Source organism: Paraburkholderia sp. D1E (assembly GCF_052682275.1).
On record NZ_JBQYMB010000001.1, the window covers coordinates 1 to 57,671 of the forward strand.

Annotated in this window: 54 protein-coding genes (1 of these 54 running past the window's edge); 23 read left to right on the forward strand and 31 right to left on the reverse strand. The window is 59.5% G+C overall.

Annotated features, from left to right (window positions below):
* Positions 1-580 precede the first annotated feature (580 nt).
* The gene (locus ACUN0E_RS00005) at positions 581-1,174 is read right to left on the reverse strand and encodes a TetR/AcrR family transcriptional regulator (RefSeq protein WP_445565162.1); all 594 of its coding nucleotides are present in this window, start codon (positions 1,172-1,174) and stop codon (positions 581-583) included.
* A gap of 156 nt (positions 1,175-1,330) precedes the next feature.
* Between ACUN0E_RS00005 and ACUN0E_RS00010 the strand changes: the two genes are divergently transcribed.
* From ACUN0E_RS00010 to ACUN0E_RS00020, 3 genes are all read left to right on the forward strand, one after another.
* Positions 1,331-2,083: an SDR family NAD(P)-dependent oxidoreductase gene (locus ACUN0E_RS00010; protein ID WP_445565163.1), complete on the forward strand. Its 753-nt coding sequence runs from the start codon at positions 1,331-1,333 to the stop codon at positions 2,081-2,083.
* A 196-nt stretch (positions 2,084-2,279) separates the two neighbouring features.
* On the forward strand, positions 2,280-2,693 hold the full coding sequence (locus ACUN0E_RS00015; RefSeq protein WP_083086792.1) for a nuclear transport factor 2 family protein: 414 nt from the start codon (positions 2,280-2,282) through the stop codon (positions 2,691-2,693).
* A gap of 107 nt (positions 2,694-2,800) precedes the next feature.
* Complete coding sequence (locus ACUN0E_RS00020) at positions 2,801-3,433, forward strand: class I SAM-dependent methyltransferase (RefSeq protein WP_445565164.1); 633 nt, start codon at positions 2,801-2,803, stop codon at positions 3,431-3,433.
* A gap of 124 nt (positions 3,434-3,557) precedes the next feature.
* Here ACUN0E_RS00020 and ACUN0E_RS00025 read toward each other — a convergent pair whose 3' ends face one another.
* Positions 3,558-4,475 carry a LysR family transcriptional regulator gene (locus tag ACUN0E_RS00025; protein ID WP_445565165.1) on the reverse strand — a complete coding sequence of 306 codons (918 nt, stop codon included), beginning with the start codon at positions 4,473-4,475 and terminating at the stop codon, positions 3,558-3,560.
* Positions 4,476-4,602: 127 nt separating this feature from the next.
* Here ACUN0E_RS00025 and ACUN0E_RS00030 point away from each other — a divergent pair, with 127 nt between their 5' ends.
* From ACUN0E_RS00030 to ACUN0E_RS00040, 3 genes are read left to right on the forward strand one after another with little or no spacing between them, the layout of a single operon-like run.
* Positions 4,603-5,217, forward strand: a complete 615-nt coding sequence (locus ACUN0E_RS00030; RefSeq protein ID WP_445565166.1) for an FMN-dependent NADH-azoreductase — start codon at positions 4,603-4,605, stop codon at positions 5,215-5,217.
* A gap of 16 nt (positions 5,218-5,233) precedes the next feature.
* Positions 5,234-5,866, forward strand: coding sequence for an NADPH-dependent F420 reductase (locus ACUN0E_RS00035; protein ID WP_445565167.1), 633 nt, complete (start codon positions 5,234-5,236; stop codon positions 5,864-5,866).
* 59 nt (positions 5,867-5,925) lie between these two features.
* Complete coding sequence (locus tag ACUN0E_RS00040) at positions 5,926-6,774, forward strand: pirin family protein (protein ID WP_445565168.1); 849 nt, start codon at positions 5,926-5,928, stop codon at positions 6,772-6,774.
* Positions 6,775-7,715: 941 nt separating this feature from the next.
* On the opposite strand, the gene ACUN0E_RS00045 is transcribed toward ACUN0E_RS00040, so the two are convergent.
* On the reverse strand, positions 7,716-8,750 hold the full coding sequence (locus tag ACUN0E_RS00045) for a helix-turn-helix domain-containing protein (RefSeq protein WP_445565169.1): 1,035 nt from the start codon (positions 8,748-8,750) through the stop codon (positions 7,716-7,718).
* Between the two features lie 142 nt (positions 8,751-8,892).
* On the opposite strand from ACUN0E_RS00045, the gene ACUN0E_RS00050 reads away from it, so the two are divergent.
* The 4 genes from ACUN0E_RS00050 to ACUN0E_RS00065 all read left to right on the forward strand — a co-directional run bounded on the left by ACUN0E_RS00050 (position 8,893) and on the right by ACUN0E_RS00065 (position 12,177).
* Positions 8,893-9,939: a GlxA family transcriptional regulator gene (locus tag ACUN0E_RS00050; RefSeq protein WP_445565170.1), complete on the forward strand. Its 1,047-nt coding sequence runs from the start codon at positions 8,893-8,895 to the stop codon at positions 9,937-9,939.
* Between the two features lie 470 nt (positions 9,940-10,409).
* Positions 10,410-10,760, forward strand: a complete 351-nt coding sequence (locus tag ACUN0E_RS00055; RefSeq protein ID WP_408242413.1) for a hypothetical protein — start codon at positions 10,410-10,412, stop codon at positions 10,758-10,760.
* A 309-nt stretch (positions 10,761-11,069) separates the two neighbouring features.
* Positions 11,070-11,312 (forward strand): hypothetical protein, encoded by a 243-nt coding sequence (locus tag ACUN0E_RS00060; RefSeq protein ID WP_445565171.1) that lies wholly within the window; start codon positions 11,070-11,072, stop codon positions 11,310-11,312.
* Complete coding sequence (locus ACUN0E_RS00065) at positions 11,242-12,177, forward strand: IS5 family transposase (protein ID WP_445565172.1); 936 nt, start codon at positions 11,242-11,244, stop codon at positions 12,175-12,177. The genes ACUN0E_RS00060 and ACUN0E_RS00065 overlap by 71 nt, the downstream gene beginning before the upstream one ends.
* Before the next feature lie 333 nt (positions 12,178-12,510).
* On the opposite strand, the gene ACUN0E_RS00070 is transcribed toward ACUN0E_RS00065, so the two are convergent.
* The 6 genes from ACUN0E_RS00070 to ACUN0E_RS00095 form a co-directional block, all read right to left on the reverse strand.
* On the reverse strand, positions 12,511-13,101 hold the full coding sequence (locus ACUN0E_RS00070) for a RidA family protein (protein ID WP_445565173.1): 591 nt from the start codon (positions 13,099-13,101) through the stop codon (positions 12,511-12,513).
* Positions 13,040-13,774: a DUF3726 domain-containing protein gene (locus ACUN0E_RS00075; protein WP_445570337.1), complete on the reverse strand. Its 735-nt coding sequence runs from the start codon at positions 13,772-13,774 to the stop codon at positions 13,040-13,042. The genes ACUN0E_RS00070 and ACUN0E_RS00075 overlap by 62 nt, the downstream gene beginning before the upstream one ends.
* Positions 13,775-13,781: 7 nt before the next feature.
* The gene (locus tag ACUN0E_RS00080) at positions 13,782-15,554 is read right to left on the reverse strand and encodes a hypothetical protein (protein ID WP_445565174.1); all 1,773 of its coding nucleotides are present in this window, start codon (positions 15,552-15,554) and stop codon (positions 13,782-13,784) included.
* Positions 15,551-17,107, reverse strand: coding sequence for a BCCT family transporter (locus ACUN0E_RS00085; RefSeq protein WP_445565175.1), 1,557 nt, complete (start codon positions 17,105-17,107; stop codon positions 15,551-15,553). Before ACUN0E_RS00085 ends, ACUN0E_RS00080 begins: the two co-directional genes overlap by 4 nt.
* 92 nt (positions 17,108-17,199) lie before the next feature.
* Positions 17,200-18,246, reverse strand: a complete 1,047-nt coding sequence (locus ACUN0E_RS00090; RefSeq protein WP_445565176.1) for a dipeptidase — start codon at positions 18,244-18,246, stop codon at positions 17,200-17,202.
* 17 nt (positions 18,247-18,263) lie between these two features.
* Positions 18,264-19,709, reverse strand: coding sequence for an aldehyde dehydrogenase family protein (locus ACUN0E_RS00095; RefSeq protein ID WP_445565177.1), 1,446 nt, complete (start codon positions 19,707-19,709; stop codon positions 18,264-18,266).
* A gap of 100 nt (positions 19,710-19,809) precedes the next feature.
* On the opposite strand from ACUN0E_RS00095, the gene ACUN0E_RS00100 reads away from it, so the two are divergent.
* The 7 genes from ACUN0E_RS00100 (at position 19,810) to ACUN0E_RS00130 (ending at position 29,709) form a co-directional block, all read left to right on the forward strand.
* Positions 19,810-20,730 carry a LysR family transcriptional regulator gene (locus ACUN0E_RS00100; RefSeq protein WP_445565178.1) on the forward strand — a complete coding sequence of 307 codons (921 nt, stop codon included), beginning with the start codon at positions 19,810-19,812 and terminating at the stop codon, positions 20,728-20,730.
* 731 nt (positions 20,731-21,461) lie between these two features.
* Entirely contained in the window at positions 21,462-22,667 is a 1,206-nt protein-coding gene (locus ACUN0E_RS00105) for a porin (RefSeq protein ID WP_445565179.1), read from the forward strand.
* Between the two features lie 87 nt (positions 22,668-22,754).
* Positions 22,755-24,203: a M20 family metallopeptidase gene (locus ACUN0E_RS00110; RefSeq protein WP_445565180.1), complete on the forward strand. Its 1,449-nt coding sequence runs from the start codon at positions 22,755-22,757 to the stop codon at positions 24,201-24,203.
* 140 nt (positions 24,204-24,343) lie between these two features.
* Positions 24,344-25,285 (forward strand): LysR family transcriptional regulator, encoded by a 942-nt coding sequence (locus ACUN0E_RS00115; protein WP_445565181.1) that lies wholly within the window; start codon positions 24,344-24,346, stop codon positions 25,283-25,285.
* Between the two features lie 107 nt (positions 25,286-25,392).
* On the forward strand, positions 25,393-26,700 hold the full coding sequence (locus tag ACUN0E_RS00120; RefSeq protein WP_445565182.1) for an MFS transporter: 1,308 nt from the start codon (positions 25,393-25,395) through the stop codon (positions 26,698-26,700).
* Positions 26,701-26,736: 36 nt separating this feature from the next.
* Entirely contained in the window at positions 26,737-28,119 is a 1,383-nt protein-coding gene (locus tag ACUN0E_RS00125) for an L-serine ammonia-lyase (protein ID WP_445565183.1), read from the forward strand.
* Positions 28,120-28,278: 159 nt separating this feature from the next.
* A complete protein-coding gene (locus ACUN0E_RS00130) occupies positions 28,279-29,709 on the forward strand; it encodes an IS1182 family transposase (RefSeq protein WP_445565184.1) in 1,431 nt (476 codons plus the stop codon).
* A gap of 270 nt (positions 29,710-29,979) precedes the next feature.
* On the opposite strand, the gene ACUN0E_RS00135 is transcribed toward ACUN0E_RS00130, so the two are convergent.
* From ACUN0E_RS00135 to ACUN0E_RS00145, 3 genes are all read right to left on the reverse strand, one after another.
* The gene (locus ACUN0E_RS00135; protein WP_445565185.1) at positions 29,980-31,029 is read right to left on the reverse strand and encodes a winged helix-turn-helix domain-containing protein; all 1,050 of its coding nucleotides are present in this window, start codon (positions 31,027-31,029) and stop codon (positions 29,980-29,982) included.
* 449 nt (positions 31,030-31,478) lie between these two features.
* Positions 31,479-32,738 (reverse strand): hypothetical protein, encoded by a 1,260-nt coding sequence (locus tag ACUN0E_RS00140; RefSeq protein ID WP_445565186.1) that lies wholly within the window; start codon positions 32,736-32,738, stop codon positions 31,479-31,481.
* Positions 32,739-33,357: 619 nt separating this feature from the next.
* On the reverse strand, positions 33,358-34,863 hold the full coding sequence (locus ACUN0E_RS00145; protein WP_445565187.1) for a 2Fe-2S iron-sulfur cluster-binding protein: 1,506 nt from the start codon (positions 34,861-34,863) through the stop codon (positions 33,358-33,360).
* Between the two features lie 302 nt (positions 34,864-35,165).
* On the opposite strand from ACUN0E_RS00145, the gene ACUN0E_RS00150 reads away from it, so the two are divergent.
* On the forward strand, positions 35,166-35,951 hold the full coding sequence (locus ACUN0E_RS00150) for a GntR family transcriptional regulator (RefSeq protein WP_445565188.1): 786 nt from the start codon (positions 35,166-35,168) through the stop codon (positions 35,949-35,951).
* A 203-nt stretch (positions 35,952-36,154) separates the two neighbouring features.
* Here the strand turns inward: ACUN0E_RS00150 and ACUN0E_RS00155 are convergent, their stop codons facing one another.
* Positions 36,155-36,607 carry a Rid family hydrolase gene (locus ACUN0E_RS00155; RefSeq protein ID WP_445565189.1) on the reverse strand — a complete coding sequence of 151 codons (453 nt, stop codon included), beginning with the start codon at positions 36,605-36,607 and terminating at the stop codon, positions 36,155-36,157.
* 234 nt (positions 36,608-36,841) lie between these two features.
* Here ACUN0E_RS00155 and ACUN0E_RS00160 point away from each other — a divergent pair, with 234 nt between their 5' ends.
* Together ACUN0E_RS00160 and ACUN0E_RS00165 are read left to right on the forward strand one after the other, a co-directional pair.
* Positions 36,842-37,741: a LysR substrate-binding domain-containing protein gene (locus ACUN0E_RS00160; RefSeq protein WP_445565190.1), complete on the forward strand. Its 900-nt coding sequence runs from the start codon at positions 36,842-36,844 to the stop codon at positions 37,739-37,741.
* Between the two features lie 402 nt (positions 37,742-38,143).
* Positions 38,144-38,314, forward strand: a complete 171-nt coding sequence (locus ACUN0E_RS00165) for a hypothetical protein (protein ID WP_445565191.1) — start codon at positions 38,144-38,146, stop codon at positions 38,312-38,314.
* A gap of 109 nt (positions 38,315-38,423) precedes the next feature.
* On the opposite strand, the gene tnpC is transcribed toward ACUN0E_RS00165, so the two are convergent.
* Both tnpC and tnpB (ACUN0E_RS00175) read right to left on the reverse strand, forming a co-directional pair.
* Entirely contained in the window at positions 38,424-39,974 is a 1,551-nt protein-coding gene (gene tnpC, locus ACUN0E_RS00170; protein WP_445565192.1) for an IS66 family transposase, read from the reverse strand.
* A gap of 30 nt (positions 39,975-40,004) precedes the next feature.
* A complete protein-coding gene (gene tnpB, locus ACUN0E_RS00175; protein WP_445570338.1) occupies positions 40,005-40,169 on the reverse strand; it encodes an IS66 family insertion sequence element accessory protein TnpB in 165 nt (54 codons plus the stop codon).
* A 32-nt stretch (positions 40,170-40,201) separates the two neighbouring features.
* Here tnpB (ACUN0E_RS00175) and ACUN0E_RS00180 point away from each other — a divergent pair, with 32 nt between their 5' ends.
* The 3 genes from ACUN0E_RS00180 (at position 40,202) to ACUN0E_RS00190 (ending at position 43,523) form a co-directional block, all read left to right on the forward strand.
* A complete protein-coding gene (locus ACUN0E_RS00180; protein WP_445570339.1) occupies positions 40,202-40,465 on the forward strand; it encodes a DUF5372 family protein in 264 nt (87 codons plus the stop codon).
* Between the two features lie 183 nt (positions 40,466-40,648).
* Complete coding sequence (locus tag ACUN0E_RS00185; RefSeq protein ID WP_445565193.1) at positions 40,649-41,116, forward strand: helix-turn-helix domain-containing protein; 468 nt, start codon at positions 40,649-40,651, stop codon at positions 41,114-41,116.
* Positions 41,117-41,402: 286 nt separating this feature from the next.
* On the forward strand, positions 41,403-43,523 hold the full coding sequence (locus tag ACUN0E_RS00190; protein ID WP_445565194.1) for a recombinase family protein: 2,121 nt from the start codon (positions 41,403-41,405) through the stop codon (positions 43,521-43,523).
* Here the strand turns inward: ACUN0E_RS00190 and tnpB (ACUN0E_RS00195) are convergent.
* From tnpB (ACUN0E_RS00195) to ACUN0E_RS00270, 16 genes are all read right to left on the reverse strand, one after another.
* The gene (gene tnpB, locus ACUN0E_RS00195; RefSeq protein ID WP_445565195.1) at positions 43,485-43,739 is read right to left on the reverse strand and encodes an IS66 family insertion sequence element accessory protein TnpB; all 255 of its coding nucleotides are present in this window, start codon (positions 43,737-43,739) and stop codon (positions 43,485-43,487) included. The two genes, ACUN0E_RS00190 and tnpB (ACUN0E_RS00195), sit on opposite strands and share 39 nt — an antisense overlap.
* Entirely contained in the window at positions 43,736-44,170 is a 435-nt protein-coding gene (gene tnpA / locus ACUN0E_RS00200) for an IS66-like element accessory protein TnpA (RefSeq protein ID WP_445565196.1), read from the reverse strand. The genes tnpB (ACUN0E_RS00195) and tnpA overlap by 4 nt, the downstream gene beginning before the upstream one ends.
* Positions 44,171-44,304: 134 nt before the next feature.
* Positions 44,305-45,177, reverse strand: a complete 873-nt coding sequence (locus ACUN0E_RS00205) for a DMT family transporter (RefSeq protein ID WP_408214455.1) — start codon at positions 45,175-45,177, stop codon at positions 44,305-44,307.
* Positions 45,178-45,371: 194 nt separating this feature from the next.
* Positions 45,372-46,811, reverse strand: coding sequence for a DNA-3-methyladenine glycosylase 2 family protein (locus tag ACUN0E_RS00210; protein WP_408214458.1), 1,440 nt, complete (start codon positions 46,809-46,811; stop codon positions 45,372-45,374).
* A 199-nt stretch (positions 46,812-47,010) separates the two neighbouring features.
* Complete coding sequence (locus tag ACUN0E_RS00215; protein ID WP_408510761.1) at positions 47,011-47,544, reverse strand: hypothetical protein; 534 nt, start codon at positions 47,542-47,544, stop codon at positions 47,011-47,013.
* Positions 47,545-48,045: 501 nt separating this feature from the next.
* Positions 48,046-48,651 carry a DUF4400 domain-containing protein gene (locus ACUN0E_RS00220; RefSeq protein WP_408231997.1) on the reverse strand — a complete coding sequence of 202 codons (606 nt, stop codon included), beginning with the start codon at positions 48,649-48,651 and terminating at the stop codon, positions 48,046-48,048.
* Entirely contained in the window at positions 48,641-48,904 is a 264-nt protein-coding gene (locus tag ACUN0E_RS00225) for a hypothetical protein (protein WP_408231994.1), read from the reverse strand. Before ACUN0E_RS00225 ends, ACUN0E_RS00220 begins: the two co-directional genes overlap by 11 nt.
* Positions 48,861-49,379, reverse strand: coding sequence for a hypothetical protein (locus ACUN0E_RS00230; protein ID WP_408231991.1), 519 nt, complete (start codon positions 49,377-49,379; stop codon positions 48,861-48,863). The genes ACUN0E_RS00225 and ACUN0E_RS00230 overlap by 44 nt, the downstream gene beginning before the upstream one ends.
* Positions 49,380-49,389: 10 nt before the next feature.
* A complete protein-coding gene (gene traD / locus ACUN0E_RS00235) occupies positions 49,390-51,255 on the reverse strand; it encodes a conjugative transfer system coupling protein TraD (protein ID WP_445565197.1) in 1,866 nt (621 codons plus the stop codon).
* Complete coding sequence (locus tag ACUN0E_RS00240; RefSeq protein ID WP_445565198.1) at positions 51,252-52,661, reverse strand: TraI domain-containing protein; 1,410 nt, start codon at positions 52,659-52,661, stop codon at positions 51,252-51,254. The genes traD and ACUN0E_RS00240 overlap by 4 nt, the downstream gene beginning before the upstream one ends.
* Entirely contained in the window at positions 52,658-53,722 is a 1,065-nt protein-coding gene (locus ACUN0E_RS00245) for a type IV secretion system protein (RefSeq protein ID WP_408485368.1), read from the reverse strand. Before ACUN0E_RS00245 ends, ACUN0E_RS00240 begins: the two co-directional genes overlap by 4 nt.
* Positions 53,723-53,733: 11 nt before the next feature.
* Positions 53,734-54,474 carry a DUF4141 domain-containing protein gene (locus tag ACUN0E_RS00250; RefSeq protein ID WP_408510439.1) on the reverse strand — a complete coding sequence of 247 codons (741 nt, stop codon included), beginning with the start codon at positions 54,472-54,474 and terminating at the stop codon, positions 53,734-53,736.
* Between the two features lie 12 nt (positions 54,475-54,486).
* Positions 54,487-54,759 carry a hypothetical protein gene (locus ACUN0E_RS00255; RefSeq protein ID WP_445565199.1) on the reverse strand — a complete coding sequence of 91 codons (273 nt, stop codon included), beginning with the start codon at positions 54,757-54,759 and terminating at the stop codon, positions 54,487-54,489.
* 14 nt (positions 54,760-54,773) lie between these two features.
* The gene (locus ACUN0E_RS00260; RefSeq protein WP_445565200.1) at positions 54,774-57,236 is read right to left on the reverse strand and encodes a VirB4 family type IV secretion system protein; all 2,463 of its coding nucleotides are present in this window, start codon (positions 57,234-57,236) and stop codon (positions 54,774-54,776) included.
* Entirely contained in the window at positions 57,230-57,493 is a 264-nt protein-coding gene (locus ACUN0E_RS00265) for a conjugal transfer protein (protein WP_408485410.1), read from the reverse strand. Before ACUN0E_RS00265 ends, ACUN0E_RS00260 begins: the two co-directional genes overlap by 7 nt.
* 40 nt (positions 57,494-57,533) lie before the next feature.
* Positions 57,534-57,671, reverse strand: partial view of a TrbC/VirB2 family protein gene (locus ACUN0E_RS00270; protein WP_408485360.1) — the final stretch only. The gene runs 243 nt beyond the window's last position; the window shows 138 of its 381 coding nt (coding positions 244-381); the start codon falls outside the window, past its right edge; the stop codon is at positions 57,534-57,536.

Here is a 57,671-nt window from a genome sequence, read left to right on the forward strand (position 1 = left end):
TGGCCGCGTGCTGCCCGATGCGGTCGGCATACTTCGACCGCAATATTCCTCGACCACCGGCGGGGGCCGTGCGTCGAAGGCCGCATCTTAAGAGCAAAGTGACGACTTTATTTCGCGTCTAGCAAACCCATGCTGAGTATTGCTCGCCACGCTATAGGGGCGATCCGTAGTGCCGAGTTGGCGACCTTATAGGCGCAACGTTGACATCTTTAATGTGTTCTACGACGGTCAGGGAAGTTTCGTCGGCTGAAATCGCTGCTTCTCGCGTGTGGATCGAGAACTGGAAGCGGATGCTCCCGTGCCTCGTCGCCACGCGTGCCCTCGTACCCCAAACGCTCACTAGCGCGATTGAGCGATACACGGCAGTTCGAGCTGCTGACCTGGCATCAACTCTTGGCAAGCTTGCCGCGACCGATGCCGAGCTGCGGGAGACCCACGTCGACGATCATGTTCTCGCCGTGGTCCGCTATGAACTTCCGACGAATAGGCTCTGGCACGCGGCAATAGCTGGAGTCAACTGATCTTCAAGGACTTGGTCAAGTTCGACTGACCCCCAGCAATCCTTCCAGGCCGATCCGACTCAGCGCATGGCCTTTTTGACATCTTTCTTTTTGACGTCGTTGCCGGGCCGGTTTGTCAGGATGGCGCTCGTAATAAGGTGAACAAGATGATCTGCCCGTGGCGCGAATGAGGGCAGATCAACAAGCCAGCCGAGCGCTGCCATCAGGCCGAACATGTCGTCCCCATTCATATCGGCACGTGCTGTCCCCGTGGCTTGGGCACGCAGCAACAGCCGTGCGCTCGCTGAGTGCACGGCTGCGCATGAAGCGTAAAGCGCGGAGTCCGGGTTGGTATGAGCTGCCGCCATCAGGGCGACAACGCCCCTATAGCTTTGGGCAAATGCGATCCATTCGCGAAACCAGGACACGAGCGCTTCGTCAGGTGAGTCCGACGTTTCGAGTTCGCCTGCCTTCCGCGTCAGTTCGTCCAGATTCGTACACAACAACGCGTCGAACAAGGCTTCTCGCGTCGGGAAATGACGCAGCAGTGTCGCCAACCCGACGCCAGCCCGGCGGGCGATATCTCGCATCGACGCGTCGACACCGTGCTCGGCGACAACGTCGTGCGCGACTGCAAGTAGATGGCTGTAATTTTTTTGGGCGTCGGCTCGCATGGGGTCCCTTGACAAACGGATCGCTGATCCGTATATTTGGATCACTGATCCGGATGTCACGAATCAGGATCTGGATCGGTGGTCCAAATGATACAGCGCCTTTGTACCCATGGGAACAGCGGCGCTGCTGACACCTCAAACGAAAGGCGAAAGATCATGAAGAAATTGGAAGGCAAGGTTGCAGTCGTCACGGGCGGAAGCAGCGGGATTGGCTTGGCCACAGCCAGGCGCTTCGTGGAAGAAGGTGCGCACGTCGTGATCACCGGGCGGCGAGAGAAAGAGCTGCAGGAGGCCGCCGCCACCATCGAGAGAAACGTTACGACGGTCGTGGGCGACGTGTCGAGCCTGGAAGATCTGGACCGGCTGTATGCCGTGGTGAAAGAGAAGCATGGTCACATTGACGTTCTCTTCGCGAACGCGGGCGCAGGGACAATCGCGCCGCTCGCGGTAGCTACCGAGGGCCATTTCGACCAGACCTTCGACGTGAACGTGAAGGGAATGTTCTTTACGGTGCAGAAGGCCCTTCCCCTCTTCAGAGACGGCGGTTCGATCATCCTGAACTCTTCGGTCTCAAACGTGCTCGGGCTTCCGGGATTTACTGCTTACGCCGCGAGTAAGGCGGCTGTACGCAACTTCGCGCGCGGCTGGACTATGGAATTGAAAGACCGCAAGATCCGCGTGAATGCCATGAGTCCCGGAGCGATCGACACCCCGGCCTTGGCGACGACGACAGGCCTTACCGCTGAACAGGCCGAGCAGGCAGTCGCACAGTTCACCGCGCAGATCCCGATGGGCCGCAGAGGCATGCCCGAGGAAATCGCGGCGGCAGTCACGTTCCTCGCTTCCGATGAAAGTTCCTACATCACGGGTGTGGATCTCGCCGTTGATGGAGGCATGGCGCAGGTCTGACCCCGGCGCGCTCCCGTGGCTGGCCCACAAGCCGCGCCAGTCGTGGGACCACGTTTCTGCAATATCGGCCGGGCGCTTGTTGAGGCGTTTGATCGACGTGACCGACGACAGGCCGATAGGGGCGACGGATATTGACGGCGAGCCTGATTGAGACACTTCGCGCGCGACCCGATCCGAGAGAAATGGAGAAAATCCGATGAGTACCGATAAGAACGTCCAGACCGTGAAGGACTTCTTCGCCGCGATCGGCCGCGGCGACAGAAAGGGTCTGCTGGCGCTGGCCGCCGAAGACATCGAGTGGATCATTCCGGGCGAGGACTGGCCATTGGCCGGAACGCGCCGCGGACACGCGGGGCTGGCGGATTTGCTTGAGACCGCATCCAAGTCGATAGAAACGTCCACGGAACCCCGGGAGTTCATCGCGCAAGGAGACAGGGTCGTGGTCGTCGGCTTCGCCAGGGGGACGATCAAAGCCACGAACAAGACGTTCGAGGACAACTGGATCTTCGCCATCACGGTCCGTGACGGCAAACTGACGAGCATCCGGGAGTACATCGACACGCAAGCACTGGCGCGGGCCTCGCAGACGGACACGTCCGGGCCGGCGTAGCGCTGGCCATCTGCGGCCATCGGGTCGGGATAGACGGTGGATCAGCCGTGGATCGTCCCCTCGCATGCCGCGCGCTCGTCGAATACCCAACCGTAAAGGAAATCTCTATGTACGACCAACCCAAGCTATCCGAGTTGATCCGGTTTGCACGAGTCTGTGCGGACTCCACCGTCATCGACGTTTACCCAGGCGACGGCGACTGGACCCGTCTCTTCTCCGACATCGTGGGACCCAAAGGACGGGTCTACAGCTTCGTACCGGCCGAAGTCGCCCACTTCAAGAACGATCCGGTCGGCCGCATGCGAACGCTTGCAACGGAGCCGGGCCGAGAGAACGTGGAAGCCGTCTCGGCGGATTTCATCGCGATGCCGAAGGTCACGCAACCAGCGGATGTCCTCTGGCTGCATCTGTTCTATCACGATCTCCACACACCGCTGATGCAGGCCAGGGGCGCGACGGCGGCCCACTTCAATCGAGTGGTCTACGAGCAGCTCAAGCCCGGCGGGTACTACGTCATCGTGGACCACGCCGCCGCCGTCGGGCAGGGCACGAGCGACGCCCAGTCGCTGCATCGGATCGAGCCTGAGTCCGTTCGCGAGGAGGTGGAGGCCGCCGGCTTCGTACTGGACGCGGAAAGCACCATGCTCGCGAATAAGGACGATCCGCATTCGATCAAGGTGTTCGATCCTGCGATCAAGGGCGAGACCGATCGCTTCGCCTATCGGTTCGTGAAGCCCTGACAGATCCCGGCACCAACTTCATGTCGACCTCCCCAATGGGTGCAAACTTGGGCGCTGACCTATGGCGCTGAACTGGAACGCGCTCAAGCCGAATTTGGCCGCGCACGGGACTGAATGTCCGATCTCAAGGATATTGCGAAGAGTCTGACATCGCCCGATCCGCCAGAAGCTGTACGGCACGCTCTTCAAACGGAGAAAGCTCGCTGCCGCGCATGCGCGAGAGGACAAACACAAGAGGGCGGAGGTGCCATGCTCGGCGACGAAGCTCGACCAAACTACCAACAGCCAGGTCTTCAGCGACCAAGTTCGCAGGCATGTGGCCCCAGCTGAGCCCCGAAATCAGAAGGTCACGTTTCGCGCCGAGGTCGTTGACGAGCCACTGGCGCTCTCCTGCTACGCCCATCTGGATCTTCTCTGCACCCGGCTGGTTGTCTGTCACCACCAACTGCACATGCTGACCAAATTGTTCGAGGGAGATTGGCCGCTCGATATTCGCTAACGGATGGGTCGGCGCACACACGGTGACCATCTCTACTTCGCAAAGCCAGTGCCTTTCGATCGCACCTTTCTTGATCTCGGGCACGTCTGAAACGGTGACCGCTAGCGAGCAGCTGCCTGCCAGTACCAGCGCCTCACCACCCTGCATGGTGGTCATGCGCAGGCTAATGGCGGCCGTTGGCGATTCGCGTTCGAGCGCACGCAGGCAGTCGATCAGGCGCCCCCTTGGGAAATACGTATCGACGGCGATTGAGAGGCTCGGCACGCCTTCCGCCGACATCGACTTCGCCCGGTTCTTCATCTCTTCCATACGTGCAATCACGGCTTGCGCGTCAGGAAGAAGGCCCCGTCCTGCAGCGGTGAGCTCGGCCTTCCGGGCATCTCGCTGAAAGAGTTCCAGGCCTAGCGCGGTTTCCAAGGCGGAGATCGCGTGGCTAACGGCGGATTGGGCTCGCCGAAGCCGGCGGGCCGCGCCCGTGAAGCTCATCTCCTCACACACCGCGACGAAGGTGTGAAGTTGGTTGATTGAGACGGTGTCGAGCACGTCATCTACTCCTTAGATGGATAGAAGCGATATTTTGTCAGTTTTCAAGATGATTCACTTTCCCTATCTTGCATATCACGCAAGCCCACTTGGGCAACGCTTCAAAGCTGATAGGAAACAGATCGAAATGCCGACACTTCTCGCGATACAGGTAAGCCCTCGCCACGAATACTCGACCTCCCGCAAGCTCTCGGCGGTGTTCGTCGAGAAATGGCTGGCCGCACACCCCGGCGGCAAAGCCATTGAACGCGATCTGATGAAGACCAATCTGCCGTTTGTCGATCTGCCATGGATTGGCGGCGCGTTTATGCCCCCGGAGCAACATTCGCCGGAGAGCGCTGCCGCCATCAAGATTTCCAACGATTTGGTCGCCGAGTTGCAGGCAGCTGATCGCATCATCATCGCCACACCGATGTACAACTTCACCATCCCGGCGGTGCTGAAGGCCTACATCGACCATATCGTCCGGGTCGGCGTCACGGTTGTCGACAATGTCGGGCAGCTAACCGGCAAGAAGGCCACCGTCATTCTTGCGAGCGGGGGTGATTTCAGTCCTGGCTCTCCGATCGAAGGCTACGATCACGCCAGCAGCTACCTCCGTCAGGTGCTGGGGTTCATCGGAATTACAGATCTGGACATCGTACTCGCCGGATCGGCGCGCGCTGGAATGTCAGGCGAGACGGCGGTGGAGGCGTTCGGCGAAGTGATTGCATCGGCCGCGGCTGCTCGAGTCGTCGGTTGATCTCGGAGAAACGGTCATGAAAGTTGGGTTTATCGGCGCCGGTCGCATGGCTACGACCATGGGTCGTCATTTTCTCGGTGCGGGCCATGAGGTCGTCCTGTCCAGTTCGCGGGGGCCGGAGGCGTTAGCGGGGCTCGTCGCCGATCTGGGTCCGGCCGCCAGCGCAGGATCCAGGCAGGACGCTGCGGAATGCGATGTGGTGATCCTCGCCACGAATTGGGCGGATGCGCCGGAGGCGCTCAAGGGTATCGACTGGAGCGGCCGCATCTTCGTCGACGGGACGAACGCCCACATGGGCGAGGAACCGGACATCAGCGCTGTCGGCGTAGCGAGATCGGTTGCCGCGCTGGAGGGCCGCACGTCGAGCGAGACAGTCGCCGCAATGGCGCCCGGGGCCAGGCTGGTGAAGTCGATCAGCAATATGCCGATGGCCTGGATACAGGATTTCTCGCCACAGAAGCCGAAGACCGTACTGTTCGTGTCGGGCGACGATCGCGATGCCAAGGCGCTCGTGGTCGAACTTATTAATTCGACGGGCCTGGTCGCGCTCGACCTCGGTTCTCTCGCGGACGGCGGTGCGATGCAACAGCTCGGCGGCCCTCTTTCGGCTGTGGAATTGCACTTCGTCCGCCGGATCGTCCGCGAATAAGACCTGAGCTGCGGGCATCGTGCGCCTGCCGATCGGTCGCCGTCTTTGAGGGATACAGGATGAGCACTCCCAAACCGACGTTCGTTCGAGAAGTAGCCCGCATCGACAACCCCGAGTTCGTGCCCGGGCAAGCTGCCGGACACAGCGCTCGGCGTTTGATCGACGCACCGGACGCCGCGTTCGCGGATCCTTTCGTTCTGATGGCCGAGGATTGGACGTCCCAAGGGGCGTTCGCTTCTCACCCGCATCGCGGGATCGAGACGGTCACATACGTCATCGAGGGGTCGATCGAGCACCGCGACAACGCCGGATACGAAGGGGTGATCCGTGCCGGCGGTGTCCAATGGATGACCGCAGGCCGAGGCATTCAGCATGAGGAAAACCCTCCGGCCGGCACAAGAGCCCATACCCTGCAGCTCTGGGTGAACTTGCCTGCCGCGGAGAAGATGGCTGTTCCACGGTATCAGGATCTGGTGGCTTCCGTCCTGCCAGTCTGGAGTGAGGACGGCGTTGAAGTCAGGATCTTTTCCGGCGCCTACGCCGATAGGGTCTCGACCACGCTCAACCACCATCCTGTAACGATGCTCGAGGTGCAGGTCGAAAACGGTGGCGCGTTTCGGCACTCGTTTCCAGCGACCGACAATGCCTTTGTCTACGTCCTCGAAGGTGCGGTCGAGATCGGGCCCGCCGACGACCTTTTGGAGGCCAGCCAGCTTGGCTGGTTGACGCGATCGAAGGAGCCGGGATCGTCGGAACTTACCATAACGGCGCGTGGCAATGCCGGCCGCTTTCTTCTTTTCGCCGCCCAGCCTCTGCGTGAGCCGATCGCGTTTGGAGGTCCCTTTGTTATGAACACGCAGGCGGAAATCCAGCAAGCGTTCGCTGACTTTCGAGCCGGCCGATTCTGAACCAGGGCAAGAGGGACTGTTCAAAAGTCGACGCAGTCACTACGGGTCCGGGTTCAGGAAACCTTGATTGACTTCCTCTTGCGTGACGCAATTGCCCTCGGGCTGCTTCTCAATCGAGTCGCCCTAAAACTTGCAGCGCGTTGGCCGCGGCACCACAGCGGTGACGGTGACGCCAGTACCCGCGATACGCTGCAAGCGGCCGTCCTTAGGCTGATATCGCGACGACCACGACTGGCGTTCGAATGTCAGCAGCCAACCAAGAAAACGACGTTTAAGCGTCCGACTCAAAGACTTGACCAACGGCCGCAATTGGCCGCGTGCTGCCCGATGCGGTCGGCATACGTCGGCCGCAATATTCCTTGGCCACCGTCGGCGGGCGTGCGTCGAAGGCCTCATATCAAGAGCGAAGTGACGACTTTATTTCGCCTCCGGCAAACCCATACTGAGTATGGCTCACCACGCTATCGGGGCGCACGAAGTCCCGAGTTGACGACTTTATAGTCGCAACGTTGACATCTTTAATGTGTTCTACGGCAGCCGCGCACAGCGCGACATAAAGCGACTGGAACTCAAGACAGAGCGCGATAAGACCCGCGACCTTCGCCAGGAGACCGCGAGCCTCCGCTCCGATGTGAGTCGACTCGCGTCGATCAATGAGGTTTTGCTGGCTGAGAACGCCGTGCTGCGAGCTAGGTTAGGCGACCCTCAGGTGGTGCCGATACATGAACAAAGCTGAAGGGTTCAGCATTTTCCGATTGATGTCGGACGTTCTCTGCCGCGTTGCAAAAGATGGGCACGCTAAGCTGGATCGTTCGGCAGGCACATTTCGACCCATTCCGGACGCTGCACCAGGTGCCATTTCAAGGGCAGATTTCAAGGTGCAGCGGTCACTCATGCATTTCGTTGGCCAATATGTGATCGGCAGGCGCAACCTTTGGCGATCAGCCAGGCGCGGACTTCGCCCTGCCCGACCTGCCGAGTGTCGTGGAGGGAAGTTCGCCAAATTGGCACAAGTAATCTTGCGCGAATCTGGCAAAATGAAAGAATCCCCAGTGCATAGCGATGGCCGTCACCGTGGCGTTTGTACCGCGCGCCGCTTTCAGGGCGCGCCGCGCGCAATTGAGCCGGCGCATCCTCAAGTAGGCAAGCGGCGCGACACCATGAATCTGCAAGAAGGAGCGCTGAAGCGAGGCACGGCTGACTCCCAGCCCCTGACACAAAGTCATTACCGTCAACGGCTCGTCGGGGCTGCTTTCAAGCAATGCTTGCGCGGCTTGGGTGATTCGATACGCACTACCCGACGGCATCTGAGAGGACCTTGCGGTCGAGTTGGAAAGGATGCGGAGCGTTCGCTCTACCACGACCTTTTCCAGGTATTCGTGATTCAATGCCTCAAGCTGGCTTGAATCAGGCGAATGTCGAAGCGACATCAAGGTCTCGAGCATGTCGTTCAGATCACTGGAATCAATGCTATCGAACATCAGCGCTTGGCCCCCGTCTCCCGCCAAGTCGTAACCCAAGGTGTCTGCTGCTTGTAAAAAGCGATCCTGGAGGATCCGAAAATAGGCTATCTCGCTTGGCGGCAAAAGCACTTCGTACTCGTTGTTCGCCGGTAGGTAGGCGACAGTCCCTTGCGAAATCGCATCGAGGTCGCAGCGTGCCTGACCTGAGACCGAACGGACGAAGCACACCGAGCAATAATCGGGCGGGAAATGTAGCCGCTTCAGCACGGTGCGATTCTGTCGTTCAGCCGCCACGAGTGTGTCTTGAAAACCCAGTTGCTGAAACCGGCCGGCAAACGCGCCTCCATCAACCTGGTCGTACTCGGTTGGCATCCATCGACGCTGAACGCCTGCGGCGTCCTCTACATCGGTCGTCGCAAGGTCCAGCCATGAGAACCCGCCTTCGATATCCGCCGCGTGCTCGTCCGACGCGCCTTGGGCAGCCACATTCACTGATCGGTCTGGCAGATCCATGCGTAAATTTCCATGCGTGACTAATTTCGGATAGCCGAGGGGCAAACAATCAAGTAATTTTCTCTTGCGTCACGAATTATAAGAAAAAGACAAAGTATTCAAAAGGAGCATCACAGGCTCAAAAAAGTCCGAGGAAAAACAATTGGAGCTGGTACCTTCTCTGCCGCGCTGGTCGCGGCATTCTTTCGTGGCGACGCAAACGAGCGAGATGACTCGTGTCGACATCGCGTTGTTCAATAGCTTTACGCTGCCAAAGATTGCAGCGCTTATCGAGATCTTCCGGAAGGCAAACGCGCTCATCGTATCGCAACGATCGGGTCGCGCACACTATGACGTTTCGCTGCTTTCGGCTGGGGGTGGCCGCATCGCAAGCTCGTCGTCGGTGTTTGTCTGGACGGAGAGCGTCGAGTCGCACCGAGGTACGAATGACAGGCACCTGCTGTTCATTGCAGGTGGCGCGGGCGTGCAGCAGGCGTGCCCCGACGAACGCCTTGGCAATTGGCTGCGCCGTAGGCATCCCTTCAGCGAGATTGTTCATCCCATCGCAGAAGGACGACTGCTTCTGGATGCGGCGAGGCTTCCCAGCCGCTATTACGCGCATCTATATGGCAGCAACGAAGCGCACGACCTTTATCCGGCAACGCCGCTTGGCGAAGCGCCTACTGCCGTATGCACGGCACTACGCATCGTCGAAGAGGATATTGGGCCCGAGCTGGCGCGGCAAGTCGCAGAAACGATTGCGCCGCAACGCGAGACGACCTTCAACTCATCCATGACGCGCGGCGTGGCGCCTCGCGTGAGCGAGAAGATTATGGCGTCGGCGCGCTGGCTGGAGGCAAACGTCGATCGTCCCATCTCTATCGACGACGCCGCGCAGGTCGCAGCGATGAGCGAGCGCAACTTCCTGCGGCGCTTCAAGAGCGAAATCGGCATGACACCCTCCAACTATCTGCTTCGCGCGCGCCTGAACATAAGCTGTCGGATGCTCGTCGAATCACGTTTGCCGGTCGACAAAATCGCCCGCCGCTGCGGGATCGGCAGCGGCGGTCAGTTGTCCAGGCTGTTCAGAAAATATCTGGCGACGACACCCACCGACTACCGGATGCGCGAGGAGGCGCCTCCGAGCAGCATCCTGATGCGTGCGCAGCGCGGCTCGACAAAGAAGTCTGAGACGGAAGCCGAGCGGTAGTCACCGCGATTCCTGTCGACTCAGTCGCTGGCCATTGGAACAGCAGCGATGGCCGAGGACTCGCCGGATCAGCTTGTAGTGAATGTCTCCTATCCCGGCATGGCCGACGTTCGAATGTCCGACCGACGGCGCTGACTAACGTCTGTTGCTGGCCGATGCTGTTGAAAAAGTCGCTATTCGTCTCTGTCGCGAGGTTTTCGGGGGTCTTCTTACCCTTGACGACTGTTCGCGAACGGTTTGCAGGCCGATCTGAGAGGTCGGTTTTCTTGCGAGCGAACTGAAAAAGCCACGCGGCGACTTTTTCAACAGTATCGGCCAGTCCCAGCCTTTCGAAATGGCGATAGTCCCGGGACTGATGGTTCGTTTTTCGCCGGAGTGATTTCGGGCGCGATCATGAGTAAATTGCGATTGCAGACGGAACCGTGTGCCGGCGAAAGCGATTTATAAAAAAACAGAAAGAGAGGGCCTGAATGTTGAAGAAAAATATTACCGGCGCCGCGAAGGCGCAAGGCCGGGTGAGTTACATGCTGGAGCTGGCAAGGGGTAGTTCGCATATCGCCAGCACGCGGACGCCGCAGACGTTGAACCGTGCCATCACAGAAGTCCTGGACGGCTTTTGTCAGGTGCACGGCCTGCACGCACTGGACGTCTTCCTTGAACTTCTCGCCCTGGATGTCGGGCAACGCGGCAACCGAGATGCCGCACTGGCGGTAAGTTCGTTCGCGTCGGGAGTTGACGGGCGAAAAGAAGCCGGTCCCGTGCGGGACCGGCCGGGAAAAGCCCGGACCGTTCCGAGGGGGAAGATTCCGGCCGGCACCTGAGCGCGCGGTCCAGGTGCGTCGGCGCGCGCTCGCGGCCGGCGTCCATACCCGGATCGGCAACCAAACGTTCCGCGCGACCAAGATCACCGCGTACCTGAAAAACGGCGGGACCTGGAGAACGCCGCCGTGATGGCGAACCATGCATCGACGCGCACCACGCAGCGGTATGACCGGCGGCATGACGACATCAGCCCGGACGAGGTGGAGCGGATCCACATCTAATGTCTAACAGGCCGGTGAAATACCTCATGTAGCGGTCATCCGGGACGCAGGCGTAAACGTTGAACTGATGTCATCAATGAGAGCGAGATGGAACGGATGCGTGGGCCAGATGGTTTTACCGAGTCAATGTTCACCGTGTTGAAGCTGGATGATTTCGTGCCGAAGGACCATCCGTTGCGTCCGATTCGCAGTTGGCTCAATGACGCGCTCAAGCGCATGGACGACGTTTTCGCGCGGATGTACGAAGCTGACGCGAAAGGTGGCCGGCCGAGCATCGCGCCGGAGAAGCTGGTGCGCTCTTTTGCTGCAGGTGCTGTACTCAGTTCGTAGCGAGCGCATGCTGGTGGAACAGATTTCCTACAACATGTTGTTCCGCTGGTTCGTCGGCCTGCCGATGGACGGGACCGTGTGGGACCACTCGACGTTCAGCAAGAACCGCGACCGGTTGCTCGAACACGATGTGCTGGTGTTGCTCTTCAACGAGACAGTCGAGACCGCGCGCGAGCGCGGATATCTTTCTGGAGAGCACTTTAGCGTTGACGGCACGTTGATTCAGGCATGGGCCGGGCACAAGAGCTTTGTGCCCAAGGCAAGTCCGGACAAAGACGACACGCCTCCTGACGAACCGCCCGCGCCGAATGACAACTGGCACGGACAGAAGCGCAGTAACGAGACGCACCAATCCACGACGGACGAGCAGGCGCGCCTGTTTCGCAAGAGCAAAGGAACCGGAGCGATGCTCTGTTATATGGGCCACGTGCTGACCGACAACCGGCATGGCCTGGTGGTCAACGCACAGGTGACGCTGGCGACGGGCACCGCCGAGCGCGACGCGGCCGGGCGGATGCTTGCCGATGCCGCAAGTGTTGCGCCGCTCGGCATCACAGTCGGCGCGGACAAGAACTACGACACCGCCGGCTTCGTCGGCAGTTGTCGCGCGAATCGTGTCACGCCGCATGTGGCACAAAACGATGGGCGTCCAGGCGGTTCAGCAATTGACGAGCGAACTACGCGTTGGCCGGGTTACGCGGTCAGCCAGCAAAAACGTAAGCGCATTGAGCAGGTGTTCGGATGGGGCAAGACAGTCGGACGAATTCGACAAGCGATGTATCGAGGACTTGAACGCGTAGACCAGCTCTTCGTGTTGACGCAGGTCGGCTACAACCTGACGCGTATGCGCACACTTGCCGGTTGAGGAGCAGGAAGCAATGGATAACACCGATATGGCGAACCCGCGAGCAACGTCGAATGCCCGCAAACGTGTTCCGCGTTTCAAAAATGCGAACCGAGCATCCGTCGTAATGCACCTGAGCGCATCAACGACGGATATTTCAACGGCCTGCTAAAGACGAAAAATCTGGAAAGGAAAATTCAGGTTTGGCAGGCGCCTGCGAGACGCGCGGTTCGAATGCCGCTGATCGACCCTCAACCGCCGTTCGATGCCGCGCCTCGTCTACGGCAGCTTCCAGGGTACAACGGTCGCTAACGCCTTCTGGTTGCTCGGCAGGACATCGGCCATTGCAGACATTCAGATATCGGCGTTGGTGAGACGGCTATCATGCGCATTCTGGACGTTCATGCCTCCCTGCGGCGAACGTCCAGCCCCCACTTCTGCTGATACGTCCTCTCTATTCGCCTGGAGCATCGCGCGCGACTGCGGTGTCGCGCAGGCATACGCCACAATTTCTATCAACATATCCTCACGAGCAAGGCCGGCCACGACGAACGATGCGCGGTTTGGAAACGGCGCCGAGAAATGCTCTCGATACGCTGCATTGACGGCCGGCAACCACGCCCGATCCGTCACATAGATGAGAACCTGCGCAACGTCACGATATGACGCCCCGGCCGCGGCAAGCGTCTGCATCAAATTTTCGAAGACCTGCTGTGCCTGCTTCTCGATACCCCCCGCAACGACAACACCATCGGCGCCCACCGGTATCTGCGCCGTATAGAGCGTGCCGTTGCTGAGGACCGCCCATTCAAAAAGCTGCGTGGCGCTTTCCGGCAGACCGGTCCTGATTACGCCGACGTTGCCGGCACGCTCCGCATGCACCTTAGAATCCGTCATCCGCGCCTCCAGCACCGTGTTCTCGCGACGCCTGCGTGGCTGGGACAAGCACCTTGTCCTTCCACGCAATCAACCGGTCGAGATCCGAAGTATGGACCTCGATGCCGCGCCACAAGGCGTCGCGATAACGCGCCTCCAGTTCCGCCTGATCGATCGCTCCGGCGAGCGGCACGTCCCTGGCAGGTGATGCCTTCGATGCCGCCTCGTCCGCCATGCAGCAGACTGTGAGTTCCGGCGCCGTGGTCGTTGCCTCGGCGCTGAAACCCAGGTAGTCTGGATATTCGTCGTGTCCGGAAGCGGTGGCGAAATGCCGGCCTGCAGCGTCTGCCCACGAAAGATCGAACCGGCGACCGCGCGCACACATGACCTTCAGGCCATATAGGGCCAAACGCGGCGACAACGCATTGGATACGCGCACGGTGCCCACGCCAGCCCGCGTTGCCCGCGCCCACGCCAGCTCAAATGCGAGCAGGCAGCCAGCGAACCCGGCACAGGATGTTGCTCGCTGTGCGCCTGTGTCCCGCGCGCCCGCAAGCGCCGGCTCGATGCAGTATGTCTCCTGCCGCGCGGCGCCCAGCAGCGCGCCGATTGCATCCATGCCGTCGAAGGCCATCGCCTGCAGCCATACCGCAGCTTCCGCAGCGTCCTCATAGTCGCCTTGCGCCCAGCCGCTGCCTTCCAGCGCGCTACGGCACAATGAGCTCAATTCGTTAATTGCCATTTTCACGTTAAAGCCCCCCTATCTCGTGGCCGCCCGGCACACACGGAAACGCCCAATCGTCGACCATCTCCGGCGACAGATCATCGAGCGTCGGGGCTCCCTGAAAGAGCGTGACCCGAACCCAAAGATTCGACTTCGGATCGAACTTGCTCGCACCGAACATGGACAGCTTGGCTCGCATCAGATCGATCGGCAGCATGTCTCGCGCAAGCAGGTTGTGACGGATTTCGCCGTAAGCGTGCGATGCGAGCGTCTGAATTCGCCGCACGATGGCGCGATGCTCAGGCGCCTCACCGACGAACTCCGCGACAGTACGCAAGCCGTCCGCTTCCGCTTTCAGTTTCGTGTGCAGGCGCAGCACCTGGCGCGCAATATCCAGTGGCACCTCCCGCTCAGCCCCCCTTTCCTCGACACGCACGCCAAGCCTGGGCTCTTCCTTTTCCGCTGACCTGTACCAGAAGAAATGATCGTCGTCACGTTGCACTTCGGGTTGTTCAAATACCCATCGGTAGTCCTGTTCAACAATCTTGAGCAATTCACCAACGGACATGTCTGGATTGAGTGTTAGCACGTCATCCACCGGCGCCGCACATTCAATCGAATCCACCAGGGCCGGATAAAGCTCGAGCAACACAGTAACGAAGACTTCCTGCGTCGCACAGGAAAGCGCCTGGGCCGTCCACGCAAACAACTCGCTCCAGCGGAACGTGTCTTTTCGCTCGTAACGTCTCTGCAGTTCACGCTCCAGCCGTGGCAGTTCTGCAAGAATTAGTGTATTGCGGGCCGCTTCCTGCGGATGATCGGTGTGAACCTGCGAAACGTGGCGTGCCGCACGCGCGATCAATCCCATACAGCGTCCGAACGCAGCGGGTTCGACTGATTCAACGCCGAGCACGCGAGCAAGCGCGGTCTCGCGTGCTCGTATCCACTGATCGACCTGAATCGGATGACGCACGAGAAACGGCGCCATGCCAAGCCCGGTTGCATTGCCCACCCCGAGATAGCGTCGGAAGCTGTGCGCCAGCTTGACCGCTGCGCGCGGATTGCGCCGCGCCGCAACGTGCTCGACAAGCCGCACGCTGAAGTCACGCAGCACGAAAACGGCGCACATCTGCGCGGAGAACCCGCGATTGAATGCCTGACTGTCGACGAGCCGCGGATAGTCCGCAATGCCGAATTTTCCGTTGCCGTACACCGCGGTCGTTCGGATCAGATAGCCGACCCTTTCGAACATGGCGGGATCGGGTTGCCTGCCCGCGGCAAGGCATTCCGCCACGTAGCTAAAGTTGCGCACGCTCTTGTTCGCGCGGCACAGGACGAGGTCGTTTGCACGCAGACGTCCCGCTTCCTGCAACGGTACATTCCCGCGCAGATACTCGATGTCGGCGGCGCTGGGGACGCCGCAGATCAGCGCTGACGTAACGTCCCACTTCTGGGCGATGACCCGGTCGGTCCGCTCGGCGTCGTCGAGATGCTGCGAGAAAATCACCTGACTGTAGCGCTCGCCATAGGCTTCGATGGTATAGATGCAGACCCCGTAGCCGTTGTCATCGAGATCCATGTGCGTGACGCGGACCCGCCAGTTGTCGTGCGCCATCCGTCGCACGAGCGAACGCACGAAGCTCAGACGGGTACCGTGCATCGCGCCGAGACGCTCGGTACGGTTCGTGATGTCGGGACTGCGTAGCGGTGCGCTGGGATGCACCGCGGTGTCTACAGGTTCGCCGAATCCCGCAAGGTGCTCGCGTTGTTCTTCCATGATCGCGTCGTGCGCCATCATTTCACTCCTTGCTCTGCGGCCATCGTGCGGGCGATGCGAACCGCGTCCCACAGCGAAGGCAGAATGATGATCGACACAGGCACGGCCGTAATCACAATGAACGACTGCAACGCACTCACGCCGCCCGCGCCCATCGTAATCAACACCGCGCCCACCAGCCCCATGCCGACCGCCCAGAAAATCTTCAACCAGTTTGCAGGCTCGCCGCGATCGCCGGTCACCGCCATCGCGATGGTGTAAGCCATCGAACCGCCGTTCGTCACCACCGAGAAGAAGCTGAGAAACAGGAACAACGCGGAAATCAGATTACGCAACGGCATCGCCTGCGCAACGCCTAACAGCAGCGCCTCGGGTTGCGTGCCATGGCCGATCACCACACCGGGTGACTTCAGTTCGAGACCGATTCCGGTGCCGCCGACCAGCGTGAACCACAGCATCGTGATCAGCGGCGCCGCGACCGACAGCAGCACCACCACTTCGCGGATCGTGCGGCCGCGCGACACTTTCGCGACGTAGATCGCCATGATCGGCGCGTAGCCAATGAACCAGCCCCAGTAGAAGAGCGTCCATGAATTGAGCCACTTGCCATCGCCGCGATACATGGCGGTCTGCGCGAAATCGACAATGTGCGTGGCGAACGCCTTGAAAAAGACCGTGGTCAGAAACTCGGTCGGTCCGAACACGTAAAGGAATGCGGCGAGTCCGAGCATCAGCCACACGTGTATCTTGCAGACAAAACGCAGTCCTTCGAGGCCAGCGATGCAAGCCGCCGTGAAGATCGCAGTGACCGCAAGAATGACGAGTGCCTGCGTGGCGATTGTGTCGGGTACGTTCCAGACGGAATGGAGCACGTAGGCAATCTGCAGACCGAGGAAGCCGATCGGTCCAATTGTCCCCGCGGCAACTGCAATGATCGACGTTGCATCGGCTATCGCTGCAATCGGTCCTTTGAGAGCCCGTGCGCCGAACAACGGATACAGCAACGTACGTGGCGCAAGCGGCAAGCCCTTGTCATAGTGCAAATGCATCAACACGATACTCAGCAGACTGCCCAGCACGGCCCACGCGAGAAAGCCCCAGTGCAGGAAGGATTGCGCAAGCGCCCCGACACCGCCCGCATAGGTCTTGCCTGCCACCCCGTAAAAGGGCGGCGGGTTGACGAAATGCATCAATGGCTCGGCGGCTGCCCAGAATGCACCGCCGCCGGCCAGCAACGCGCACATGATGATCACCACCCAGTTGAACGTCGAATTGGACGGTTTTTGCGCGATACCACCGAGTTTCACGCGCCCGAGCTTCGAAAACGCGATGCCGAGACTGACTGCGAAGGTGGCGAGCATCAGCACTTGCCAGTAAAGCCCGAACCCCCTTGTGGCCCAGGTGAAAGCCGTGTCCACCGCCGTGGTTAGCCAGGGCAGATTGACCAGCGCTGCGATCAGGAACAGCAGGAAGAAGCCGCCGCTGATCCAGAAAATGGGCCAGTCGATGCTTCCTTTGCGATGGGCCACTGCACGACCTTTGGCTGCAATGCTCGCCGTAGTTGGAATTTCCATGTCTCCTCCAGGAGGATAAATCGTTATGGCGCCAGTACGTTGTTGTATGAAGGCGGCGCAGTTTGAATTGTTGGGACGAGGCAGCGGCGCGGCTAGGACACAGCCGCTGCGCAGCGTTGCGCTTCACCTGTCTCGGGCGTGCTCGCGTATCGGCTGTTTTCCGCGTCACGTAGAATCCGCATCCAGTTGCCGCCCATGATCTTCGCGATATCGGCTTCGGCAAAACCTGCGTGCTCCAGCGCAGCCGTCAGGTTTGGAAAGTCCGCGCTCGATCGGAACCAACTGACCGGTTCGGGCCATGCGGCATTGCTCGCGCTGCCTTCGCCAAAATCCGTCTCCTTGCTCCAGCGGCCATTGCGCATCCATTCGAGGACGCTATAGGGCTGCCCCTGACACAGATCGCTACCGATCCCGACGTGGTCGATACCAATCAGATCGACGGTCCGCGCCACCATGTCGGTGAATTCGCCGGGCGTGCAACGGCTGCCGTTCTTCAGATGAAAGGGATAAAGGCTGAATCCGGCCAACCCGCCGCGCGACGCGAGAGCACGTAATACGTGGTCCGATTTGTTGCGTTTAGCTTCGTGGAAAAAGCTCGGATTCGCGTGACTGATCACGATCGGCTGCGCGGAAATCTCGATCGCCTCCAACGTGGAGCGCTCGGCACTGTGCGACATATCGACGATCATGCCGACGCGGTTCATTTCCTCGATCACCACGCGGCCAAATCGGGTGACACCGCTGTCGGACGACTCATAACAGCCTGTCGCAAGCAGGCTCTGGTTGTTGTACGTCAGTTGCATGGTGCGCACGCCGAGATCGCGGAACACCTCGACGAGACCGATATCGTCCTCGATCGGCGAACAGTTTTGCAATCCGTAGAGAATTGCGATCTTGCCGGCGCGCTTTGCGCGTGCAACGTCGTCCATCGTGCGTGCCGGCATCACGAGATCGCTATGACGCTCATACAGTGCGTTCCACTCGGCGATACGCGACAGCGTTTCGCGTGCATTCTCCCAGTAGACGATCGTTGCATTGACCGCGGCCACGCCGCCGGCACGCATCTCTTCAAAAATCTGCCGGTTCCAGTTCGAGTACTGCGTGCCGTCGATGACAAGCAAAGCGTTATGGAGGCTCATGGCGTTTCCCAGTCCGTTCAGGCGCGCGTGTAAGAAGTCTTCAGCGTTGTATAGAACTCAGCTGCATTAGGACCCTGCTCGCGCGGGCCGTAGCTCGAAGACTTGCGACCGCCGAATGGCACGTGATAGTCGGTTCCCGCAGTCGGCAGATTCACCATCACACAGCCCACCTGCGCGTGGCGGCGAAAATGCGTGGCGTGCTTGAGCGATTGCGTGACGATGCCCGCCGTCAGACCGAAGGGCGTATCGTTCGAAACAGCCAGCGCCTCGTCGTAGTCGCGCACGGGGATCACGCAGGCAATCGGGCCGAACACTTCGTCGCGATTGAGTTGCATGTCGTTGCGGCCATCGTCGAACAAGGCCGGCGACATGCAATACGCGCGTTCGGGCTGCGCGAGATGTTCACCTCCATGCACGAGCCGCGCGCCTTCGCGCTTGCCGATTTCGATGTATCGAAGATTCTGTTCGAGTTGGCGCGCATCAACCACCGGCCCCATCTGCACGCCGTCGTCGAGTGCGCGCCCCACCTTCACGCTGCGCAGTTTGGCGGTGAGGCGTTCGACGAACGGCCGGTGCACGGCGTGTGTCACCACCAGCCGCGACGAGGCTGTGCATTTTTGCCCCGTGCCCGAATAGGCGCCCTGAAACGCGCATTCGACGGCGAGGTCGAGGTCCGCATCGTCGAGCACCACGAGCGCGTTCTTGCTGCCCATCTCCATCTGCAGCTTGATGAGATTCGGCGCGGCGACGCCCGCGATGCGCCGGCCGGTATCCACCGAACCGGTAAAGGAAATGCCGTTGACCGACTGCGACGCAGCAAGCTCGTTGCCAACCGACGCGCCCGCGCCCATCAGCAGGTTGAAGGTGCCGGCAGGCAACGCCCGGCGGCTGATAATTTCCGTGAGCGCCCAGGCACTGGCGGGCGTCAGATTGGCTGGCTTGAACAACACCGCATTGCCGAACGCGAGCGCGGGGGCAATTTTCCAGCTCGCGGTTGCCATGGGAAAATTCCAGGGCGTGATCACGCCGACGACACCAAGCGCCTCGCGCTGGATATCGATCTCGATGCCGGCGCGAACCGAATCGGCCTTGCCGCCTAACTGACGGAGCACCTCGGCGGCGAAGTAATGGAAGAACTGCCCTGACCGGTAGACTTCGCCGACGCCTTCCGCGAGCGTCTTGCCCTCTTCGCGCGCCAGCAGCCGCCCCAGTTCCTGACTGCGCGCGATCAGCTCGTCGCCGATGGCCCGCAGCACGTCGTGCCGCTTTTCGAGCCCGGTCGCGGCCCAGACGGGTTGCGCCGCCGCTGCGGCCGCGATGGCTGCATGCACTTGTGCGCTGGTTGCCTGCGTGTAGCAGCCGATCAGGTCGTTCGTGTCGGACGGACTGCGGTTCTCGACAACCGTTTCGCCGGCCACCCAATGGCCGTCGATCCAGTTCAAAAAGGTCTGAGGATTCATCATCGATCTCTATGCGTTTGACATGAGACCGATTCTAGAAACAGCTGTAAAATAATCAAAACCAATTGTTTTGATAAATTTATTTGAAAAACTTATTTAAGCCATGGACCGGTTCCCGGATGTAAAGATCGCGCAGTTGCGGCACTTCGTTTCCGTCATCGAGCATGGCGGCTTCAAGGCTGCAGCGAAGGCCGTGTTCCGCAGCCAGCCGGCGCTGTCGCTATCCATCAAGGAACTGGAAACCGCGCTCGGTGCACCGCTCTTTGAAAAGGGCAGCCATGCGACGCCGACGCCGTTCGGCTCCATGCTCTATGGCGAAGCGAGGAAACTCGTCGAGCACTACGAACGCACGATCGCCGCAGCCATCGACGTCGCGCGAGTGCGTGGCGGCAGCGTGCGGGTCGCCGCCGTGCCATCGGTCGCTCACGAAATGCTGCCGCGCGCGATCAGCCGGTTCACCGCACGTTATCCGGGCATCCAGCTTCACGTCGAAGACGGCACGGCCGCTTACATCCACGACCGCGTGCGCTCCGGCGCGATCGATTTCGGCATCGCCAGTGCCCCCGAGTCCGAAGCGGCGTTGAGCTTTACGCCGCTGATCGCAGACGTGATGTGCGTGGTCGTGAATTCCGGACACGCGCTTTTCAGGCAACGCCGGGTCGAATGGAGCGATCTGTCGGGGTATCGGCTGATCGGCAATGGCACAATGCGCGCTTTGCCTTCCGCAGTGCGCGAAGCAGCGGCCCAACAGGACGAAATCTTCATTGCCAATACAACCACGCTGCTGGCCGCAGTGGAAAGCGGCGTCGGGCTCACCGTCCTGCCTTACCTTGCGAAACAACGTTATCGCGACACGCTGCGCTTCATCCCGCTCGACGCGCCGCGCATCGAACGCACCGTGGGATTTGTCGAACTTGCGGGAAGATCGCTCAGTCCGGCAGCGGATGCACTGCGAGCGAGTTTCGTCGACGATATCAACACTTCCCGGTTTCCGGAACTCGTGCGACGGTTACTTCCCAATTGAGTCCCTGTTGCGCGCGGGACCAAGCGATCGCTCTGTCGATGACCTGCCGAGTGACTCGAAAGAGTAAATGACTACACCTTAAGGCTGTCGATTAGGTGGCGCCCGGCCCGCGGTCCGTTCGGAGGTGAACTTCGCCTACGCTTGCGGCGGGAGCTTATATTCGCGCTGCCCCTGTGCGAACGTCGGGAAAGGAACATGTAGCGGCCTCTCCGGCGACGATGCCTGGACGTCGGCAATGGCCGATCAAGCAACGCTCAATATCGCGAAGTCAATGGCCGCTTCCTGGGTGGAACGGCCGTCTGAATGTCCGAGCGAAGGTGCGTGCGAATGACGCTTCATGGCCGATCACTGCCTCATGCAAACGGCATACACAATGTGAACCGCGCGAGTTTGTGATCGGCCGCACGCGACCCGCAGCGGCCGCACGCCTTCCATATCCGGGTGTCCAAATTAGCCTCGTAAGCGGCCGTTGATGTTGATCACTTGTTCTTAATAGCCGGATTGGTGACGCCCGTCAGCGGCCCCAGTGCCCACGCCAGGGATCGTCGTTGCCGCTCTGCCATATAGCGAAAAAACATACCCCCAAGAAAATGTGATTTGCCCAGTCAATATTGGGCAGAGAACCTGTGCACGTGAATTCTGCACGTCGCGACACAGGCAACCGTACAACAGCGTCTGCTGACCATCGTGTGGATCACACCGAGCCACCCGTCCATATACGATCCGGATCCATGAAAAATCCGCTTTTGACGTCACTAGCGGTGCTTTACTGCTGCCTGCCGGTTAGCTCGCAAGCACAGGATCTAAGCATCCCGTTCGATGAGAATGCAACCAAAAGCCAGTACCAGGCTGTATTGGCACCTATCGCAATCGGGGTAGGGCCGTCCGCTTTCGGCGTCACTTCAGGACAGAGTTTCGTCACGCTCTATGGCAGCGTCGATCTGGCCATCAACTACATAAATGCGGGCGGCAAATCGATTGTCCGCGAGCAGAGTGGCAACGTGTGGACGTCGAAGTTCGGTTTCTATGGCCAGGAAGATCTAGGCAGCCAATGGACCACATTTTTCCGGCTCGAATCAGGCTTTTACGCGAACAACGGCGCGGTGCAGGACTCCAGTTCGTTCTTCAATCGCGGCTCTTTTGTCGGCATCACCAATCCCGAATACGGTCAGCTTTCGCTGGGTCGTCAATACACGTCTCTGGGTACGGCCGTGCTCGGTGCCGACACGTTCTATGTGAACGCGCACGACGCAGTTTTCGCGTATCTCGCTGGCGCGTCCGATCTCGGCACTGGTGCAACGACCGACGGCTACGCGCGCCTGAACAATACGATCCGCTATGTGACGCCCCGAATCGGGGGCCTTCAGGCGGACGTCAGCTATTCGTTCAAATCGGATCAGTCGATCGGACCCGCTGTCCATGCGCGCTCCGCGGCGGTTAGTTACGCGGGCTTCGGATCATCGGTATATCTCGCGTACGGCCAGACATGGTGCGATCCGGCCGTGGCGGGAAGCTGCACGGGAACATCGAGCGTCGCCGCGGCGACTCGCACCGATAACTATATCGCCAGCGTGGTGCACGATTTCGGCCCGCTCGTCGGTCAGGCCGCGTATCTGCGGACCGTGCCCAAATTCGCGGGTGACGGGATCGCGAATCTCTACATTGTCGGCGCGCAGAAGATGTGGCACGGCAATCTGCTGCGCGCGTCGTTCGGCTTTCGCGACACGGCCATCGAACAGGACTACGCGTACGGCACGACGCTCGGCATCGATCACTTCCTGTCCAAGCGCACCGCCGTCTATGCGCGGTTCGGTCTCGTGAAAAACGGGCCGAAATCCGATCTCACCTACAACTACGACTCCACCTCCAGTTCGACGCTGGTCGGCAACGGTCATACGGTCACGAGCGTGACGCTCGGCATGTACACGAACTTCTAACCGGTACTCATCCGACGACATACAGGTCGGGAGTACCGCCAATTACGCGGCCATTTTGCAGCCGCAATACATGAAGGAGCACACCAGATGCAGCAGGAAATCCAACAGGTCTACGCGGATCGTTTCATCGATACGCAAGCGCAGCACTACATCCAGCTATCGGACAGGATCTGGGAATATGCCGAACTCGGCTATACGGAGTTCAATTCATCAGCTGCGCATATTGAGTACCTGGAACGGGCGGGATTTACGGTCAGGCGCGGCGTCGCCGGCATTCCCACTGCTTTTGTCGCCGAAGCGGGTCACGGTGGGCCGGTGATCGGCATTCTGGGCGAGTTCGACGCGCTGTCGGGTCTGAGCCAGGAAAGTCAGATACTCGAATGCCGCACGTCGAGCGAAATCATCAACGGGAATGGTCACGGTTGCGGTCACCATCTGCTGGGAACCAGCGCGCATTTCGCGGCCGTGGCGGTGAAGGACTATCTCGAACGTGAAGGGCTGCCCGGCACCGTGCGCTTCTACGGCTGTCCCGCCGAAGAAGGCGGCTACGGCAAGACCTTCATGGTTCGCGACGGCCTGTTCGACGACGTGGACGCCGCGCTGACGTGGCACCCCGGCGTGATGAACGCGATCATGAACATCAACGCGCTGGCCGTAAAGCAGGTCTACTTCAGGTTTACCGGCATCTCCGCACACGCTGGCGGATCGCCGCATCTCGGCCGCAGCGCGCTGGACGCGCTGGAGTTGATGAACGTCGGCGTCAATTTCCTGCGCGAGCACATGCTGCCCGACGCCCGCATCCACTACGCGATCACCAACGCCGGCGGCTCCGCGCCGAACGTCGTGCAGGCCAACGCCGAAGTGCTTTACATGATCCGTGCGCCGCAAAACCGCCAGGTGAATGAACTTTACGAGCGCGTCGACGCAATTGCGAAAGGCGCGGCGATGATGACCGGATGTAGCGTGGAAGCACGATTCGACTCGGCATGCTCGAACATTCTGTTGAACACGCCGCTCAACGAGTTGATGCACAAGAACCTGGAACGGCTCGGCACACCCGCCTACGACGACACCGACCTGTCGTTCGCTGACGCGATGCAGAAGACCACGCGCCGCGAGGAAATCGAAATGGCGGGCCGCATGCTGACCGAAGCATGGCGCAACCCGAAGCCGTTGTTCGATACGATCGACCGCTTCGATCCCGCCGCCGCGATGACGATCCATGGCTCGACCGATGTCGGCGACGTGAGTTGGGTGACACCGACCGCGCAGTGTATGACCTCATGTTTCGCATTCGGAACGTCGCCGCATTCGTGGCAGTGGGTGTCACAAGGCAAGAGTTCGATCGCGCACAAGGGTATGGTGCTGGCCGCGAAGACTATCGCGTCGACGGCCATCGATCTGTTTCGCGACCATTCATTGATCGAGGCCGCTCAGAAGGAATTCGAACGGCGTCGTCGCGGCGAACCATACGTCAGCCCGATTCCTGAAGGCGAGAAGCCTCCTATCGCGGGCCGGGGCACGGTGGCCGGATAATTCCGCGAATTGAGTCGCGACGGACGAAAGAATCGCCTCAATGCGAATTTTGTCCAGATATGCTGTTTTGGTATAGCTGGATAAAAAACGCCGCTACCTCATGGTTGAGATGGCGGCATCTCGCATTTTTCGCAGACGAAATGAAACTGAAGCACCTTCAGGCCTTACAGGCAGTAGCGGAGTCCGGCAGTATCCAGGAGGCCTCGCGCCGGCTATGTCTGACGCAGCCGGCGGTGAGCCGGACCATCCGTGAACTGGAAAACGAACTCGGCATCCCACTGCTGATCCGCACCGCACGCGGCGCGACGCTCACCGATTACGCTATCCATATCGTCAAGCGGGCCCGCGCGATAGACCGCGAAGTAAGCCGCATCTACGAAGATGTCGACGCGACACGCGGCATCCTCAACGGACGTCTTTCGATCGGACTGACGGCGCCGACCGCCACTGCCGCGCTGGTGGAAACCATCGCCGAATTTGCAAGCGCGCGACCCAACGTTCAGTTAAAGATCATCGAACTACGCACGCAGCAGATCGAAGAAGGCTTGCGCGACGGCTCAATCGACATCGGCGTGCTGACGCACTTCAGCGATAACGACTCGTTCCCCTACGGCAACGAAATGCTGTACCAGGCGGGGATGATGCTGTCGATCAGCGATCGCTATACCGGGCCGGTCAAGCTGACAATTGCCGAACTTCAAAAGCTGCCATGGCTGACTTTCGACCTAATACTCGACAGCAATAGTTTCGTCACCGTGCTCTTCGAATCGCAAGGTCTGCCCATGCCCGAGCGAATTATCCGCAGCCCGTCCGCCATGCTCTATCTGGGACTCGCGCGCCGGCTCGGCGCAATTGCGATCTGGAACGAGTCCGCCGTCCCGTTTCTCCAGAAATTTTTTGACGATGGCACAATGCGCCGAATCGAGGTAGAGGAAGCGATGCCGCGTATGAGCGTGCGGCTCGCTTATGCGGATCGCGATCTCATGACCGCAGCGGCGCGCGATTTCGCGCTGTGGTTGCGCAACCGGATCGCATCGGACCGTCTGAGTTTCGACCCACGGGACAGCATTTTCGGCTCATGACGCACGAGCTATAACAGAACCGCATAGCCCCAAGAAAACAGACTTTGTCATGCGGTTTCTGACCAGAGAGTATCGGGCATACCGATCTACTTCCTGGAGCGCCTAACGTGCACACGAGCCTGTCCGAATCGACTGTCACTTCGGCTGCGGCGAGTCCCGCCGCCAGCCGCGTCCCCTCGCCAGCCACGCTGATTTTCGCCACCGCGCTCGGCAACGGTCTTGAAGTTTTCGACTTCACCGTATTCAGTTTCTTTGCCAGCTATATCGGCAGCGCTTTTTTCCCGGCTAAGGATCCGCTCGGGTCGCTGCTGTTTGCGGTCGGCACGTTCGCGGCGGGCTTCTTCGCGCGGCCGCTTGGCGCAATGCTGATCGGGAGTTTCGCGGACCGTGTCGGCCGTCGCGCCGCAATGACGATGAGCATCTGGCTGATGGCGGCGGGCACTGCGGCGATCGGCCTGTGCCCCTCGTACGCGACACTCGGCGTGGCGGCTCCACTCATCGTGCTTTGCGGACGATTGATGCAGGGCTTCGCAGCGGGCGGCGAAATTGGCGCAGCGACGACCTATCTGATGGAATCGGGCGCGCAGAAACAACGTGGCTTCATGGTCAGCTGGCAGGGCGTGAGCCAGGGTGCGGCGGCCATTCTCGGCGCGCTATGCGGTCTGTTGTTGAGCCGTTTGATGGACGCGCAAACACTGTCGTCGTGGGGGTGGCGTCTGCCGTTCCTGATTGGCCTGCTGATTGCACCGGTGGGCTATTACATCCGCCGCCATCTTCCGGAACGCCACGACGGCGGCGCTGCGCAGACACACGCCAGCCCTATCCGGATGCTCGTCACGCAACATCCGAAGCAACTGGCAACAGCCGTCCTGATGATCCTGAGCCAGACCGTGACGATGTACGTGGTCGTCTACTTCATGCCGAGTTATTTGAGCCGCGTGATGCATTATCCGGCCTCCACAGGCTTCACCGCGGCGATCGCCTCTTCGCTGACGATCGCCATCGCTTCGTTCGCCGGCGGCCGGATTGCAGACCGCATCACGCGTCGCAAACCGCTTGTCGTCGCCACGACCACGCTCGGTCTGGTGTTTTGCCTGCCGGCGTTCTGGATGCTCGTGCATGTACCGAACGTGTACGCCGTCGCGGCCGTCTGCGCGACGATAACGGCGCTCATGGGACTCGGTGGCGTAGCGAGCACGGTGTTGATCATGGAAATGTTCCCGGCATCGGTGCGGGCGAGCGGCTTCTCGATCGCCTATGCGATCGGCGTCACGCTATTCGGCGGTACGGCACAGTTCGTCACGACATCGCTGATCGTCAAGACTGGCAGTCCGTTGGCGGCTGGCTACTACGTGTTTGCGTGTCTCGTCATCACGTGGGTCACGCTGCTGCGACTGCGTGAACGTACCGCGTGATATGCCGCGTTCAATCACAGTTGTCCGGGCAACGACATGACTGCATCTCTTAGCGTTTTCGATATTTTCAAAATCGGCCTAGGGCCCTCGAGTTCGCATACGGTCGGCCCCATGCGTGCCGCGCTCCGCTTTGCCGACGAACTGGCGACGAAAGACATACTGACACGGGTTGCGGCAGTGCGTGTCGATTTGCATGGCTCGCTCGGCGCGACCGGCCGTGGTCACGCGACCGATGACGGTGTGTTGCTGGGCCTGCTCGGCGAAGCGCCCGATACGGTCGAACCCGACCACGCGCGGTTGCTGCTCGACACGGTCAACCGCGAACATATGTTGCACTTGCTCGGACGACACCGCGTGCGGTTCGACCCGGCTCGTGACATACGGTTTCTATCGCGCCGTCTTGCGTTTCACGCCAATGGCTTGACGCTCAGCGTATGCGACGTTCAAAACACGTTGCTGCATACCGCGACGTTCTATTCGACAGGGGGCGGCTTTATCGTCAGAGAAGGTGAGGTGCTCGTCGATTCGTACGCGGACATGACGCCCCATCCCTTCGATTCCGGCGACACGTTGCTCGCGCGATGCCGCGAAAGCGGTTTATCGATCGCCAGGCTCGCATTTGAAAACGAGTGCACCCGCATCGACGCGATAACAGTACGTACCAACCTCATACGCATCTGGGACGCCATGCAGCAGTGCGTGCAACGCGGCTGCACGGCGCCGACGAGTCCGGATGGCATCATGCTGCCGCAATCTGGCATTGCACGGCGCGCACCGGCTTTATATCGCGCCCTCGCTTCACGCGATGCCACCGCCGACGCGATGTTCGACCGGATGGACTGGTTGAACCTGTTCGCAATGGCGGTCAACGAAGAAAACGCGTCGGGTGGCCGCGTCGTCACTGCGCCGACGAATGGCGCGAGTGGCATCGTGCCTGCGGTGCTGCACTATTACACGCGTTTTATCGAAGGTGCGAACGATGATGGCATAGGCGACTTTCTGCTTACAGCGGGTGCCATCGGCATGCTGTACAAGCTGAATGCGTCGATATCCGGGGCCGAAGTAGGTTGTCAGGGAGAAGTCGGCGTGGCGTCGTCAATGGCGGCTGGTGCGCTGGCGGCCGTGTTGGGCGGCTCGCCCGAGCAGGTCGAGCATGCTGCCGAAATCGGCATGGAACACAACCTCGGACTGACTTGTGATCCTGTAGGCGGCCTGGTGCAGATTCCGTGCATTGAGCGCAACGCAATCGGTGCAGTCAAAGCGGTAAACGCGGCGCGTATGGCACTCAATGGCGACGGCCGTCATCACGTATCGCTCGATTCGGTCATCCGGACAATGGCGCAAACCGGCGCGGATATGAAGTCGAAGTACAAGGAGACGGCCCGCGGCGGACTCGCTGTCAATGTCGTGCTGTGTTAAACGCCAGCGTCAAAAACCGGGGTTGACTGCGGATGTCCGCATCTATGCCGTCATCTGACAATCGATGCAGATACGCGGTCGGCTGTTCCTGGCCCAGACTGTGTCAAAACGCATTTTGGCGCGTTAAAATTTACCATCCGATAGCAAGGGTTGAGCAACATGAAACGGTTCGTTCAAGGCGACAATCGTACACAAAGCTCTCTGCTCCCTGAAGCGCTCGATGACTACGTGACGGACACAAATCCCGTGCGCGTAGTTGATGTCTTTGTCGATGAGCTTGATCTTCATAAGTTTGGGTTTGAAGGAGTCCAACCAGCGTTGACTGGTCGGCCGTCGTATCACCCCGAGGTGATGCTCAAGATCTATATCTACGGTTACCTGAACCGTATTCAGTCGAGCCGCCGCCTTGAACGCGAGGCCCAGCGCAACGTCGAACTGATGTGGCTCACGGGCCGCCTGGCACCGGACTTCAAGACCATTGCGCGGTTCCGTAAAGACAACGGCAAAGCGATCCGTAGCGTCTGCCGTCAGTTCGTCGTGCTGTGCCAGCGTCTGGACCTCTTCGCCGAAGCGATTGTTGCGATTGACGGCAGCAAGTTCAAGGCGGTGAACCACCGCGACCGTAACTTCACGAGCGCGAAGCTTGAACGACGCATGCGCGACATCGAGTCAAGTATCGCTCGCTATCTCGAGGCAATGGACACAGCGGATCGTCAGGAGCCGGCAATCGCGAAGGTCAGGACGGAGCGACTGCAAGACAAGATTGCGGCCTTGAAGGAGCAGATGCGAAGCCTCAAAGAGATCGAGGTGCGACTGAACGCGACACCTGACAAACAGGTTTCGCTTACCGACCCGGACGCGCGTTCGATGAAGACGCGTGGGACCGGCGTTGTCGGCTACAACGTCCAGACGGCAGTGGATACGAAACACCATTTGATCGTCGCGCACGAGGTGACTAACAACGGCATTGACCGTGATCAACTGACGTCGATGGCGAAGCTTGCCCGAACGGAAATGGGTGTAGGCAAACTCACTGCGATCGCGGATCGAGGCTACTACAAGAGCGAAGAGATACTTGCATGCCATGAAGCTGGCATCACCGTATTCGTGGCAAAGACGGTGACATCAACCGCCACGGCGCATGGCCGTTTCAGCAGGGATGATTTTATTTACAACCCGGAAACGAACGAATATCGGTGTCCGGCCGGTGAGCGGCTCATCTGGCGATGCTGGACAGTAGAGCGTGCTCTGAAGCTGGGCAAGTATTGGAGTTCGAATTGCCAGCAGTGCTCGTTAAAAGAGAAATGCACGCCGGGCACTGAGCGGCGTATGACCCGCTGGGAGCACGAGACCCTTGTTGAAGAAATGCAGGCGCGACTTGATCATGCTCCTGAGATAATGCGGACCCGGCGGCAGACAGTCGAGCATCCCTTCGGCACGATCAAAGCATGGATGGGGGCCACTCATTTCCTCACGCGGACCATCGAACGAGTGAGCACTGAAATGAGCTTGCACGTGCTGGCGTACAACATGAAGCGAGTGATCCGGTTACTCGGTTCGGAAACGCTTATAACGGCAATGCGGGCGTGATGCCCGCATGGGGTTGTTGAACCTTTGCAACTGTTCGCCGGGTTTCGTTCGGCTTGTCGCAATCGAAAAGCTGCAACGTCCGATGAGGCCGGTTTCGTTATTTCTTGTGGCCGCCCGTTTTGACACAGTCTGGGCCGAACTCAGCCTGATGCGATTGGCTCGGTTCGACCCACTACCGCCGCCCGTCGTAAATGATCGACGGGCCAGAGTTCGCGCTAAAGCAGACGACTAGTTGGGTGGACAATTGTGGTCAGCGCCAGAAAGAATTGATCAGCCCCGGCGCCTTGTAAGCAGGTCCGCCACGCCGGCACGGGCGGCGATTTCCCAGATATATCCGCGAGAATAACTAACGCCTACCCGTTGATGAAGCACGGTGCGCAAACGCGCGTTCGTCCAGTGATCAGCTTCTATGCCGTGTGCTCGAGGCGACTGCCTGAGCGCCGCGGCAATCCATACCAGCGTTTCATCATTGATCGGGGAACGCCCCTCCTCTGTGCGCCGCTTCGGCGATCGCATCCGGTGGTCCATTCCAAGCTTCCCGACGACGGTTCTCACGTGCCCACTGGAATGATAAATGCCGAACTTTTCCTTGATCAGCTTTTGAATATCCCCATTTCGCCAGAGTTCGGTTTCATGGCCGTGGGCCATGGGACTGCCTTCCAATGCCGCCCTTAGCCACTCGAGGGCTTCGGGGCCAAGCGTAGCACTGCGCCCGGATGACTTGATCTGTTCAACAGCCTCAACCCCATCAGCAACTACCATTGATCTGTATTTTGTAATGGTGCGCACGCTGATGTTGAGCGCTTTCGAGACGCGCTCGACACTGTCCCCATCCAGCAACATTTTCGCAGCAATTTTTCGACGCGCGGCATAGACGTCGCTTTGCGATTTCTGCGCGGTAGTAGCCGACGCCTTTTCTGAAGTTGAATAGGTGAGTCGGTATGCGAGGCCGTAACCCCGAACAAGGTAGCCAACATGCGAGGCTGAAAACTGGACTCCGAAACGCCGAAAGATCAATTCGCGCAGTTGGCTTATCGTCCACGTCGGCCCTGGATAGCCGTGAAGGCCAGGTGAGTGCTTGATGGCGCTAACGAGCCAGCTTTCCGAAGCATCGTCCAGTCGGGGAGTACTCCCCTGGATGGGAAAGCGAGCAAGGGCGGTAGCTCCCCCCCTTTCTATCAGGTCCTTGTATTTGCTCACGGTCGGAAGACTGAGTCGAGCCTTCCTGGACACTTCGCTAATACCCTCGCCATTCAACAGAAGCCTGGCGGCAAGAGCCCTGCGTTGCGCGAGCGGAATATCGTCTATCTGTTTGCCCATCGTCCCGAGGGAAAATCAATTGGTTGCTATGTCGCACTGCGCGATCGGTATTTATACACGATTCAAGACAAATTTCGGGCCGAGGCGGCTCGAAAAGCCTCACGACCAGATATGTAATCGTAAGCTTCGGGAAAGGACGACATCGGGCCAACTGCGCGGCAAAACCGCCTCATCATCGGACTTTTTGAATGGATATTAGCCGGAAGATTTCAGTCGCTTGATGTCTTTAGCCGGGTGCCCGTTCGTGGCCGAACTCAGCCTGATGCGATTGGCTCGGTTCGACCCGGAACTGACCTTCGCTGATCGGGAAGTCGCGTCCGGTTAGTATGCAGCACCGGCCGCTCAGAGTGCGGTGCATGCCAACCGGAGCCTCTCCGGAATAACCCGCGTATAGCGTGCTGAGGCAAATAGTCCGTCGAGGTTTGGCAAACCCACGCTCGGTGAATCTTTCAGGGCGAGACCACGCGCATTTTGAGCAGAATGTTTCCCGCGAGACTACTTGCGAATAGGACCATCAACTCGCCGTCATTCGTGCCGCGCGCCAAGCCGATCTTTGCACACTGGTTAGCCCGATTGGAAGCAAAGACTTGTTGGAGCGTGACAATCGATCCCGAAGGGTTGATGAGGCCAATCGAATTGACCGAATTGGAATCACATCCGGCGACAAAAAAGCCACCACTCGAAGCGGGTTCAACGGCGGAGAGCCTATTCGACAAGGCGGGGAGCTTGACCTCGTCAGTCTTTAGGGCGTTCAAGCTATCGTCGAACTCGGTCACGCGAACACCCGATGATCTTATTACACTCGTTGCGAGCGTAAGGACGTTAATAACTGTTAAATGACCCGTGTCCCCCGAGCTCACTCCAGGTCTCATGTGCTCGACCAGTGACAGACCGTTTCGAGTTGGAAACAGAAATGCCTCATCCGCCGCTTGCGTTCTGAATGTATGCAATATTTGTCCGGCGGAGTTAGTCTGAACTACCAAAGTGCCTGCGGGCGCTTCGCTGTAATGACTCGGTAGGACCAGATGTCCCGAAATGATGTTCGTACCTTGGACTTCCCTTACTGTGGTCGCGACCGTGATGGTGCCGGAATCGGCGACCTGGAGCCCACGGCACGCAGGATTTTCCACATCGAGCGCTCGGGTCAAAACCGTATCGCCTCCTGCGGATAGCGCTTGCTGCCAAAGCACTGCTCCCTCTTTGTCCAGCTTCGCCAGCCAGGGCACATCAATCGGCATCGTGCGACCCGAGTCGTCAGCGACCGGGTAATACAAGGTCGCATGGCCCAACACAACTAAGCCGTCGCTCGTTTCGCGCACGCAATAGAGTCGATGCGACGTACCCTCGAGCACATTGCGCTGCCAGAGCCTTTTCCCTGCCTTGTCAAAGCGTGCAACGAAGTCATAGCCCGTACGTGAAACGTATCCGTAGCCGACTGCCCAATAGCCGCCGTCTGACGCGTTCACAAGAGCGTTCGTGCCGTAGGCTGGCCAGCCTGGTTGTTCCTGCGCATTTGACCATTTGACCTGAAGCCCGTTGGTAAGGTGAGCGATCAACGCACGCGATTTTCCTTGTCTGCCTGCGAGAAGCAGGCCTCCTTCAGGAGACGAACTGGCATCGAATATCTCAGGATTGTCGGGGAACTGCGATAACAGAGGAAGCTTCGTCGATTCTGTAACTTGCAAACTTCCTGCATGCGCCGTGCTCACGAACCATGTCAAACAGCACGTGACAAGCGCGGCACGCAGCATCCCGCATGCTGCGGATCTAGGATAGGACTTACTCTCGGGCTTCATTTATTTTTTTATCACCGTTGATGAAGGATGCCATCGTCGCACTAAAACGATCCACCACAGCGGATCATTTGCCCGATAAATCAGCAATAGATGATACCTCCCTCGCGAACCTTGTCGGGCAGGATTGAGGTTACTGGCATGGGATGCACCCAAAGCGCCCTTTGGGCGGAGACTCCGCTTATTGAGTTGGACGTCTGTTAAGCATGGAAAGACAGTCGTTCGGTTTCGATGTTTGAAGGACCGAGAATGGCCGAACTGAGCCAATCGCATCAGGCAGAGATCGGCCGAGGCTGTGTCAAAACTCAAAAACACCAGGTTTTATGGGGTCGCTTGACCCCTCGGGAAGGGTCACGAAGCCCGTATAGAGCGTTCTGACAAGCCAACTTTCTAGCTAAGTCGTAGTGCTACGCGTTTTGACACAGTCTCGGCCAACAGCGGTCAGTCGGTAGTGACAGACAGATGGTTGACACTCAGGACAATGACGATCCCTGCGGCTTCACCGACCAGCAGTCTTGCCGGTCACTCTGCCAGGTCATAAATCCAGCACAAGCGATGGCGTCTTTGACCCAGAGCAGCACACCAGCATCTGATCGTTCCGGGCGTGCTCGTCCGGGCTCAGAACCGAGTCTCGATGATCTGGCCGGCCTTCGATGACCCTTACCTTGCACGAGCCGCATACGCCTTCCTTGCAGGAATACGGCACGGTGACGTCGGCAGCCAGCAACGTTTCCAGGATCGTGCTGCCGCGACGCACTTCAAGCTCTCGCTGAGAGCGATGCAACGTGATCCTGAAGCCGCCATCGACGGCTGCTGCGCCCTTGGCCCCGAAATACTCTGCGTGTACCTGAGACCTCGGTAGCGTTGCCGTCGCCTCCTCGAATGCCTCGATCATCGACTGGGGACCGCAGCAGTAAAGGTGCGACGCACCGGGCGCACCCGACACGATTGCTTTGACATCGAGTCGCGCGCCTTTCGACTCCGCACTGAAGTGGAAATGGACGCGCCCTGGATTCGCGTCTTCGAGGTGTTGCAGTTCTTCCAGAAACGCCGTCGTCACGCGATTTCTTGCCGCGTAGAACAGTTCCCAGCGCCTGCCAATGCTATCGAGTCTCGCAATCATGGCTTTTAGGGGCGTGATGCCGATACCACCGGCGATCAGGACCGTGTGCCCGGCAGTCTCGTCGAGCTGGAAGTTATTGCGCGGCGGGCTGACGGTCAGCCGATCGCTGACGCGTAACTGCTCATGCACGTGCCTCGAACCACCACGGCTGCCGGGGTCCTTGTTGACCGACACAACGTAGCGATTTCGTTCTTGCGGATCGTTACTGAGCGAGTAGCTTCGCGTCAGCCCGGGGGCCAGCATCAGGTCAATGTGCGCACCGGCTGTGAAAGAAGGAAGGGCACTGTTGTCTAAGGCACGGAACTCCAACGAATGAATGCCTTCCGCTTCCCGGCGGATTGCCGCAATCCGCACTTCGAGCTCCGGGACACGATAAATGAGCGGTTCGTGAGGCAGCGGCGGTAGCTCGATTTCTATCGGGTCGCCTGGCCGCAGTTCTCCTCCTTGCAGGACGATGCTCATCACGCCAGCCTTACGCACCAGCCCCGTCGGCTTTGACTCCACGACGTGCTGAAGCAGCCCGGGCTGAAAATTCTCAATCTGAACGCAGGGATTGCGCAGACCGGTTAGCTCGATAATTGCGTCCGTGCCGAATCGAAGACGGGTACCCGCCGGCAGGTTGAGCAGGTCAATATTCCTTGTTGCGATGTTCTCGCCCAGGTCGCCGGGGCGCACCGTATGCCCCTTCTCCAGCACCTGATCGAACAGCTCAGCCTGGATCAGGTGGACCTGTCGCAGGTTCGGACGCTGGCCAAACCGCTTAACGTGATAGACGTGCTGATCGGTAGCTCCAGCGTGCGAGTCGCCCTCCACGCCGAAGTTTTCTATCAGCCGGATTGTCGCCTTGGGCGCTTTGCTGAAAGCGTGATCGTTGCTGCTTTGTACCGAGACAACGACGGGAAGGTTAGATGCGTTCACTTTGAAATTCTCTCAATGGTAAAGGCGTGCGGGTGATCGCAAGCGTCGTCGCTGCTGGCCAAGGATCATTCGCCTGGTCACGAAGTCATCCGATGCCAAAAAGCTTCCTGCCCCTATCCTTTCCTCCCGGCGCGACGTTCGCCTCGTATGCGTCTGCCATGTCATCACGTTGTCGGGGACTGCGAGTAACGCAACTCGACGTGAACGAATTTTACAATATCGTTATAAAATAGTACGTTACAATCTATATTATCCAAAATTAGTGTCTTGGTATACTGATGGGGAGTTGTTGTGTGTAGCTGATGGCCCTGTTCGATAAGCCGGTGATTGGTGTCAAATCACAAGACGTGGGCCGTTGCGACTCCGTCGGATCAAAGGCGCAAGCCGCGAATGGGGAGCACCAGATGGAACAGAAGGTCAGAAAGATCGAGCGATTGCCGGCAGCCCGGACACGTTCGGAGAGCCTCAGGCTCCGCCTGGAGGGGGATATTCTGGAGCGTCGTCTGGTACCCGGAACGAAGCTTGACGAGGCGGAACTGGCTGAACAGTTCGGCATGTCCCGAACACCAGTCAGGGAAGCGCTCAAGTCGTTGCTGGCCAGCGGACTGGTGGAGAACCACCCTCATCAGGGCACCTTCGTGGCGTCCCTGTCAGAACGGGCCTTCGCGGAGATGATTGAAACCATGTGTTTTATGGAGGCGGCCTGCGCGCAATTGGCCGCTCGTCGCAGTAACGCCGAAGATTTTGAACGCATTCGTGCCGCGCGCGATGAATGCGAGAAAGCTGCTCTAGCCGAAAAGCCAAAGGCGTTTTACGACGCCAATGCACGGTTTCACGAGGCTATCTACGAGGCATCGCACAACAATTTCCTCGCGGAGCAGACTCGTTCAATCCGCCAGCGTCTGTCCCCTTACGGCCGTCAGATCACCTTTCACGCTGGCTCAATGCAACGTTCCGTAAAAGAGCATCGGGCACTGGTCGACGCAATCTTGCAGATGAATGAAAAGTTGGCTTGTGACACGATGACCAGACATCTCGAATCCCTCAAGGATTCGATTTCCACGATGATCAGCGGGCTTGGCGATTAGAGCAGCAAGGAAGGGACCGACAAGCTCTCTCAAGGGTCGTACGACTGACCGCTTTCTGGAGCGGCGAAAGTCCTTTCGGGTCGCGTGCCGCCGACCAACGACAGGCAGTGACCGGCCAGGAGCCGCCCTTCGACTGCCGCGTCTGGATTGTCGACAATGTCGCTGGATCAATGAACAAAAAGGTCGGATCGATGGTGGTGCGATCAGACCTTCGCCGCCGTCACGGTCACTTCTACCAGCCAGCCTGGTTCGACAAGCCCCACTACCTGTGCACGAGTCCGGGTGGGCAGGTGGGGTTGCGCTGGCGAGCCGAAATAGTCGGCATAGACGCTCGAAAAACTGCCGTAGTCTGGCGCACCGTTTTTCGCTGGCTCTGCAACGAAAAGAGCTTGCACGGCAATCACATCGCCTAACGCATACCCTTTACCTTCGAGGATTCGCTGAATCTGATCCAACACGCTTTTCGTTTGCGTTTGTAAATCGCCGAAATAGCTTACCGTGTGCGGTTCGGCGTCGAGATTCGACGGCAGTGCGCCTACCCCACTCAACGTGATGGTTTTCGCGCTCGCGGGGACCTCAATTGCTTCCGAGAATTCTCGTGCCCACGATGCTTCGAGGTGCGCGGGGGTACGGTGCCGCACAATGGCGTCGCTCATTAGGTGCTCCAAAGGTAAGACCGACTGACATGACACCGTCAGGTGAGTTGACCGTCCGTCACGTGCACCAACCACGTGCGACGAGCCCGCTCATTGATCAATCGGGATATCGAGGTGTGTCAACGCATAATGGTACTTAGGTGTCGATGATCGGAAAAATGAATTAATTCGATAAAATCATTCGATGCTGTCGATCGATATCGTTACGCTGATCAATGATCCAGCGGGAGACATATGGAACTGCGCCACCTTCGATATTTCCTGGCTATCGTCGAGCTCAACAACCTTTCACGCGCAGCCGAAAAGATGTGCGTTGCGCAATCCACGCTGTCGCACGCCCTTCGCCAACTCGAAGAGGAACTGGGCATCGCGTTGTTTGACAGAGTAGGGCGAACCATTCGCCTCACACAGGCAGGCCGGGTTTTTCACGACTATGCGGCGCGCACGTGCAATGAAACGATGCGAGCCAAGCGTGCCATGCAGGAACTCAACGAGCTGGATGCAGGTACCTTTACCTTGGGCGCTATCCCGATATTTCCGCTTTCATTTCTGCCTCGAGCTGTCACGTCCTTCAATCAGCGGTACCCGAAGGTGCGGATCGTGGTCCAGGATCTTCTCGCGGCAGAACTTGAGGAAAGCCTGGCACTGGGAACACTCGATCTCGGTATCGCATTCCATCCGGCTTCACGGGACGACGTCGAATCCGAGTATCTTTTCTCGGAGCGGCTCGTCCTGGCCGTCGGCCGGGGCCATCCGTTCGCACAAAAGCACCGGGTTCAATGGAAAACGCTTGATTCGGTTCCCCTTGCGCTGCTCTCGCCAAAATTCTCGACGCGCATCCTGATTGAAGATGCGTTCAGGGCTGCCGGCGTGCAATCGCGGGTAGTCGTAGAAATGGATACCACGGAGTCGCTTCTGGCAGTCGCCGTGGAAGGGCAGCTTGCAACCATCGTTCCTGAACGTGCCGGGGTGGGCTTCGAATGCATCAACCTGATACCCATAACGCATCCGGAATTGTCCCGAAAACTCGGTTTGCTATGGCCGAAGGGAACCGGTCGGACTCGCGTCGCGACAACTTTCGCAGACGTGCTTAAGGATGTGTGCGCGAATGTGCGACATGAGCAGAAAACGTGATCTGTGGCTGCCTCAATCCTGCCCACTGGAATTCTCACACGATGGGCAGGCAGCCATCACAGCTGCACCAATACCCGAAACAACCTTGGAGCGCCTTCCACGCGCGTGTTGAATGACCGTTGCCGGGAAAGCCGAGTGACCGGTTCGGTTCGCTATGCAAAGGTTTACATGTAAGCGCCTCGCCTGGACCGTTCGGTTTTTCCTGGACAACGCGATGTGAAGCGGGACATGCTATCTCCTTTGGGTATTTTGCGTTACCCGGTAACGAGTTCAGACATATCGTTACCGGGTAACAACGACGAGGGGAAACCGATGGCGCAAACAACAGCGGAGCGGCAGGCCGCCTTCCGGGCAAGGCGGGCGACAGCTGGAAACGATGGCAACGGGGAGCGGCGGCTTGATATGTGGGTGACCACTGAAGCCGATCTCGCGCTCGCACGGCTGGCACGCCGTTACTCGGTAACGAAACGTGAGATGCTGGAGCGGCTGGCAGTGCGGGCGGACGCGGCGATCGTGCGCAGGCTCGATCCGGACTCCGCAGAATGGGATACCTACTTCCAGGTGCCACGGTAGCCCTTCAGCGTTACCGGGTAACGGACCGGTGTCCCAGGTGCAGTCGGCTACCGGCTCAGCGCGTGTGAGCCGCTCCGGGCGATCGGGGCGTGCTGTCCACCGCTGTTGTTCAACCGGTCGGAACCGCAGGTTGGGGTGGATTTTGCAGGTCTGCGGCAACGCGCCAGGGCAGCAATTCGTCGACGCGGTTGATTGGATGATCGGCAATACAGGTCAGCACGTGGCACAGGTAAGCGCGCGGGTCGATGCCATTGAGTTTGCACGACGCGATCAACGAGTACATCGCCGCCGCCCGCTCGCCGCCGCTGTCGGAGCCGGCAAAGAGGAAGTTCTTTCGACCCAGGGCCACACAACGCAGCGCATTTTCGGCGATGTTGTTGTCTATCTCCACCGTGCCGTCGTCGCAATACAGCGTCAACGCATCCCACTGGTTGAGCGAGTAGTTGATCGCTTTGGCTGTGTCCGACTTGGCCGACAACGTCTTGAGCTTTGCCCTGAGCCACATGCCATAGTTTTCGAGCAAGGGTCTGGCCTGCGCCTGCCGCACACGCAGTCGCTCCGCTGGCAGCTTACCGCGGATGCCGGCCTCGATACCATAGAGCTCGCCAATGCATCTGAGCGCCTCGGTGGTCGTCTCTGATGGCGTGCGTACGTGAATGTCGTAGAGTTTGCGTCGCGCGTGCGCATGACACGCCGCTTCGCGAATCGAGCCATCCTTGAACAGCTCGTCGAAGCCGGCGTAAGCGTCCGCTTGCAGGATGCCGCTGAAGTCGGCCAGATGGCGCTGGGGATGCTCCCCGCGCCGGTTGGGCGAGTAGGCAAACCATGCCGCGGGGGATTCCTTCGAGCCAGCCCGACTATCATCGCGCACATAGACCCACAGCCGTCCGGTTCGGGTCTTTTTGTTGCCTGGCGCGAGCACGGGAATCGGCGTGTCATCCGCATGCAGCTTCGTGCCGGCCATCACATAGCGGCGCAACGCCTCCACCAGCGGATCGACCAGGGACTCGCACATGCCGACCCATCGGCCCATGCTCGCCGGGTCCAGCGTGACCTTGTCGCGTGCCGCAATCACCGACTGCCGGTACAGCGGCTGGTGATCCGCGTATTTGGCCACGAGAATGTCGGCAAGCAGGCTCGGGTGTGCGATACCGCGCTCGATCGGCAGGCTCGGCGCAGGCGGCTGCACGATGCGGCGGCAGCACGCGCAGACCTTCTTGCGCCGGATGGTACGGATGACCGTGAACGCTGCCGCGATGCGGCCAAGCTGTTCGGAGACGTCCTCGCCCAGCGGTTGCATCTGGCCGCCGCACTCGGGGCAAACCGGATCCGGCTCCAGCACATGCTCCTCGCGCGGCAGGTGTTCCGGCAGCGCCTCGCGCGAAGCACGGTTCGCGCTCGCCTTGCTGCTGCCGGCCTGCGCTTCGCGCGTCTCGGCCACGCCCCGGCTGCCGGTCAGGTCCTCCAGTCGGGTCTCAAGTTCCGCAATTTCCCGGTCCAGTTTCTCGGACTTGCGGCCGAACTGCATGCGCTTGAGTTTGTCGATTTGCGCCTTGAGCCGTTCGATTTCCAGATCCCGCTCGGCCAGGGACGCCCGCGCCTCGAGCAGCAAGGCCTTGAGTGCATCGATGTCATCAGGAAGGTCGCTGGCATCAGACATGCCACGCAGTTTACGCAGGTGCCGCGCGGTTTACAACATCGACAGTGGCTCAGCGGTGCGGCGTGGCTGCCGCCAGTCGATGCCTTCGAGCAGCATCGACAGCTGGGCGTGGGTCAGATGGATCTTGCCGCTATCGGCCTGCGGCCAAACGAAGCGGCCACGCTCGAGCCGCTTGTAACATAGCTCGGAATGCAGGCCTTGTTGCTACCTCGGCGCAGCTTGTCCGCATAACTCATCCCTTCCATCCCTTCAGTGGCCGGCAGCTCGTCTGCGTTGGCGAGCGCTATAACCGCTCCGGCAAGCGTCTCTTGCTGCGCATCGACGACAAGAGCTTCTGCTCTGTTCCCCCGAAGTGGACCGATATGAGCGAGCCTGATCCTGAGGTCACCATGGGGCAAGAACGTGCGCTGTTCACGGTAGCGGACTTGATGGAACTTGCTTGCCTCGTGACACGCCTCTCCTCGCAAAGGCGAGCTGATAGCGCCAATTAGCTGTAAGCCTAATTTTGCCGCTTATGTAATGTAATTATGCCGCACGTTCTTTCATTAACGCAGCCATAGTCGCAATACTATTCCGTAAAATTACGACTAAAGTCCATCTTTATTGACCTTGACAAGGCTTGCATTGCGGCATATTTTAATTACATATACTCTTTGAGTCATCTGGAGTTGAATGTGCCCACAACCATCGAACGCAAGCGCTCGAAGATCGACGTTCTCACAGAGGACGGCGCGTTGAATCCGATGCCGGAGAACGTCCTGGACCCCAAGTTTCAGGAAGGGAGTTTTTTTGACCCGCACGATGCCGTGCAGGTGAAGTACGAGATGTTGCGCCGCGTCTCCGTCGAGAAGGCATCGGTGACGTCGGTTTCCGACGAATACGGCGTCTCACGACCGACCTTTTATCAGGCCCGGATGGACTTCGAGGAAGGCGGGATCGCTGGACTGATGCCGAGGAAGCGGGGGCCGCATGGTCCACACAAGATCCAGGGTGATGTGTTGGCGTTTCTCAAGACACGGCTTGCCCCTGGAGAGCCGATTCGGGCACGCGAACTGGCAAGGCTGGTTCGCAAGGAATTTGGTCTCGATGTGCATCCAAGAACGATCGAACGTGCCTTCGGTGTAAAAAAAACGGCGGAATAACCAGAGCCGACGCCAGACCACCGACGCTTTCGCCCGCCGTCGTCGCGCAGTACGAGGTGATGCGTTCGGCCATGCTGGGGGAGGTTTTGCCTGCAGACGCCCGGCGTGGGCTCAACGTCTTTCTAAATCGAGGCATGTGGGCATGGGCATGCATGTCGGTCACTACCGGCACGCGCCCGGAACCGATTCCGACCCAATCCGCACCACATGCACGATCCTTCGAGCGCAACACCGTGGTTTACGCACTCGCAGGCATGGCCATGACATTCAATAAGTGGGGAACACTATGAACGCATCGCATAAAGTTCAACCTCATCACCTCGAGCGGGGTGCGTACCTTTACATTCGGCAGTCGTCGATGCGACAGGTCGTCGAGAACGTCGAGAGGAGCACGAAACGGCAGTACGCCCTGCGTGGTCGTGCGACCGCGCTTGGTTGGCGCGATGACCAGATCATCACGATCGATAGCGATCAAGGTGAATCTGGAGCGTCGGCGTCCTGGCGGGAGGGGTTTCAACGGCTGGTTACTGATGTCGGCATGGGCCGGGCCGGCATCGTCATGGGCCTGGAGGTGTCACGCCTGGCGAGAAACAATGCCGACTGGCATCGCCTGCTGGAGATCTGCGCCCTCGCTGATACGCTGATTCTGGACGAAGACGGAGTATACGATCCGGCCAGCTTCAATGATCGGCTCCTGCTCGGGCTCAAGGGAACAATGAGCGAGGCCGAACTCCATGTTATCAAGGCCCGATTGCGTGGCGGAATCCTGAACAAGGCGCGCCGTGGCGAGTTTCGCTGTCGACTTCCGACAGGCTTCGTGTACGACGAACTCGGCAACGTGGTGCTTGACCCAGACTCGCAGGTCAGGGAGACAATCGCGTACTTCTTCGAGACGTTTTCACGGGTAGGCTCTGCCTGTCAGACAGTCAAGGTCTTCAAGAATGAGGGGCTTCTGTTTCCATCCCGCATGCGCAACGAGAAGCTGATAACCTTCCAGCCCCTCACCGCGTCGACCGCGCTCCGGACACTGAACAACCCGCGTTACGCAGGCACTTACTTCTATGGCCGGCGGTATTACCGGCGGACTGCTGATGGTAAGAGTCTGACTCGGAAGCGCGAACGTGACGACTGGCTAGCCTGCATCCCGGATGCCCATCCCGGGTACATCACACGGGAACAGTTTCAGCAGAATCTCGAGATTCTCAAGACCAATGGTCAAGGGTACGAGGTTGCGCGAGCGTCGCCGCCCAGGGAAGGCGCAGCCCTGCTACAGGGGCGCGCGGTTTGCGGGCTTTGCGGCCGGCACTTCCGGCTCCGGTACGCAACACGACGCGGACGACAGGAAGCGTGGTATATCTGCGATCGCGCACAAGGCACTCGTGGCGAACCCTGCTGCCAGTCGATTGCCGGAGCGCCTATAGATGAAGCGGTTGGTGCACTGGTCGCCGCCATGATGACTCCGGCCGCCGTTGAATTGGCGCTGGAGATTCGCAGAGAGATCGAAGCCCGCCACGACGAAGCAGACCGGTTGCGCCTTCGGGCCGTCGAACGCGCGCAGTACGAGGCTGATCTTGCACAGCGACGATTCATGCTGGTTGCCCCAGATAATCGTCTGGTCGCCGACACGCTCGAGCATGAATGGAACGACAAGTTACGCACGTTGGCCAACGCCAGGGAGGAAAGGGAGCGTAGCCAGCAGGAGGAACGTCTCGTGGTCGACGATGCAATCCGCGACCGACTCATCGCCATGACGACCGACTTCAAAACGCTCTGGCGTGACCAATCACTACCGAACCGTGAACGCAAGCGGCTACTCGCTTACATTATCGAGGATGTCACGCTGGTCAAACTGCCAGAAGAGGGAACAACCAGGATTCACGTCCGCTTCAAGGCTGGCAGGACTGAAACCCTGACGGCGCAGAATCCCCAAACCTCTGCACAACAGGTTAAGACCCGGCCAGAGGTCCTGGAACTCATCGACACGCTTCTCGACAGCCACATATGCTCCGAGATTGCTGACATCCTCAACAATCAGGGTATCCGCCCTGGTGGTTGTGTCCGGCCAGGTAAGGCCGACATCCGATTTACCGCGCTGCGCGTCGCATATCAGGCTCAGCGAAACGGGCTCCGCTCCCGTCGCGACAGACTGCGGGATCGTGGCATGTTGACGAGACTTGAGGCCGCCGCGCGGCTTGGAATCCATGAAGCCACGCTCGTCAGATGGGTGGAACACGGCATCGTCACCAAACACGCCTATAACGATTATGCGCATCTCTACGAAGTCCCCGATTCGAACCCACCGGTGAAGCATAGTAGTCGATGGGACCGGCTCGCTGACCGCGTAGCTGCGGTGCAGGCGACGAAAGAATCAAAACCCTCTCATCCAACCAAAGGAGTTGTAGTATGAAGCCAGATAGTTTGCAAGCAGCCATAGCCCGTCGCTGGTAGCCCAAAGAATTTTTACCAGGTCGCCGCGACGGCCGCGGAAGATGAACACGTGACCGCCCAGCGGATTCTCCTCAAGCGCCGTCTGTACCTTGGCGGCCAGGCCCTGGAAGCCGCAGCGCATGTCGGTCACCCCTGCTGCGATCCAGATACGTGTGCCCGCCGGCAGGCCGATCATCGCGACAGCTCACGGATCAACAGACGTAGCGTGGCGGGCGAGACCTCGCCGCGGATCCGCAGACACGCATTGCTGAACACCACCTCGCACACGCTCTCAACCACGGTGTTCACGCCCCCCGCGTCGCGCACCGTCACCGGGGTCGATTCGGCGGTGTCGGCGACAATGCTCACCGGCAACAGCGGCGCACTCTCCCGGGCAGGATCGGATATCGTGGGGTTGGGAAGCGACGGGATGCCGTAGGCACCTTGCAGATACTGCCGTCGCCATTTGAACAGCAAATTCGCATTAACCTCGTTGGCACGCGCAATCAACGCTACCGAGGCACCTGGCTCAAGTGACTGCTCTACCAGGCGCCGTTTGAACTCCGTAGGGAAATTCGGTCGCTTATATGCGCCACCGGCTGCGCGCGCCTTCAATGTATTGTCCACTTTGGTGTCCGCAATAATTTGGTGGACACCAAATTACCCAAACCCTCAATCCGCTGTCCATAACGGCCCAGACGAGCCGCTTACGTTTACATAGCGAACCACAACGGTCCTGCGCCACCCTCCAGAGCGGACGGTCATGCGCTGCGGGCCAGCATCCACCCGAGCTTTCCGCTCGCCAAAGCTGTTCCGAAGAGCACGATCGCGCATCCAGCGATCATCACCGATGTGATCGCCTCCCCCAGGAAAGCCGCGCCCCAGATCATTCCAAAGATAGGGATAAGAAAAGTGACAGACGCAGCGTATGCGGCACCGACACGCTCAACCAGCCTGAAAAACAACACGTACGCAAAGCCCGTACACACCACGCCGAGTGCTGCGACGCATGCCCAGGTCGACGGCGCGACGGCGTGCCTTGGCCAAAAGAACAGCGCGAGCGGGATCAGCAAGATTGAAGCAAACAGTTGACTGCCAAAAGCGACAACGAACGGATTCACGCCCGCCAGATGACGTTTGGAATAGTTCACCGCAAATCCGTAGAACAGAGTCGCGAGCAGTGCAGCACCAATCGCCAGCGGGAGAGCGCCGGCACCGCCGATGAGGGTGCCCCACGCCAGAATCACGACGCCCGCAAGCCCAAGCATCAACCCGATGGCCTGCCCGCGTCGCATCGATCCTCGGAAACCAGCGACCGCGATTAGTGCAGCCCAGAGTGGGGTCGTCGCGTTCAAGATCGAATCAACGCCCGCGTTCACGTAGAGAGTCGAAAATGCGAGCAGACAAAACGGTACGGCAGAGTTGGTCACGCCCACGACGAACAACGGCCACGCTTTGGATCTAAACTGGCTACGTGCTGTTGCTGATCGAAGCACTGGCGCCAGAACGATTGCCGCAATTGTGACGCGTAGCGCGATTAGAGGGATCGGTCCGAGCTCCGGTGCCGCCACACGCATAAAAAGAAACGATGCACCCCAGATAGCAGCAAGCGCGAGCAGTTCGATTACGTTCATTGAATATGTCGATCCAGTGGTTGAATAGTAATAGGCGCTTGCATCCGTCACTTCTGCAAGGCTGCGAGTGGCGGGTACACGAATGAGTCGCGCGACAATGCTTCGTCGATCGAGATCGGCGCCGTTAATAATCGCCTCGCCCGGGGCATCCGGGACAGCGTCGCTCTACGGGCCGTGAACTCGGCAGACCGGGATTATTCGCGTTGCGCTTCGTGGCGACGCCAAACGTGCAACGTTGCATAGGCTCGCCACGGCTGCCATCGTTGGGCGTGTTGATTAAGTGCTGGTGCGCTCGAATAGCCTAGCTGCTTCTTCAGTACGGCATCGCCATCGGGGAATGCATTGGGCCATGCCAGCGAGCGCATAGCGATGTACTGGACCGTCCATTCGCCGATTCCCCGGATACTCCTTAGCGAGGCGAGCGTCTCTTCTAGCGGTGCCAACGGTTCCAAAACAATCCGACCCGCGGATACTTCCTTCGCGACGGCAATGATTGCTTCTGCCCGGATGCGTGTGATGCCTGCCTCCTGAAGTGCGGTGACCGGGATGTCGGCGAACACCGTTGCCGAAGGAAACGTCGTCGTCAAGTCGAAGGGGCCTGCGAGCTTCGTCCCAAAACGGCCAGCCATACGCGATAAGATCGTTCGTGCGCTTGGAACGGAGATTTGCTGTCCGACAATAGCGCGCACCGCAATCTCGAAACCATCGAAGGTGCCGGGAACCCGCATACCCGGTAACTCAGCGGCCAGCTCGCCTAGATGCATGTCGATCAGGTCCGGGCGGGCGGAAAGGTCGAACATTCGTCGAACTCGGCCGAGAACCGGTGCGATGACCGGCGTCAGGGATATAGAAACCTTAACGTTGATCGCGTACCGTTGTGGTGCGTGCGTTACGCTGATCCAGCCCGCTAGGTTCTGGCTACCCCGCTTTAGCTCGATGACTCTGGCATAGGAGTTGTCGCCAATTTGCTCAACGCCGTCGATTTGCCGATGCGCGAGAAATGCAAGCACGCCTGACCAGGAAAAAGGCGGCCTGTATCCAAGCGAAAAGGTGATCGTTTCCTGCGGATGAGAGTCGATCTCCTTCCGGAACCGAACTGGATTCAAACCATACTGTTTCAAAAACAGGTCGTTGAACCTCCGGACGCTGCCGAACCCTGCTGTCAATGCCACTGTGGTGACGGGCAAACGCGTGTCAGTCAAGAGGCGCTTTGCTAGCAGCAACCTCTGCGTCTGAGCGAATTCGATCATCGATACGCCGTATTCGGCATCGAAAATCCGGCGGAGGTGCCGGTCGGTAACGCCAATGCGCGCCGCTAGCTCTGCGAGACTTGCGGTGTTTAGAAAACCCTCTTCTATGAGTGTCGCGGCCGCTTGCGCCAGTCGGGCCGACGCATCAAGTAGTCCATTTCCGGGTGCCAACTCCGGACGGCAGCGCAGACAGGGGCGAAACCCAGCTTTCTCAGCCGCTGCCATGTTAGGGAAAAATTTACAGTTCTGCCGCTTTGGGGTCCGGACGGGACAAACCGGTCGACAGTAAATACCCGTCGAAGTGACGCCGACGAAGAACCAGCCATCGAAGCGGCGATCTCGCGAAAGCAATGTCTGATAGCAGGTGTCAGGGTCGAGGTTCATGCTCAAACTTTAGCGGAAACCAGCGCGTGACTCTGGCCAGATTCGGACATGAGTATTCGATCGCCTGTGAGACGGGGCACGGCGTGATGAAGCATCACCGTTTCTTGCCGAGTGGAACGCCGGAGGTCATGACCAATTGTTGACGATCTTGCTCGTACGGGTGAACGGCCGAAAGTGGCCGCACTGAGCCCGACGATAATCACTTGCAACCCGCTAAGTGTCTCGCAATCTCTTGAGTTGCTAGGATATTCGGCGCGGTTTGCAATGGCAGATCGCGCGGGCACCACGGGTAAGGGAGCATCGCGGCCCATGCAAGGATCGAGTTACCCGATTCGCACGGCAGTGTTTTCATCTCTTCGATCGTGATTTTGAGATTCGAGATCAGACCGGATTCATCGCGACAATGCCATTCGTACTCGCCGAAACCCACGCGCGCCGCACCGGACAGTTTCTCCGTCATGCATACGAGCCAGTCGCAACGAAACGTAGTCTCGCTGCCTGGCGGCGTTCCGATGCAAAATGTATAAATGTTCTCGTAGCGTTGCGCGAATTGACTTACCAACGCGTTGGATATTCCGCTAAGCCCTTTCACCGTAGTCGGAAATGATATCTCTGCCGTTCTGACATCCATCACGAGTTTGGCGTCGGCAGCGAATGCATGGGACATCAGATGCGGACGGTTCCCATCCTTAGCAAGAATGTAAGTTTCGATCGATTGGCGTAGCCGCGTCATTTCGCGTTTCCTGAAGCTAGCGTTAATGTCGCGCGAGTCTACGCGATGCTTTCGCACGGCGAGTGATAACCCTCCACTGCCAAGGGAAAGGTAAATATTCGCCGGATCGAGCAAATCGGAGGCGGCTTTTCTTCCCGACGCTGACGGCGTATCCGTTGCGAATCAACGCCGATTGTCGACGTTCTAGACCATACGATCGAGTGTCTTTTGTTGGCCGCACTGAGTCGGATGACGACTAGCTTAGATCGCCCCACGCGATCCACTCGAAGCGCTCGATGACGGTCATTCAGGAAGTAGGTGCATGCGTCGAGATTAGTTGTCTGAATCGAGTGGACAGACGGCTGGGCGGTTGACTCGTGCGGCGCACTGGCCGTCGGCGCGGGCCTACGGTGACAGACACCGCCTGTTATCGAACGGCGAGATGCGCGCAACACGTTACGCGCCCTTAGGCGGAAAGACCGCGTTCTTTTGATGGCTTTCCGGAAATAACCATCCCGAAGGCTACTGGTACGACGAGGCGGCCTTCCACAGCAGTGCCCCGAGGCACAGGGCAACCACCACCCAGTATTGCGCCAGCACGGGCAGCGGGACGACGAGCACGGTGAATGCCACGCCAAATACCAGCAGGATGCCGTGCCCCGCCAGATGGAACGACAACGGACTGGCGAAGCCGGCCGCCGCGGCCTTGATCTTGCGGCGTACGGAGCCGTCGACGAACATCGCCAGACAGAACACGGCTGTGCCGAGTAACCAGAGCTTCATGACGATTACCCGATACAGCACCCGGTATACCAGCAGCCAGAAGTTCCGGACCCACGTGCGCGCAAAATCTGACACACCGCCGTCGCTTAACGTGTCGTCGCGCGTGGCGTCCATCGTCGTGCGCAGAAATCCCGGTTCGACAAAAAGCCTTTTGAACAGCAGGTTGGTATGCGACACCGCCTCGTCCGCGCGCGCCTCGCCCACCGTAGCGACCACTGATTTCGATTCCGCGTCAGGAATCTCGAAAAGCGTGCGCTCGGGAATCACCGGCATGATGAAGACAGAAATGATGGGCACGATAAAAAACCACCATTTGATGTGCGAGACGAAGCGGCTATTTGCCATAGAAGTACACCGCCAGCTGAACGAGCAGGTACACCGGGAAAATGACCAGCCCTGCCAGCCCCAGATAGAAGTGAACCGGCTTGCGGGTGATGAAGATACCTAGCGCATAGGCCAGTGCCCCCCTGCCCCTCGCAAATTCTGCGGGCGCCGCCGCGGACATCTCGTCCTGCGACTGTGCGGTCGTCAGCGCACGCCGCGCAACACCGTCATCAACCCGCGACAGCTTCGCAATCAGCCAGACTGTGAGCGACATCGTAATCCTCAAAATAAAGTCGGAAGCTCTCGCCTGTCAGTGCGCGCGCGGCCAGTTGGAACGCGGCCGAGCGCTGCGTGATGATTTCCGGACAGCGCTCGTCGACCATACCCGTCTCCCAGTCGCCGTGACGGGCCTCAAACGACGGGATCGGCTCGAACATGGGCGACCAGACGAAGTACTTCTCGCCCTGGCGCGCCACGTACCGCCGCGCGTACAGCAGATGGGCCCGCTCGAACAGCCCCTGCATGAAGGCGACATGAGGGGTTCCAGACTTGCGGGTGCGTTTGAACGCCGCCAGCGCAGACTGGAGCATTTCGACGATGAGCGGATCTGTCTCCCCCTGGAACCGCTCACCGATAAAGTCAGCTAGGCGCGCGCACGCGAGTTCAAGCTCCGGTGCCAGCGTGAAAACCGGCACGAGGCGTGACGAAAGCTTGTGGTCGCGGATAATTTGTTTGAATACGGCAGACATGCGTAGGTTTTCAGCCTTGAAGGATTGGAATACGGCCCTGATACACCGCCGCGCCGGAGATCCGCATGAAGTACTGCAGGTTCGGCAGGCCGTGAATCAGACGGGTTGGAATCAAAGGGACCTTCTCCAGTTGCAGGGACCGCGACACGGACCCGTTAAATTCGCCGACGTGCGCTTCGCTCCCCGTGCTCGTGCTGCCGGTCACAACGAGATTGCGGATGGCGGTTTCACCGACCTTGTCAGAGAACCACTGCGCTGTGTCGCTGTCTTCCAAGCGTAAGATGATCTGATTGTTCAGATTGCCCAAAACCTGCAGCATTTTTGCGGCATTTCCCAGCCGTGCCTCAAGATCAGCGCGTGCCTGGAACGCGACGAATGCTTTGAATCCTGCGCCGCGGCCCTTGTTCAGGATCTGGATGACCTGCTCGTTGATCGCTTCAGCGATCTCATCGATGATGAGCACGACATCAGGCGGCACATCGTAGAAGTTGTAGATCGAGCCGCACACCGCGGCGACGTCGGCGAGAATCATCGAAGCGATCGCCTTCTGCACGATGTTGTTCGACAGGGAATCGAGGCCCATGTACAGCACGGCCTTCTGCTTGATGATCTTGTCGATGTCCCATATTTCGCGCTCGTCCTCGAAGTCGTCCGCTTTTGGCGAAAGCATCAGACCTGTCTCGCCGGTAGCCAGCATCTGGAGCAACGGAAGCACAGACGCGATGATGCGCATGTAGTGCTCCTTGTCGTGCGTATGCGTGGCCACCAGGCCGTCGATGGTTTCGTGCCCTTTGTCGAACGCGGTGAAGCGGGCGTTGTAGAGTGCGACCATCCCGTCTACGATCGTCGCGCCCGGCTTGTTTCCGATGTTCGCCGCGTTGGCCGTGACAAGTGTTTCCCAATCCGGCAGGCCGTTTTCCCGGAAAAACCGCTTCAGGCTCTTTTCCAGCAGGGTCGTCACACCTGCCTGCGCGTATTTCAGGATCGAGCGCAGGGTTGGCTTGTCGCCGATGAAGAGTTCGCCCTTGACCGCGCGGTCGATGAAAAGGAACGCGAAGTCGCGGAACGGGCCTTCTTCCATCAGCTGCGAGATGCGGCTCGGAATTTCAGAGGGCTGTGACCAGTTTTCGATCGGATTCAGCCGGATCGACTCTGATGGTTTCGCCTGGTTGAAGTACAGAAACTTCCGGCCCGATCGTTCACACTCCCGCCTCACGCGTTCACGCCAATCCTTGTCGTTCTTCGGATCGATGCAGATCAGGACGTCTCCAAGGTGAACCACCTGCGTGGATATCACCTCGTAGGTCCGGGTTTTTCCTGAACCTGTCGTGCCACCCACCAGCGTGTGGCCGCCCATCGCCTTGTAGTGGAACGGCACAAGCCCCTTCTTCGGCTCCATGCCGTGAATCCAGGACGAGCCTTGCGGCATGCGATCACGGATACTGTCGGCCGGCGCGAAGAGCGACTCGATGGCCTCCTCAATCTTGCGGCCCGTCCGCGACTTTGACAGCCAGCGCGGCAGCCCAGGAATGTCCGTCGTCGGCATACGCAGGATGTCGTGCGCGATCTGGCAGTGCTTCTGGGTCCACTCGTAACCGATGCCCAGGTACATCGAGTTGGCTTCCTTGCGCATGCGCTGCTGGATCTTCAGCAGCTTCGGCACGTCGAGCGTGGTCAGCCATTTCGTCGAAATCGCCATCCGGAACTTGAGCGCCGTCCAGATCTGGGTCGACCGGAACACCAGCACAAGGAGAGCAAACAGGGCAAATGCCCAGCCGTACGGCATGCCTGAAAGCGGCAGGACGAGTAAAGCGAGAAGCCAGAATGTTGCAGCGCGAAATTCGTAGATCGGGCGGAAATGGTTGATGTAATTCACGTTCCACTCCGCGCGAGGATCAGTTCACCCGCGCGCGGTGCAAGCGTGATCTCGCCATTTGCATTCGTCAGGAGAAGGCTGCGTTTGCGAAGGTGTTCGACAAGCGTGTCGCTCGTCACGCCGTAGTTACCAATCAGGCGTTTGGTCACGACGAGGCCTTTTTCGGACCATGCAACCTTCGCCTTGCCGCCCGCGACATCCTCGCGCAGCGCGCGAAACAGTTCGCGGATGATGTTGGGCGCACCACTGAGCACCTCATCGAACACCTGTGGCTCGGCCGACGCGGCCTGGCGCTGCTGGCTCGCAGCCGAAGGAACGTCCGCCGGATTTACCGCGGTCTGCACCCGGGCGTCGTCTACCGGGAACGGAAGGCCCATCTGGTCTGCGGCCTTTGCGCGGGCGCGACCCTCCGCCGGAGCTGCAACAGGCGCAACGCCTTGTGCCGTGTCCTGCTCGATGTCGAGGACGTCCATCAGGGACTTCGGTGGGCGAGCAGTTGGGCTTGCAGCCATAGCCGTCTGCGTCGCCGCTGACGGGACCACCGGAGCCTCGGTGGATGGGTCTGCCGCAGAGCCGCCAGACCCCGCAGCAGGTGCCACCGGTGCGCTGGGCGCAGGCGGCTGGGCCGGCGCGCCGGCAGGCGTGACTATTGGCTGAAGGACAGCCGCCACGTCGACTGCCGACGGCACGGTGAATTGCACGGGCTCGAACACCGCACGCTGCGCCTTCCGGTCGAAGTCCGCGGCAGTAACAATCGCCTGTCTCACGACCTTATGCGTCAGGGATTCCGAGTCGAGTGGTCGCATGCTCGGGTTGATCGCCCCGAAGAGTTCCGACAGGACTTCGGCATCAAGCCCACCGAGCAGATCCGGACCAATCAGCATCTGTGCGAGCATCCCGGTGCGCATTCGCTCAACCGGCAGCGCCGTATCGCGGAGTCCAACCCGGTAGGGAGCCTCCCCAAGCCATGCGGCGGCCGCGCCGTGCGCTGACGGGTTCCACTCGGCCATGTCGCGCTCCCGGGTCACGATGAAGTGCCGGTGCGGTTCATCGAGGCCCGAACAGATCGCGGCGAGAAACACCGCGTAGTTGTACTGCAGCTCGATCCGGCGGCGCTTCTCCGACGTCAGATTAGTGCCGAACTTCTGCCCACCGGCAAGGCGCATCGCGTAGAACGCGGTTTCCACGGTAAAGCGGAAGGCGCCACCAGGCTCACGATAGAACTCGGCGTTCAGCGGCAGCGAAGAAAACCAGTCACCGCAGCGCAACAGTACCGCCATCCACTTCCTGTCGAATTCGGCGCGCTTTGCCTCGTTCGCACACTGCTCGATCAGATCCACCCGCCGTCGATGCTGCTCGACCAGAGCGGACGCCGCGAGCGGTTTGTGCAATGCCGCCGCGGTCATACAACACCGCCGGTTGCCTTACTCGCAAGCTTGCCGAGGATCGAACCGGATGCGTTGGCACCGCCGCCGAAGATACCGGCCATCTTTGGAATCTCGAAGGACAGCAGGAGGACAAAGAACGCGAGGTCGAGGACATAAGTCGAACCTTCCGCCGTCGACAGCCCGATCTGCTGCGCCTGCGCCAGCGCCGTCGTTATCGAGCCAGTGACGAGGCGCACCAGGATCGCAGCGATGACCACATACATTCCGGCGCTGATCATGTAGTCGAGCCACGCCTTGAAGTACCCGCGTGTGAACGATGAGAAGCCGAGCGCGAAAGCGACCTGCCCGAGCACGATGCCAACGGCCGCCTGCAGCTGCCCGATGTGTACATAGAAGATGAACACAACGGAGGTCACCATCAGGACCACCCACGCGAGCAGAAGCGGAACCATGCCGATCGCCAGCTTCACGTAGTTGTACCAGTGCTCGGCTTCGAACGCAGCGATGACCGCGTCAAAGATCTGCCCGGACGCCGACGAAAAGATGCCCTGCCCGCTCTGCATGTTTCCTGTGATCTTCTGCGAGAGCGCGAGGAACCAGTTATAGAAGCCGGGGGCGGCCTTGACGTATCCCACGTAGATCGCCGCGAATATGCCCAGAATCGCAAGTTCCTCGAAGAAGGCGATCCACGCGCCAACGGGATCCTTCGTGCCCGCGAAGCGGATCGCGGCCAGAACGATGGTGATGACGGCGAGACCGCCGGCGAACTTGTCCGCGTCGTCCTTGATCAGTTGACTTGCGGTGACAGCGGCGGGGATAACCGAGTCGAAAAGTGTGCTGAGCTTATCGATGGCCTTTGAGGCACCCGCGCCAATCTCGCCTGGCGTTACAGTGGAGCCCGGCGCGGTGGTCGAGTTCGAGGGACCGCCGACCGTCGAGCCATCGGGCATGACAACCGTTCCGTCCGCCAGAGCAACGGGTATCTCCTGCGCAAAAGTCGCGGCGGGCCACATTGCCCCGAGCGCGACAACAGTCATCAGCGTCGTCGCAATACATGCCATCCGGCGAAGAAAATTCATGGCGCGATCCATCATTTCAGACTGTCGAAGGCCGCCCGTTCGGCCGCCTGCTGGGCTGTGAAGCTCTGCATCGCCGCCGTTTTCGTCTTCGCATCCTCGTTGGCAACCGATGCTTTCTGCGCGTCCTGCTGCTGTTTTGATGCCGTCAACTGCAGCAGATCGGCGTTCTGGCTGGTGACGATATCGAGATAGTGCGTGGTGAGCTCGGCCGTTGCCTGTGCGGTCGGCGTAAGCGCCATCTGCGACTGCAACTGCGAACGCCGCTGGGCCAGTTGCTGCGTGTGCTGCATGACGTCACTGCCCATTTGAAACAGACCCTTGGATTGCGAATCGTTCTGCTGGTAGAGCGTCGCCATGTCAGCGAACCACTGCGTGTTCGACTTGCCCGAGCGCGAAACGAGCGTCTGCACATGGCTGAGCCATTCGTTCCCCTTCTGGAGATCGCCGTAGAGGTCGGTCGCGTTGTTGATCAAGCCCTTGTACTTGTCGATGTCACCGGTGATCTGGTCGTACTGTGCCTTCATCGCAGTAGGGTCCAGGTTGACCGCCTGCAGCAACTGGTTGGCCATCATCTGGTACTGATAGACGATGTTCGTGTCCTGGTAAATCTCACCTTTCACGGCCTTGGCGGCTGTGATCACGTTCTGGGCGAAGTTTGTCGGGTCGAAGACGACCCATTGAGCAAACGCCCCCTGCACCATGCCGAACATCAGCCCCACCACCGCCGCGAGTCGAATGAATATTTTCTTCATCGTTGTTCACCTTCACAAGGGATTTGCCGTTAGACGCGCACGCGCGTTGTCTTCGTTATGGTTTGCCGGCGATGGACCATCCGCTGGTCTTGCGGCGACCGGGTCAGTTGGGGTGCTGCCAGCCGCAGCCCGCAGGGCCAGGTTCAATTCGGCCGCTACCATGCGCGCTTCACGCACGCTGTTGGCCACGCTGGTTGGGCCGATGGCTGGATCGGCGAACGACGTGCCGGAAAACCCAGACAGCAAGGTTGCAGCAGCTATGACTGCAAGCAGATTGATATTCATCGTGGGCTCCGGTGTCAGTCGACGGCCATCATTTCCTGCATATACGCCTCGCGCCAATGCGGCACACCTGAGGTGAAATGCTTGTCGAGCACGGCCTGCGCGCGGCCGTCGGAACGCAGCGCGGCGAGCGTCTCCCTGGGGAAGCTCGCCTGGAGCATCCGCGTCTGGTTGGGTGTGACCCACAGGTAATCGCGGTTAGGCACCGCATCGGTAATCATCTGGATCTGGTCCAGCGTCAGGCCGAACTTCTCCTGGTAGAGGTGCAGGTTGCTCTTCGCATCGCGGTTCGGCAGGTAGATGATGTTAGGGATGTTCTCCTTGAGCACTTCGAAGTCCGCGATCCGCGCAACCTGCGCAAGGGACTGTGTCGCCATCATCAAGGTCGCGTTAAGCTTCCGGATGGTCACCGCCCACACCTCGAGCCGCTCGTAGAAACGCTGGTTCTTGAAGAAGAACCCCGCCTCCTCCACCTCGATCACGGTGTAGCGCTTGCCGTCGAGCCACTGGGAAATCCGGTAGAACGCGTAGTCCATGAACAGCGCCGCCGCTTCCTGATAGTTCAGGAACAGGTCGCCCATCTCGATCGAAATGTCGTCGGACAGCGTGAACGCATCGTCGACGTGATCGAAGAAGCGCCCATTCTTTTCCCCGCGCGTCCAGACCGCGAGGCGCTCGCGCAGTTCGTCGGGCAGGAGCGTGTTGAGAAATGACAGCGTCCAGAGTTCCGGGCCGTAGCCCTTTCCCAGCGTCTCCACCGCCTCGAAAATCATGCGCTCCTGAGGCTTGGTGCAGCGGAAATCGTCGTCCTCGATTGCCATCTGAACCCACTCGGCAACATACGGAAAATGCTTTTCGTCATGCAGCAGTGACAGCGGGTTGACCGACGTAGCCGCTTCGAAGCGGCCGGTTGCGTCGATGAATCTGCCGCCTGCGAGGACAGTCGGAATGCGGGTCGAACGGTCCTTGTCGAAGCGCACCCGGCGCGCCTTGTGGCGGCCCGTCTGCGACATGAGGAAGTTCAGCATGATGGTCTTGCCGGCGCCGATCGGACCGAGAATCAGCAGGTGCGACGCGCCACCGGGCTGATGCAGGTTGACCCGCTGCAAGGTCTTGTGACGTGTCGGCAGCAACGTGAGCGGCCCCGTCTTTTCGCCTGACTGTTCGGTCAGCCAGTCGTTGACCGTATGACCCTCTGCCACGCTGCGCAGCGGCGCAATATCGGAGACGGCCGGCGTCTCAACAAACTGGAGGCGCCGCTGCTGATCCCAACGGCCGGGCAACGTCGATGCCCAGCAGGCGAACAGGTTCTCGCGCTCGACGATGACGCCGAACCCGGCATTGCCGATGCGACCGACGACCTCGCGCGTCGCGTCATCGCATTCCTCGATCGTATCGCCATAGACGATCACGGAGATATTCGCGAATCCGTACTGCTGTCCGTCTGCGACCAGTTTGGCCAGCGCTTTTTCCGCTTCATCGGCTAGCCGTTCGCGGCCCTCGTCGTTTTTCTGCTCTTCCTTCGTGAAGTACTGCTTCACCATCGACCACGGATTGAACGCCGCGACCTTGTAGAACTTGCGAATCTTGTTGATGTAAGCCGACGCCTTGGTGGTATCGAGAAAGCGGAACATGATGCAGACGTCCAGTTCCGCATCGACTTCCGCCAGTACGTCGAGCGCCGCCTCCTGGAACCCCATCCATTCCTTCACACCGATAATCTTCGCGTAGCGCTTGCCGTATGCAGACTCGAACATCAGGTGTTCGGCGCCGATCGTCGCAACCGTCTCGGTGAGATGCGTGTCGAGCATCGTCACCGGGTATCGCACCCGCCGCGGCGGCACGGAAGGGTTGGCGGTCTGATGCAGGAACGCGAGGGCGTTCTGGAGCTGGAGGCGCTTCATCTTCAGTCGTGTTACCCCGCCCTTGAAGGCATCGAGCACCGACTCGAAACGTTTAATTTCGGAGGTCAGCCGGTCAATGTCGAACGCAAACGCGCTGCGTGCGAGGACCGAGTCCCTGATCGTCTCAAAAATCGCGACGGGGACGGACTTGCCACCTACCGTCATGTGGTACGCGACCTTCTCGAACACCTTGTTGATACCGGTTTCTGGCGTATACGCGAGCGAGACCGAGTGCGCGTTGCGGAAATACTTGCCGCTCGCAACATGCTTGCGGTTGATTGCGTCGACCCGGTCGTCGATTGAGGCCGCGAAGGTACCTTCGATTTCTCCCTTGATGCGCCGGTGTGACAGGCGCCACCACACCGTGACGCGATGGTCGAAGTTCTTGCACGCGTGATCGAGGTTGTCGCGCGCCGCCGAGATATCGGACGTGTTCGGGCTATCGGCGTCGATTCCCTCGAACGTGTACACGCTCAACAGCGACCCATCCTTGTCCAGAATCAGTTCCGGCGTGACCATCGTCGCCCACGGCGCGATCTCCTGGATCGCGCGTTTCGTGAATTTCTTCTTCAGCATGGAAGATCCTGATCAAACCCGTATGGCCGCTTGAAACGCGCCGCGAACTTCGTGGTAGGCACCGGCTCGTACACGTCCGGATAGCGGTTGTAGACCAGCATCACAAGCCGCCACCACGGATCCTTTGACGACTTCCAGCGCAGCAACCAGTGCAATCCAACACCAACGACCAGAAATGCAGGCGTGGTGCTGCTGTAGCAAAGCAGAATCGTGAGCGTGCCGCTCGCGATCGCGAGCCCACGGTCAGCACCGCCGATCTGACGCGGCAGCGACAGCGAGCGGCTGACCTTGGTCCGTTTACGCACAGGTGTAGTTGATCTTCAAATGGTTCTTGACGATTGGAATCGCGCACGATGCGATACCCAGGCCAACCAGGACCAGCGAGATGAACTTGCCGATCGAGCTTTCCGAGTTAGCAATCGCGACGGCGCCGAT

Bases quoted from the DNA above. Each gene is read 5' to 3' on its own strand.
- tnpB (WP_445565195.1), bottom strand. From the start codon at position 43,739: ATGATCGGCCTGCCGGCGGGCACACGTATCTGGATCGCAGCAGGGGTG.
- ACUN0E_RS00115 (WP_445565181.1), top strand. From the start codon at position 24,344: ATGAAACTGAAGCACCTTCAGGCCTTACAGGCAGTAGCGGAGTCCGGC.
- ACUN0E_RS00160 (WP_445565190.1), top strand. From the start codon at position 36,842: ATGGAACTGCGCCACCTTCGATATTTCCTGGCTATCGTCGAGCTCAAC.
- ACUN0E_RS00125 (WP_445565183.1), top strand. From the start codon at position 26,737: ATGACTGCATCTCTTAGCGTTTTCGATATTTTCAAAATCGGCCTAGGG.
- ACUN0E_RS00100 (WP_445565178.1), top strand. From the start codon at position 19,810: ATGGACCGGTTCCCGGATGTAAAGATCGCGCAGTTGCGGCACTTCGTT.
- ACUN0E_RS00135 (WP_445565185.1), bottom strand. From the start codon at position 31,029: ATGGGCAAACAGATAGACGATATTCCGCTCGCGCAACGCAGGGCTCTT.
- ACUN0E_RS00245 (WP_408485368.1), bottom strand. From the start codon at position 53,722: ATGAATTTTCTTCGCCGGATGGCATGTATTGCGACGACGCTGATGACT.
- ACUN0E_RS00225 (WP_408231994.1), bottom strand. From the start codon at position 48,904: ATGTCGCTCACAGTCTGGCTGATTGCGAAGCTGTCGCGGGTTGATGAC.
- ACUN0E_RS00155 (WP_445565189.1), bottom strand. From the start codon at position 36,607: ATGAGCGACGCCATTGTGCGGCACCGTACCCCCGCGCACCTCGAAGCA.
- ACUN0E_RS00190 (WP_445565194.1), top strand. From the start codon at position 41,403: ATGAACGCATCGCATAAAGTTCAACCTCATCACCTCGAGCGGGGTGCG.
- ACUN0E_RS00255 (WP_445565199.1), bottom strand. From the start codon at position 54,759: ATGAATATCAATCTGCTTGCAGTCATAGCTGCTGCAACCTTGCTGTCT.
- ACUN0E_RS00030 (WP_445565166.1), top strand. From the start codon at position 4,603: ATGCCGACACTTCTCGCGATACAGGTAAGCCCTCGCCACGAATACTCG.
- ACUN0E_RS00240 (WP_445565198.1), bottom strand. From the start codon at position 52,661: ATGACCGCGGCGGCATTGCACAAACCGCTCGCGGCGTCCGCTCTGGTC.
- ACUN0E_RS00015 (WP_083086792.1), top strand. From the start codon at position 2,280: ATGAGTACCGATAAGAACGTCCAGACCGTGAAGGACTTCTTCGCCGCG.
- ACUN0E_RS00090 (WP_445565176.1), bottom strand. From the start codon at position 18,246: ATGAGCCTCCATAACGCTTTGCTTGTCATCGACGGCACGCAGTACTCG.
- ACUN0E_RS00035 (WP_445565167.1), top strand. From the start codon at position 5,234: ATGAAAGTTGGGTTTATCGGCGCCGGTCGCATGGCTACGACCATGGGT.
- ACUN0E_RS00250 (WP_408510439.1), bottom strand. From the start codon at position 54,474: ATGAAGAAAATATTCATTCGACTCGCGGCGGTGGTGGGGCTGATGTTC.
- ACUN0E_RS00150 (WP_445565188.1), top strand. From the start codon at position 35,166: ATGGCCCTGTTCGATAAGCCGGTGATTGGTGTCAAATCACAAGACGTG.
- ACUN0E_RS00105 (WP_445565179.1), top strand. From the start codon at position 21,462: ATGAAAAATCCGCTTTTGACGTCACTAGCGGTGCTTTACTGCTGCCTG.
- ACUN0E_RS00215 (WP_408510761.1), bottom strand. From the start codon at position 47,544: ATGACGCGGCTACGCCAATCGATCGAAACTTACATTCTTGCTAAGGAT.
- ACUN0E_RS00210 (WP_408214458.1), bottom strand. From the start codon at position 46,811: ATGAACCTCGACCCTGACACCTGCTATCAGACATTGCTTTCGCGAGAT.
- tnpC (WP_445565192.1), bottom strand. From the start codon at position 39,974: ATGTCTGATGCCAGCGACCTTCCTGATGACATCGATGCACTCAAGGCC.
- ACUN0E_RS00165 (WP_445565191.1), top strand. From the start codon at position 38,144: ATGTGGGTGACCACTGAAGCCGATCTCGCGCTCGCACGGCTGGCACGC.
- ACUN0E_RS00055 (WP_408242413.1), top strand. From the start codon at position 10,410: ATGTTGAAGAAAAATATTACCGGCGCCGCGAAGGCGCAAGGCCGGGTG.
- ACUN0E_RS00075 (WP_445570337.1), bottom strand. From the start codon at position 13,774: ATGGCAATTAACGAATTGAGCTCATTGTGCCGTAGCGCGCTGGAAGGC.
- ACUN0E_RS00260 (WP_445565200.1), bottom strand. From the start codon at position 57,236: ATGCTGAAGAAGAAATTCACGAAACGCGCGATCCAGGAGATCGCGCCG.
- ACUN0E_RS00230 (WP_408231991.1), bottom strand. From the start codon at position 49,379: ATGTCTGCCGTATTCAAACAAATTATCCGCGACCACAAGCTTTCGTCA.
- ACUN0E_RS00040 (WP_445565168.1), top strand. From the start codon at position 5,926: ATGAGCACTCCCAAACCGACGTTCGTTCGAGAAGTAGCCCGCATCGAC.
- ACUN0E_RS00060 (WP_445565171.1), top strand. From the start codon at position 11,070: ATGGAACGGATGCGTGGGCCAGATGGTTTTACCGAGTCAATGTTCACC.
- ACUN0E_RS00095 (WP_445565177.1), bottom strand. From the start codon at position 19,709: ATGATGAATCCTCAGACCTTTTTGAACTGGATCGACGGCCATTGGGTG.
- ACUN0E_RS00220 (WP_408231997.1), bottom strand. From the start codon at position 48,651: ATGGCAAATAGCCGCTTCGTCTCGCACATCAAATGGTGGTTTTTTATC.
- ACUN0E_RS00005 (WP_445565162.1), bottom strand. From the start codon at position 1,174: ATGCGAGCCGACGCCCAAAAAAATTACAGCCATCTACTTGCAGTCGCG.
- ACUN0E_RS00110 (WP_445565180.1), top strand. From the start codon at position 22,755: ATGCAGCAGGAAATCCAACAGGTCTACGCGGATCGTTTCATCGATACG.
- ACUN0E_RS00020 (WP_445565164.1), top strand. From the start codon at position 2,801: ATGTACGACCAACCCAAGCTATCCGAGTTGATCCGGTTTGCACGAGTC.
- ACUN0E_RS00045 (WP_445565169.1), bottom strand. From the start codon at position 8,750: ATGGATCTGCCAGACCGATCAGTGAATGTGGCTGCCCAAGGCGCGTCG.
- ACUN0E_RS00130 (WP_445565184.1), top strand. From the start codon at position 28,279: ATGAAACGGTTCGTTCAAGGCGACAATCGTACACAAAGCTCTCTGCTC.
- ACUN0E_RS00205 (WP_408214455.1), bottom strand. From the start codon at position 45,177: ATGAACGTAATCGAACTGCTCGCGCTTGCTGCTATCTGGGGTGCATCG.
- ACUN0E_RS00080 (WP_445565174.1), bottom strand. From the start codon at position 15,554: ATGATGGCGCACGACGCGATCATGGAAGAACAACGCGAGCACCTTGCG.
- ACUN0E_RS00010 (WP_445565163.1), top strand. From the start codon at position 1,331: ATGAAGAAATTGGAAGGCAAGGTTGCAGTCGTCACGGGCGGAAGCAGC.
- ACUN0E_RS00085 (WP_445565175.1), bottom strand. From the start codon at position 17,107: ATGGAAATTCCAACTACGGCGAGCATTGCAGCCAAAGGTCGTGCAGTG.